Raw genomic sequence first — 57,671 nt, 5'->3', positions numbered from 1 at the left:
GAATCCCCCCCCTCCCTTTACGTATGACGTACGATGTAGCTAAACGAGTTAAGAAATCGGCGGCTCATAGTAGGCATAATTGGCATTGTTTAATGCGAAAGTAATGGCAGGTATCTGAAATATTTCAGTGGGTATTGGCTGGTGTTATCTACGATGTGCAACACGATCCACAAAACATCTATGGCAGGGGATGCAAAAGCATCGTGTTGTAATAATGTTAATGAGGTTTTTATGAACAATATTTTGGACGCTTTAAAACGCGTACGTAATGAGAGCAAACACATCGTAGATAAAAGTACATTAGATGAATTAGACAAAGCTATTAAGTCTATTGAAGAAGAGATTGAAGATAAGAATAGTGGTAAACCACCTTTTAAGGTTATTTCCTATGCTGTAAAAATACTTTCATTAATTAAGTATTTGACTAGCGATTCTTCCGATTAATCTCATAGTAAGGAGACTATTATGCTTTTTATAACTCAAAAGATGACTACACCAGCCATATTAATCCCATCATAGAGTAGAGGTGAACATGCTTAATATCGGTCTTGCAATGAAACAATGCAGGGACGCGAAAAATTTAACTTTACAAGAAATGGCAGAAAAATCAGGCTTAACGAAGTCTTATCTATCAAGAATTGAAAATTCACAAAGAGATCCAACTATTTCTGCTTTAGAAAAAATATCACTCGCATTAGATATCCCCCTGAATATACTTATATTGCTATCTGAAGTTGAAGATGAAAAAGATAATCGTTTTAATGACATTAATGAGATATTAAAGTCAACTATCATGGATGTCCTTCATAATGGAAAAAAATTGGAGTTATAATAATAGAAGCCTAGCAAAAAAATCCTCTTTATTAAAATTATTAGGTATAAATGAAAATGAATTACTATATGTAATTAATAACAAGTCATTGTTTTATATAGAAAACAAACCAAAGAAAGGAAAAAATGGTAAAATAAGAATTACTTTTAAAGTCATCGGTTTGTTAAAAAAAATACAGAAAAATATAAAAGATAAAATACTACAAAATATTTCTCTTCCAAACTGTATTGTCGGTGGAGTTAAAGGGAATTCATATTTATCCGAATGTAAGGAACATACAAGCCAGAATATTATAATATCAGAAGATATTAAAGACTTTTATCCAACCATCTCTCAACCAATAATCAAAGATGCCTTACAGTACTATTTTAATTTTGGTCCCGAAGTTTCTACTATACTATCTGAATTAGTTACATTTAATGATGGTTTAGTTCAAGGTAGCTCATTAAGTACAGATATCGCTAATATTATTTTTTTAGAAAAAGAAAACTTTGTTTTCCATGAATTAAGCCGGTTAGGTTGCACTTATAGTAGATATATTGACGACATTACAATTAGTTGTGATAGAGAGTTATCTAATGAAGATATAACTAGAATTAAAGTTCTTGTATATGGAATGATTAGAAGCAAAGGGCTTTTAGTTAATAAACAGAAGTCTCATATCATGAGGTCTGGTGATAGAAAAATAGTACATAATGTAAAGGTAAACAACGCTATTAAACCACTTGATAAAAGAAAAAGTGCATTAAGAATGGAGGTTTTTATTTTTGAAAAAAAAGTACAAGACTCTATAGATATACTAGATATATTAAAAACATATAAAAGAATTAAAGGTTTAATAAATACATTAAAGCAACAAGGAGATAAAAATACAGAAAAATATATTTCTAGTTTAAGTGATAAATTAAAGTTAATTGATAGTACAAAAGCTAAAAAAACTATACGAAGTGAAATAAGAAAATGCAAATCGCTACCTGAATTACAAAAAATAAAATCAAAATTAATAGTTTTATCTAAAGTAAACGCATCTTTCAAGGTTATTTTAGACTCAGAGTACAAAACAAAAAAGTTCAAGTTAGTTAGTAAAAAATAAATGTTTCTAGTATAAACTATTTGAAATTTTGTTGTTAATTTCGAGCTAATAAAAATAATCTATTCACTATCAATTCTATGTATAGTCATCATCTTTGATGGCTATACATTTAATAAACGTGTTGGACATATTTTCTGCTGGCATATTAGCCTCTATTTTTTATAAAAATTTCCATTTCTCGTCTTAATGTGCTTTCCTCTTCATTAAATTCAATGTCTGAAATCTGCCTTTGTTGGTTTTTCTGTGATATTTCGCTGTCTAACGCGTTCTCAGCATCCGTTTCTATAAACGCAAAACCGTATTCTCTTATGTTTGATGCATCGCCAGAGCCATGCTCTGGCTCGTAAAATTGCACATATTACAGATTGGACGTGATTTGCGATCTACAATTATTGACAGAACTCCAAGTAAAGCAGTAAATAAGTTAAGAAACGTTCGTTTATTAGCTTGGAGAGAAGAGTATGTATTTCCTAAAAATTAGAATCACAAAACTTGATTTGAACCTTTTTTTGATGGCGCTAGGAATAATCCTGTCATTGTATTTTCATATTTCTACACAAAATAATATCGCAAATAGAGATAAACAAAATATAGAAAACGAAAAGGATAACATAAGGACTATGTTTGCATATGAAATATCATATAACCAATCAAATCTGAGGCTTTTAAATAGCACAAAGACAGCAGGATTTAATTATGATGCTTGTCAAGATGAAGCTTGTGAGCCTAGTGCAGTAGAACTTAACGCCTTTGCTAACATACGATTAAACATTTTAAATACATTAAGAGATGATGTATATACTATTTACCTACCCAAAATATATCTTCTTGACCAGAACGAAGTATCCTTAATAATGAATTATTATTATAGCCAAAAAAGTTTACTAAAAAACTCAAGAGATATTCAACTAGAACTAGGTCAGAATAGAAATAATAAAGAATGGCTTGAACAGAACACATACATCCTTAACAGCGCTTTTGAAGATGAATACTCATTAGGTGAAGAAATATTACGAATGTATAAAACTCATGCTCCTAAAGAAGCATTAGATAAGCTTTAATATTTTATAGAGCAACACTCTGAAAGCCATAGATGTAATTTTTCAGAGTGTAATTATTTTTGTCAAATATAATGCCCCCTTCGGAAACTGGTTACAACGGTTACACTCCACCAAAACAACCTCTAACCCACTGATTATAAAAAACTCCGTTGTAACTTTTTACTGGTTACAACGAGTTACAAAACAGGGGCTAAAAAGTTACACCCTTATAAAACAATGAGTTATGGATTTAATTTGTAACCTCTCAAAACGGTTACAAGTAACCGCAAAGTAACCCATTTGTAACCTTTTACTATTCCTATATTTCTATCTATTATCAATAAGATATAAAACTATTTTAATTTTGTAACCATTGTAACCGCTTTCCGAGCCCCTCCCACAAATTCTCTATTTATATAAAAGACACTTAATAATGCTTACTTATTGCACAACCTCTTATTCTTTCTCTTGTTTGTCATTCTGAGTATTTATGATATTTGCCTGATATCTTTCTACAGATAAAAGAAAGGCTGCACATTGGCAGCCTATAGATGAAGGAATGAGAAACTAACTCTCACTGTTTTCCTGAAACACCCAGCACTTAATCACTTCGGGCTTCTTAAGTTGACTCCCCACCGCAAGCGAACTATTAAACTGGCTGTTCACCACGCTTCGTACCGTCTTAACGCCCACAAATTTACGCATGCGCCCTGACTTCAATAAGTTCTTAATTTCAGTATTCAATTGCATAGATTGGCGGTGTTCACTCGCTACCTGCGCGATATGGTTAAAGTTCACAGCATAAACGCCCTGCTCAATGCTGTGATTCACACCAAACGCCTCATTATCTTGCAGGTAGTCAAACATATCCCAAAATTCCATCACTGGCGGCTGGTCAAGTTGGATCGCCTGAACACGTTGTTTAGCTAACTCAATAATAAAGTCACGAGTCTGACGAATATGTGCCGCTTTTACGGGTAAAACTAACGCTAACGTTTCCAATAATGCAATTAACTGTGCATGGTTTTTGGCGATCCGTTCATGGTTAATCGCCTTATCGGCAAATAACTGCGCCTGTAAGCCATCTACGCGCTCATTGTATTGCTTTAATATCGCCGCTTCTTTCATCAATACCGTAGGCAGAAAACCGGATAATTTTTCAATGGGATAACGCTCAAGGGCAATGGCCGCATAACGAGTTTCGACGCTCTGCTCTGCTTTATCGGTATAAAGATGAATAATCCGTTCTAAAACGGCGCGTGACGCGTTTATCTCTGCGTTCTGTGCAATCACAATGCTGCCTTTAAATAACGGTTCGTAGGTCTCATTGCCGCTATTTTTAACGCCTAATGAACGCGTCGCACGGCCGTTATACAGTGATTTTAACTCTTCCCAATCAAAGGCTTTCAGCTTTGCGTTATCTTGCACGCGATCACTTTCAATTAAACACACAGGTAAATTACTAATCTGCGAAAAATTTCGTCCTCGAGCTGCGGCACTGGATTTTGACGCATCGAATCCCTCGTAATCGGCACGACCACATAAGCGCCATAAAAATTCAATTAAGGTACTTTTACCCGAACCGGGCTCACCGCAAATTTCTAAAAATGGATAGCTTTTATGGGTCTTACGTATCTGCTCTGCGAAGAATGAACCCACCCAAAACGCCAGCACCACATAGCCTTTAGTACCAAACGCCTCCCAAAGTGAGCTTAACCAACTGGTATCAAATTCGCTAAAATCGGTATTAATGGCCAATGATGGGCTAAGGCTTAACGTCTTGATATCCAACTTATTGAGAGAGAAATAATCCTCCTCATTTAGCGTAAAACACTTACCATCCTGCACCGCAACATCATTAAACACATACACGCCATACTCTTTGTTATAACCCACATAATTTTGCGTGATCACCTCTTTAATATCCGGTAAGGCTTGTTTGCAAATGCGGTCCAATTGCAAAGTCGTGCCGGTATAAACCGCCCCTTTGGCCACATGCAATAAACGCTTCTTGAATTCACTGGCACTGGTTAATTGTGAGGCGGTAAACGTGGCTTTAACTTGTGGCTGGCGAGGAAAATCGACGCGCATGTAATACCATGATTCATCAGTTTCAACAGACTTTTGGAAATATAGCGGAGTGGGATAACAATTGGCGATTTCAACTACCGTACCGGACTCTTTCACCGCTTTTTGTCGGGCTTCATCTTCATCTAAATCCGGCTCGGCATCATGGATACGCTCAATGGTTTTCATCATTTTATCGATATCCAACTTAAACCAATACAACCGGTTATCGTGTTGAAAATCGAACTCTGAGCGCTCCGTCCAGTTAAACATTAAACGCGCTTTTTCAAACGCGGTTGAAGCTAACAGTAACTTGCCATAATAGCGATAACGAGCGATATCGCGTTCAGTTAACTTGCCTTTCATGTGCAAGTCATTCCAATCATTGCCAGTATCAATTTCAGCCGGTCTGGCGGCAGTAGAGCGCCATCCATCTTCTTGGCTACGGGCAACAAACTTTTTCATGGCGCGTTCGCCGGCTGCGCCATTATCTAATGCCCAAACTAACAACGGCTTTTTATTGTTGCCTAGCGCAGCTCTCAGCGCATTCAAAGCAACTTCAGGGTAATTATGACAAGTCATTAGAGAGACTGCAGGAATACCATTTTGAATCAAACTGAGTGCATCAAAAATACCTTCAGTTAGCCAAATCTCTTTGGCTTGCGTTAAATCCTGTTGTGGCAGTGTCCACCAATGCCCTTTATAGGAACCAAAGAAGTTAGCTTTGCGATCAAATCGTGACGGTCTATCAATAATCCGTTCCCAATAAGCGCCCTCCGGTAACGAAAATTTAATCGTTGCCGCCCCTAACCCGTTAGCATGATAACTAGACTCAGAATACAGCCCCTTTAATGGTGCAACATCTAGCCCTCGTGCGTGCTGTAAATAAGCATCTGCGGCTGCATTCGGGGCTTGTTGCGTCTTGGGATAGTGCGCTGACCAGTCATCAAATATATCAGGGTAGATTTCTTTAACAATCAGCTCAGCGCCACATTTATTTTCACGGCCACAACGCAACACAAACGGCATTTCAATGGAGGTAAATAGCTCTTTTTTCTTGCAACTTGGGCATACACCTTGGCGCAAATAACCGTTTTGCTCTTTGAATTGAAAGTCGTGTACGAGGCGAGGTAATAACGACTGAATATGATATGATTTCATGTGATAACCTTAGAGCACACAATCCACGTCCATCCCGCAGGTTGTGTGCTTTTTATTTGCTTACAGAAAATGATTTCTCATACGCTGTGGTAATGTTTTTCTTTCATTTCAAACAGAATTTGGCAGTCAATACACAAGGTACAACCAATAACCGCTTGGCGACGGGCTTCTGGTATTGGGTGATCACAATTCTCACATTCAAACGCGGATACACTATTGGCTGGCTTTCTTGCCGCTTCAATATGTTGTTCCAGCACTAATGCGGCATGGTCATTGGCACGGTCGATAACATCAGACATAGTTAAGATCCCCCGCTTGTGACTCGAATTTATCCGCTTCATCAATCAATAATTGATGAGCTTGCGCGTAATCTAATTGCTCTATTAATACTTTGTCGGCTAATTGACGTTGACGATCAGCAAAACGATTCATTAATGATTTACGCTCATCTTCCCGATTGGCTTTTATATTTTCAGCAACGGGAGTAAATATAGGGTCTGGAATATTTCTCATTTTAAAACCTCATTTTTAGGTAATAAAAATCCCTGACCGATAAAGGTCATTATTTAATAATTTGATTGTTTAATTGCTATCTAGCTGATTTTCTTAAAATTCAATCGTTGATAAAAAGGAACTTAATCAATACATTCACGACTGCACCATAATTTATCGATATAATCAGTAGCCTCAGACATCGAATCAAATAACCCAAACGAACTTTCATCACGCTGAACGTTAAATCGAGTTATCGGATTCATTGCTTTAGCTGGTAGCTTAATGATTTGAAAATCACGATACTTAAAGCTATGGGTTGAGGTTTGTTCAAATTGCATATTACAGTCCTATCCAAAGTAACCAAGCATCGCGCTGTTCTTTAGGCCTATTTTGAAAAGCATCACGCATCGCTCGGTTAAATTCAGGAATATAAACCCAGTTTTCACCGCGTGTTTTAACATCGCCTTTGCTGTCTGGATTCTGCCAAACCACTAATGGCAACTTTTTATTGTCTACCATCGCTTTTACTGCCGATTCAGATTTACCTATTAATTCAGCAAATTTTGGGTACGTTACCGCATCAACTGGGTAATAAACCTGCATATAACCTTCGGTGTTTAGTTCGCTCATGTGTCATAATCTCCCGCAATATTTGCTTATTACTACTTACTTTTGTTTCTGTAAGCTGTAGTAACCATCGTTAACGTTCTAAATTTAGAACCAAAAATAGTTCTTTGGAGAGAACTATGTCAATAGATTACTCACAAAAATTATTAGCTATTAGGAAAGCTGAAAAATTAACGCAACAACAATTCGCTGATTTGACTGGAATATCATTAAGTTCCATAAAAAAATATGAAACAGGTCATCAGCCAGCCGGAGCATCAACAATGGAGGCTGTTATTAATAACCAACAATTTAAGAAATACACACTATGGTTAGCTATTGGTGAAACATCAGAATCAATAGGACAAATTAGCCCGACTCTCTCCCCTGATGGGCAAAACAACAAAACCTTATCCCACTCAGATCGGAAAACTGGCTAGGTTTACATTTTGAATTCATAGATTGGATTGATAACCAATCACTTTGCCATGTCGAGGAGGCATCACATGCCTATTAAAAAACTCGATGATGGTCGTTACTTAGTGGACATGAGACCGACTGGCCGAAACGGAAAACGGATCAGAAAGGTATTTAATAAAAAGACTGAAGCGATTGCCTTTGAAAGATATACACAAGCACATTCAGGAAAGGCAGACGACACAATTGACAGAAGAAAATTAAGTGAGTTGTTCGAATTATGGTGGACTTATCATGGTATTACTCTAAAAAATGCAGATATTGAATATCGGCAATTAAGAAATACCATTTCAGATTTAGGTGACCCCCAGTTAAACCGCTTCAATAAATTAGTATTATTGGAGTACAGAAGTAAAAGGCTTAAAAATGGTGTTAGTGCAGCGACTATAAATCGTGATTTATACCGATTATCAGGAATGTTGTCTGCATTAACTAAGTTGGAGTTTTTTAACGGCACTAATCCAATTAAAGGGTTACCTACACTGAAAGAGCAACGGTCAGAAATGACTTTTCTGACCCATGATGAGATCAAAAAGTTGCTAAACACATTAACGGGTGATTACAAATTAATTGCTCTGTTATGTTTAAGCACTGGAGCAAGATGGGCGGAAGCTGCGACACTAAAAAGTGAGCAAGTAATTAATGGTCGTGTGACGTTCCTAGAAACCAAAAACGGAAAATCTAGAACAGTCCCTATATCTCAAGAGTTAGAAAAGCTTTTGAAAACTAAACCATCAGGCTCACTATTTAACATTGTCTATAACACATTTAGGCAAAAAATGAGAAAAGTGAAAACTGACTTACCGCATGGGCAAGCTACCCATATATTGCGTCATACCTTTGCAAGCCATTTCATGATGAATGGAGGAAATATTGTAGCGTTACAACAAATTCTTGGTCATGCCAGCATACAACAAACAATGACGTATGCGCATTTATCACCAGATTATATGCAGTTCGCTATTACATTAAATCCATTGAGAGGAGGGGTAGACCTTTAGCATCTGTTAGCGTTTCAAGTGTCCACATGCTGTCCACACTTAAACGATAATATGTTGCCTACAGCTGCTTAACTTATTTTTTAACATGTTGATTCTAAATGGATTTAGTTTCAACGTTTTGATTTAAAAGCTTCTAATTTAACTACCTAACACTGGCATGGTGTTCTTAATCCTATTTAACTCGTTGATAATTTTCTATTTATTCAGATTTCAGCTCATTGATTGAGGCTTTTTAATCTTGGTGGATATTATCGCTGTTATTATGTTAATAAAAAACCCTTTATTTGCAGGGGTATTGTAAATAAAACATCAACAGAAAGTTTTTAATGCCCGACCATTATTCGTTATGTTATAACATATTTATATTTGGCTAATTAGATTATCTTTATGAGACGTTTTTTTCCTTTATATCTATTAATACTGGCTATCTTTGCGCCACACGTTGCAGCGCATCCTCATAGTTTTATTGAGATGCAAATGTCCCTTGAAACCAAACAAAACAAATACTCAGGTATAAGCTATGTTTGGAAGATGGACCCGATGACATCGGCAGATATTGCCTATGAATTGAAAGGGGTTAAACCCGATGACCCACGCTGGAAACAACAAGAAGCCATTATTATGGCTAATATTTTAATGCAAAATTATTTCACTGATTTTTATTATCAAGACAAAAAGGTTAACTTTAAGCGTATCCCTGACAGCTACCATTTAGAAAAAGAGGGGTTTTCATTAGTATTTTTCTTTACAGCTTCATTTATGCAGCCACTACCTATTGCAGATTCACATATCAAAATACAAACTTATGACCCTAGCTTTTATGTCAGTATGACGTATCAAAATAAACAACAAATTACTCTGCCAATTGAATTAGCAGCCAATTGTGATATTGACTTACAAGAAGCCAATATCACTGATTCGATGCGGGCTTACGCATTTTCTTTAGATAAAAGTGATACCCCAGAAGAAGATTTAGCGCTTGGGAAACAGTTTGCACAGCGAGTTGATATTCGATGTCCTTAACCCCCTCATCCTCTGTATACAAAGCAACAAAAACTTTGCTAATCATTGTCTCGTTTAGTTTATTAGCTTTCGCCATTTGGCTAGCGTATCGCTATTGGGGAACATGGTTACAACTGAGTATTGGCTGGCAAAAACAGTTAAACCAAGGTTTATCGGATTTACTACAAGAAACCAGCTCACACCCACTGTATGCTGGAAGTTTGCTAATTGCCGTTAGCTTTTTATACGGTTTTTTACATGCTCTGGGACCTGGCCATGGAAAGCTCATTATCACAACCTATATAGCGACCCAAGGAACTCATTTAAAACAGAGTGTTATCATTAGTTTATTAGCATCGCTCTTACAAGGGGTCGTTGCTATTACGTTAGTTTCTGTCGTGTTAGTGTTATTTCAGCTATCCACCAAACATTTGAATCAGGTCAGCTTATATGCAGAACAATTAAGCTATTTATTTGTCATAATACTTGGCTGTTTTTTATGTATTACTGCTTTACGCCGTTACTGGCAAACACGCCTTTCTAGGGCATTATCACCACTAGTGATAAAAAACCTTAAGCCATTAACACAATCAACCAAGCGAATGATCCAGCCCAACACATTGACACCACACCCCGTTTGTCACTGTGGTCATCAGCACGTCATCCAATCTCACCAAATTCAATCTAGTTTTAAAAGTAAAGTGTTGATTATTCTATCAATGGGGGCACGCCCTTGCTCTGGTGCCATTCTCGTATTATTGTTTTCTTATGTGATTGAAGTATACGCATGGGGAGTTATCGCGGCACTAGCAATGGCGGTTGGTACAGCATTAACCATTTGTTTAATTGCTATTTTTGTTCATTTTATGCGTGATAAAGCTATTCGTTTATCGCGGTTAACAGGAAAACAGCTGTCCCCATATTGGGGAATAGCATTAAAAATTTTTGCCGGTGTTTTCTTTATACTGATGGGGGCTTTGATGCTACAAAGTGTCGGGCTGGAGCAATCTATTTCGCCACTTCTGCGTTAACCCAATAAAAAAGGGAGGGCTCCCCCTCCCAGGCATTTGCCGAAGTTACAGTGTGGTAATCTCACTGTGTTATGCGCAATGTCAACTGCTTAAAACAGATTGCTAATGATGAGACTATGCAGCCCCTCACACACTAGCAACCCTTACTACTTCTTTTAACCAATGAGCTCAATTCGAGCAGGTAAACCTTGACGTACAGAAGCACCCGATACCCAATCTAACCATGTATTGGCGACTTCCCTTGTTGGGTCTGCAAAACCTAAATCGTTTAGATTGATCCCTGAACCATTTGCAGCATTCATTGGCATCGGTTGGTCATCTAAATAATGCTGTTTCGCGCCCATTTCGGTATGACCATAGCCATGTTCAATTGCAAGTACTCCCGGCATCACGCCATCAAGCACACTCACTTGAGCCTCTGCTTGGCCACCCGGTGTGGTAATACGTATCCAATCTCCGTGTTTAACCCCCACTTTTGCGGCATCATCAGGGTGAATAGCAACAAGATTCGTAGGTTTAACATGACGTAAGCGTTCAATTACTGTTGTCGAACTACTCATCACATGGGATTTGAATGACATTAGTTTCAATGGCCATTCTTTTTCTGGGAACACCACATTCACATCGTCACCATTTGCCATACGCGGTGGGTAATATGTAGGGCAACCACTGTAACGTTCACCGGTGATCGCGTGGCGATTAACGGCCACAGTTGGGTTCCAAATTTGTAAGCCTTTTTTCCATTGCGGACCAGTTGCATCGCCATCCCATGCTTTTTCATATGGTGCGAAACGGCCACCTCGCGTAAAGATATAAGCAACACGGCGAACTTCTTCAGGTTTTAGCGTATTGGTGATCGCAGGTAAAATACGTTCTACCCCACTAATTTGGATATCTTCCGAAGCGGCTTCTGGTACTGGTTTTTCACCTAGCCACGCCATATTCGCAGCAACACGTAAATAATAATCTTCCGCTGTATTTAGTGAATGCAGGTTGCCATCCATATCTTCAATCACGTTGTCGCCAAAACCAGGTAACCCCAATTCTTTGGCAACTGCAATACAGAAGCTTTCCATCGATACGGGCTGACCATCTGCCGTTTTGGCGGTACGTGACTCAACAATCGGCCAACGCGCTGTACTCGCTTTAACTTGAACCCCTGACCAAGGAGCGCTAAAACCCCAACTTTCAAAATTATGGGTATCCGGTACGATATAATCTGCCAGCGCAGTGGTTTCATTCATAAAGGCATCAATACCGATAATCAACGGAAGGTGTTTTGGATCTTTCAGTTTTTCTTCCATCACTTGGCGGATACCCGCGATTCCATACACCGGGTTGGTCATATTGGTGATCCAAGCTTTTAATGCATAAGGATACCCCATTAATGCTGATGCCAGCTGCTCAGTGAGTTGCCCTTTAGCAAACGGATACCAAGGTGCTTTTGCAGGATACGGATTTTCCCCTGCCGCAAGGCGCGCTTTGAACTCATCTGATTTTTCATACACTTCATTACTACGCGATAAAACAACGCCTTTTGGTTTTACTTTGCCTTTGTAGCTGGCAATTTTGTAACGTGGACCATCCATTTCACCGTTGAATTTACCGCCCCCAACGGACACACCACCTTTCAAGTTCAAGTTACCAATCAATGCGTTAAGCATAACGACTGACCATGCAGTGTAAAAGCCATTACCGCCCATCATGCCGCCATGAGAAATAACGGCAGCTTTTCTATCATATGACGTTAATGCTCTACCTAATGATTCAATGGTTTTCACTGGAACATGGCAGCGATCGCTATATTCTTGGAGTGTCATACGATTGGCCGCTTCTTTTAAGCATTGGAAGCTCGATTTTACGGTAACTTCACTGCCATCATGCAATGTCACTTGGCGAGTGACAAACAACTCTGCGGCAGGGACTTCACTGGCAAGTTTCAATTCACCAGACGTATCTTGGACGACATAAGCTTTTTCATCGTCGCCTTCGCCAGTAAGATAAGATGAAATTAATAATTTGCCTGCTAATGGGTGAGCATCATCAGTAATGACTAAATGCGTTGAGTTTGTCCAACTTTTCTCCCCCATCGCTTCCATTGATTTCTCACTAGGCACGCTAAGGTACTTGGCATTATAACGCTCATTTTCAATGATCCAGCGGATCATTCCCATGACTAACGCTGCATCAGTTCCGGGTTGTACTGGCACCCAGTGACCATGGTCATTAGCCAGTGTGGTTGTCAGTGGTAGCGCAGGAGAAACCACCACATAGTTAAACGAGTCACGCAGACGTGCTGTCGCTAACTGGCGACCTTGGCGTTTAAATGGGTTACCTGACTGAGCTGGTGAGGTTCCAAGGAATAATGCAAAACGAACGTTATCCCAATCTGGTTTTACGTGCGCATTTTTGTTTAAGTCATCCATTAAAGCACCCGAACCGGCGCGATAAGCAAGACCGCAATAGGAACCGTGGGCACCGAAATTTTTACTGCCAAACGCGTTTTGAGCAAAGCGACGAATAAACCCATCACGCCCGTCGTCCCCTGCGTTAGTTACCAGCAGCTGGTTCGCTTTGGGGCCCAATTTTGGCTGTGCTGGGTCAAGTGGCGTTTCAAGGTCACGAATAGCTCTTAAACCATCAACATGGCCTTCACCAAATAAATCACCGCCTTCAACAACTTCTTTAATTAATTGCTCAAAACTGATGCGTTGCCACTTGCCCTCTCCACGTTTACCAACACGTTTCATTGGTTCTAAAATACGCAGTGGGCTAGTTAAACCTTCCATTAAGGTTGCCCCACGCGCACAAGCGGTTGACCGATGTTCTAGCCCTGATTCCCCGCTCATTTTATTAAATGCAGTTTTCAGCGGCATTCCATAAGGAAAATGCTCTTCGTGTGATAATGGGTGATAAGGGTTACCTGCGATACGTAATACTTCATTTTTAGCGGTATCGACACGGGCACGAATACCACATTGTGTCCAACAACCAAAGCATTGGGTCATTGCAACTACTTGTTCCGGGTTTTCTTGCCAGCCTTTAGTCGCCTGACCTTCTGGTCGCAAAGAGTTGCCATTAATGCGGTCAAGAGTGACTTTACCAGAAGTGCCGTTAACTAGCCCATCGACTGCGCGTTTGGCCACATCTCGGTAGCTTGCACCAAATAATGCGATACCACCAACTACCAAACCACCTTTAAGCCATTGACGTCTTGAGAATTTAGCCATGTTGCACTCTCCCCGCAAACCAGCGAACACCTTCACGAACAATAATTGTTAACGCAATCCATAAACCAAATGTTCCTACGATAGCCAATAGTCCATCGGTTCCCAGTGGGAAATGATATGGGTTAGCGATAATGTTATATTTTGGTACAGCTTGAACTTCCATTAGGAAAATCCAACGTAATGTCCAAGCAAAAGCCATCGACACTAATGCTAAAACGGTAATGTAAGGGACAGAGCGAACGGCTTTTACATTACTCGCAGACATTCCGAAAGCCACTAACCACAGTGCACATACCCCCATTAGCATCCACCAACCTGGGCTCGCCATGTCTATTTGTTGGCGTACAGCAATACCCGATGTGGTATCCCCTGAAAGCCATAGCGCAAAACAGACAGCAAATAGTAACAATGTAATCACTTGGAAGCGTGCTAAACGGTTTTGATATTGGGGCTCACGACGAGCACCGAGTCCAATCAATGCAGGCAGAACCTGTAATGCACTCAAGAACATAAGTACTGGCATCCACCAGCTGTTCCAGATTGGGCGAGCCGTTAATACAGATGCCTCACGACCGGTATAAAGTAGCAGGCCAATTGCCGATAATGCGGCAAGCAATGCCACCCAGCGCGTCGCTTTAAAGTGTTTTTTCCAAATCATTTTGACGATTAAAGCAACAAAGTATAAGCCGATAAATGTGGTAAATAAGGGTAATAATACAGAGCCCCACCACATCCAAGACCATAACGTTGGGTGTGCATAAAAATGCCATACTCTTGCGGTTTGGTGTAAATCTGCCGTTAGTGCAAGCGGTGCAGTGATCCCCATTGTGATAGCAATAAATACGGAAATCATTTCTAAGCGGCTGTTTTCACTTTTGTTTTGCCAATGTAAATAACAGGCATACAGCACCGCGCAAGAGGCGATTCCAATAAAGAAAAAGTATTGTACCGCCCAAGGAAGCCAAAAAAATTCTTGTGGCTGAGCCATCATTTCAGAAATATAAGTCACTTGGCCATTCATCAGAATACCTCCTGCCATAACGCGGGCTGCCCTTTACCTTGCAGCGGCTGAACAAACGCATCATCTAAACCGAGATAGAATACTTGCGGTAAGGTGCCACTTTCTGGCTTGAGTACTTTAATTTCTGCTTCATGCTCAGTCAGCATTTTACGAATAGTACTGTTAGGGTCTTTTAAATCACCGATAATGCGAGCCCCACCTACACAAGATTCAACACAAGCAGGTAATAAACCAACTTCTAAACGATGAGCGCAAAACGTACATTTATCTGCAGTTTGGGTTGAATGGTTGATAAAACGCGCATCATATGGGCAGGCTTGTACACAGTAAGCACACCCTACGCAACGTTCATTATCAACGACTACTATGCCGTCTTCCCGTTGGAAAGTTGCTTGAACAGGGCATACGGGTACGCAAGGAGGATTATCGCAGTGGTTACATAAGCGAGGTAGAAGTACATTGGTAAACCCTTCTTCGCCCTTAACCGCAACTTGATATTGGTTAACTGTGGTTCTAAATTGCCCTTGAGGGGTTTGGTTTTCAACAGAGCAGCTGACTGTGCAAGATTGGCAACCAATACAACGACGTAAATCAATCAACATTCCATATCGTTTTTCTGGATTGCCTTCTCTACGCGTAGGAGAAAAATTTAGGCCAGCTTCTGCAATGGGAATTAATGATGCTCCCGCAGTCACAGCCCCAATTTGTTGTAGAAATTTTCGTTTACTCAGATCCATAATAGGCTCCAGTACTGACATTGCTAATGCGAAAATAAAAGTTATTAATCAATATGTTATTTGTATTGCATGTGTTATTGACAATGAATACAGTCTCGTTAAGATAACCACTGAAATTGTTATTTCTCTTTAAAACTACTGTATTATCTTGATAAAACTTGTAATGCCATTGTAAGAAGAGAGGCACCACCGCCCTATTGTGGTTTACCACATACCCGTAGCTAAATTGATCTAACGCAACGAATAAGCCAAATATGTTAAAAAAAACATCTATACCGTTGTATCACATACTATTAATTACGCTGCTTATGTGGTCCTTACCGGCCATTTCTGCACAATGGACTATCGGGGTACTGGCTTTGCGTGGGCCCAGTACCACACAATCCCATTGGCAACCATTAATTGACACACTCAATGATTCTATTCAGGGGGAACGGTTTACTTTATTGCCGTTAAACCTTGATGAAATGAAAGAAGCTATTTCTAACCGCAAAATTGATTTTTTACTGACCAACCCCGCGCAGTTTATTCAATTAGATAATCGCTATCACTTGCGCTGGCTATTATCATTACGTTCTGATGTCGAACCAAATAGCACCACCCGTAATGTGATTGGCAGTTTGATACTGGTACGAAAAGAAAGTGATATTTCTGACGTAAAGCATTTGATTGGTAAAAAAGTCGGTGCCATTTCACCTGATGCCTTTGGTGGTTACTTATTAGGCTATAAGGTATTAAGAGATATGGGGTATGACGCGGCTAAAGACTTTCAAATGCAGTTTTTAGGGTTCCCTGCGGATGCCCTATTATATGCACTACGGGATGACTCATTGTCTGCTGCCATTGTCCCTGTCTGTTTATTAGAAAATATGCACAGTGAAGGGCTAATTGATAAAACCCAGTTTCGTCCGTTAATTCAGCATCCAAGTTCATTATCTTGTTTAACTAGTACCGAGCTATACCCAAACTGGTCTTTCGCCGCATTAAGCGATGTTCCAGACAATTTGGTCGATAAAGTCACTAAAACGTTACTTTCAACGGATAATACCACTATGCGTTGGGGGGCTCCTGCCTCAGTCACTCAAGTCGAAACTTTGCTCCGCGATGTGAATCAACATCCACAACAGCGGCAAATATGGCAAGATATCGTCAGTTGGACCATTCAAAACCAAATTACTATTAGCCTTGTTGCGTTGTTCTTTGTTTTACTAGGCGTAAATCACATTTGGATTGCCTTCTTAGTTAGGCGCCGAAGCCGGCAACTCGAAGTGGCGCACAACCGCTTACGAGAACAAGAAGCCAATTTACAAAAAGCTCAGCGATTAAATATTTTAGGCGAAATGGCATCGGGCTTTGCCCATGAACTGAACCAACCTTTATCTGCCATTCGTCATTATGCGCAAGGGTGTATCTTACGCCTTAGCAAGGAGTCAAATAACCACCCACTCATTAGTGCGTTAACTAAAATCGATGACCAAGCGCAACGTGGTGCAGACATTATTCGCAACTTACGTCTTTGGGCAGGGAAACCGGGTCAAGACCCAGCGGTAACATTAAACCAGCAATCAGTGAGGCAAGCCATTAATCATATCTGGCAACTTTTACGTGTAGATCAGCACTATCCAGATGCAAAATTGCTATTACCAGAGACACCTGATGTCACCCTGACTTTGCCCGATACACTGCTTGAACAACTCCTTTCTAATTTAGTGAGCAACAGTTTACAAGCCGGAGCCACAACCCTGAGCTTTGGTTTTCACTTTGCACAAGACCGCTTTCTTCTGGTTTTACAAGATAACGCAGGAGGAATGCCGACCGAACAACTAGAACAAGGGATCATCCCATTTCATACCACTAAAAAAGAAGGTTTGGGGCTAGGGTTGGTGATCTGCCAGCGTTTGATCCAAAGCCAAGGCGGCGATATTCGCATTGAAAATAATATCACTGATGAAGGGTTAAATGGCCTACGAGTGACCTTAATTTTCAACTACTATAATAATTCAATAAATTAAGCATGTTTTGCCACACAATTGATAACATTAACTTTAAGTCTATGTGACAATAGCTTTATTAAGACAATCAACGCTCATCAGCTAATACTTTATTTTGTCCCCCTCTAAACTACGAGGTATAAATTGATGCCAGTTATTCATCTAGTGGATGATGACACCGATGTGACCGATGCTTGCCAATTTTTACTAGAAACCCTTGGCTATAGTGTCACCGTGTGGAATGACAGCGAAACATTTATTCAGAATGCAGCCCTTCATCAAGAAGGGGTGGTTTTGTTGGATATGCGTATGCCTAAACTGGATGGTCGGCAAGTTCATCGGTATCTTAGGGAGCAACAAAGCACGCTAGCGGTCATATTTCTGTCGGGTCATGGCGATATTCCAATGGCAGTGGAACAAGTTAAATTAGGGGCTGTCGATTTCCTGCAAAAACCGATAGATAGCCAACTACTGGCGAAAACCCTTGACCAAGCGCGGGCGCAAACAACAAAGGCAACTGAACGTTATTTATTAAAACAACGTTATGAGACGCTCACTCCCCGCGAGAAAGACATTTGCCACTACGTTTTGCAAGGTTTGATTAACCGTGAAATTGCCGAGGCAGCCTGCGTTTCTGTACGAACCGTTGAGGTTCATCGTTCGCGAGTAATGGAAAAAATGGCGGTACGTAACTTAGCTGAGTTAATGAGTACCATGCAGGCGGTTAACGCTTTAAACGAATAATTTGATATAATTTAACCTAGTCTTTTTATTCATTAACCATGACTAACTAAAATATTCGGATACTCATGATATTAGCCCCAAAATTTCAAAAACGTTTTCTTCACCCTCGTTACTGGTTAACATGGGTGGGTATTGGCATCTTATATCTGCTTGTTTTATTGCCTTATCCCGTTATTTATTGGCTGGGAACTCGTTTAGGTCTACTGTCGATGCGCTTTTTAAAGAAACGGGTTCAAGTTGCTGATCGCAATCTTGAGCTATGCTTTCCAGATATGAGCTTAAAAGAAAGGCAGCTCTGTATCGACAAAAATTTTGAATCAGTTGGTATGGGGCTTTTTGAAACCGGTATGGCATGGTTTTGGCCTGATTGGCGAGTCCAGCGTTGGGTTAAAGTTATTGGGGCTGAAAATGCAGCCGCAGCACGAGAAACAGGCCGAGGGATTATCGCCCTTGGTGTGCACTTCCTAACTCTTGAGATTGGTGCCCGGGCTTTTGGAATGTTAAACCCAGGGATCGGTGTGTATCGGGCTAATGACAATGATTTACTCGATTGGCTGCAAACTCGTGGCCGCTTGCGTTCTAACAAATACATGCTTGACCGCAAAGATATGAAAGGAATGGTGCGTGACTTAAAAAATGGGGAAATTCTCTGGTATGCCCCTGATCACGATTATGGCCCACGTAACAGTACTTTTGCACCATTATTTGCCGTAAAAAATGCCGCGACCACCAATGGTTCACAAATTATTTTGCGTCTTGCATCACCTTTAGTGGTGCCTTTTACGCCAAAGCGTTTACCGAATGCAAAAGGCTACGAATTAATCATCCAGCCAGCTATAGATAACTTCCCTATTGAAGATAACCTTGCGACGGCAACAAAAATGAATCAAATCATTGAAAAAGAAATCCTTAGAGCGCCTGAGCAATATATGTGGCTACACCGCCGTTTCAAGACGCGTCCCGAAGGAGAATCTTCTTTGTATGGGGATTTAGATAAAATACACCATTAACTTTTAGCTGTAGTTCATTACCTTAATTCATTCTTTCTCCTGAATAATTTGACCTACAGCTAGGTGACACTTTGAAGCCCCTTTAAAATTTCGTCGTATAAGGGGCAACTAAGTGAAGCCAGCAATACTGAAGGACAATGTATGACAGGAAAAACAGGCTATTGGAAACGAAATCTCTACGTTGTGTGGTTCGGGTGTTTTTTAACCGGTGCCGCCTTTAGCTTGATTATGCCTTTTCTCCCCCTTTACATCGAGCAACTCGGTGTCAAAGACCATGCTTCGTTGAACTTATGGACCGGCGCAGTTTTCAGTATTACCTTCTTATTTTCAGCCATTGCGGCACCATTTTGGGGGCGCTTGTCCGACCGTAAAGGGCGTAAATTAATGTTATTACGTTCTGCCTTAGGTATGGCTATCGTGATGGTATTAATTGGCTTTGCGCAAAATATTTGGCAACTACTGGCTTTAAGGGCATTACTGGGCCTGCTAGGTGGGTTTGTCCCCAATGCCAACGCACTGATCGCCACTCAAGTCCCAGTGAAAAAAAGTGGTTGGGCAATGGGGGTTCTCGCGACAGGTGCGGTCAGTGGGGCTCTGATTGGCCCACTGATTGGTGGCTTACTTGCTGACCAATATGGCCTACGCCCAGTATTTTTTATCACCGCCACCGTCTTATTCATTTGCTTTTTTGTCACTCTTTTCTATGTACGGGAACGTTTCACCCCTGTTTCACGTAAAGACGCACTGTCAGGTAAACAAGTTTTTGCTTCATTACGCAATAAAAACCTAGTGATTAGCTTGTTTTTCACCACCATGATTATTCAAGCCGCTATGGGGTCAATAAACCCTGTTATCACCCTCTATGTCCGTGACCTATCCCATTCTTTAGAAAACCTCGCGTTTGTCAGTGGGGTTATTGCCTCTATACCTGGCGTAGCAGCTTTAATTAGCGCTCCGATGCTAGGTAAGCTTAGTGACCGAATAGGCCCTGAAAAAGTTTTACTTGCGGCACTAGGTACCTCTATCTTCATTCTATTTCCTATGGGCCTTGTTGGGAGTTATTGGGAATTAGGCTTTCTGCGATTTATGCTCGGAGCCTTAAATGCGGCGCTCTTACCCGCAGTGCAAACCTTGATTATTTATAACATTTCTCACCAAGTTACCGGGCGAATTTTCAGCTATAACCAAGCACTGCGCGATGTCGGCAATGTGACAGGGCCTTTAATGGGGTCATTTGTTGCAGCAAGTTATGGTTTTAGGGCGGTATTTTTCTTCACATCCGCTTTGGTTCTCGTCAACTTAATCTATTCATGGTTAGTCATCAGGCGCCAGTCCGATGACTTACGCGCATCACCTTCAGACCCGTAACTAACAAGCTATTTATTGCACAAAAACCCGATGATTTCTAAGCTTTACTGACTTACCGAGTGAAAACCTAACCAGGAATAATATAACTAATTGTTTTTAAACAACTTAATCGATTCAAAAATCTTTCTTTTATTGTCAACAAAAATCCTGTATCTTCCCCTACCTTATCGTGAAAAATGAGAGTTATATCGAATTTTCACCTTAAAATATGGCCTTTTACTATAAATTCATTCTGTATATAGGCAATTCTATAATAATGTATGTTAAAAATATGTTTCCGAACTGAAAGTTAACATATCAATAATAATTGACACTCAAGCGCTCGGCTTGGTGTTTTAAATCATGCACAACCTCTCAAGAGATAATTTATGGGAGTTCACAGATGAATAATTCTGCGACTAAAACAAAAACTTTTTTTGGGCATCCATACCCATTGAGTTCGCTTTTCCTCACAGAAATGTGGGAACGTTTTTCTTTTTATGGTGTTCGTCCGTTACTTATCCTGTTTATGAGTGCGGCATTATTACAAGGCGGAATGGAATTACCCATTGAACAAGCTTCCGCTATTGTCGGGATTTTTGCTGGCGGTGTATACATCACGTCATTACCCGGTGGCTGGTTAGCTGATAACTGGCTAGGGCAACGTCGTGCGGTATGGTATGGCTCATTAATTATTGCATTTGGGCACTTATCCATCGCAATGTCCGCCTTTTTAACCAATACTTTCTTTTTCGTAGGCTTATTACTGATTGTCTTGGGAACCGGGTTATTTAAAACCTGTATTACCGTTATGGTCGGTACCTTATATAAGAAAGAAGATACACGCCGTGATGGCGGTTTCTCTCTATTTTATATGGGGATTAACATGGGTTCATTCATAGCCCCATTAATCATAGGCCCATTACATGAAAAGTATGGCTGGCACATAGGTTTTGGCCTTGGTGGCGTAGGTATGTTAATTGCTTTGCTTATCTTCCGCTTCTACGCTATTCCACAAATGCGCCGTTATGATAAAGAAGTCGGCCTCGATTCCACATGGAACCGCCCTACTGTTCAACGCAAAAATGTCGGTAAGTGGGTTACATTATCGATGGTGCTGTTGGCTATTCTTGTCGTATTAATCAACAACGGAACGATCCCATTTAATGCTTCAATGATAGCCAAAAGCTCGGCTTATGTAATTTCCGCTTGTGTGGGTCTCTATTTCTTATTTATGTTTTTCTTTGGGGGCTTAAACAGCAGCGAACGTTCTCGCCTAATTGCCTGTTTAATTTTACTGGTCGCAGCGGCCTTCTTCTGGTCAGCATTTGAGCAAAAACCAACCTCTTTTAATATTTTTGCTCGTGACTATACTGACCGCCAAATGGGCAGTTTCGAAATCCCTACTATTTGGTTCCAATCAATTAACGCGTTATTTATCATTCTGTTAGCACCGGTATTTAGTTGGTTTTGGCCTTCGTTAGCTAAACGCAACATGAACCCAAGCAGCATGACTAAATTTGTGATTGGTATTTTATTTGCTGCTGCTGGCTTTGCTATCATGATGGTAGCCGCAAACCAAGTTCTCGCCACTCAAAGCGGTGTATCCCCATTTTGGTTAGTAGCGAGCATTTTACTGCTTACATTGGGTGAATTATGCTTAAGCCCTATTGGGCTTGCGACAATGACACTATTAGCGCCACAAAAAATGCGTGGGCAAGTCATGGGCTTATGGTTCTGTGCTAGTGCATTAGGTAACCTTGCTGCTGGTATCATGGGCGGTAATATCCGCAAAGACCAATTAGATTCTATGCCTGAGTTATTCTCTCATGTTTCTATTGCGCTGGTGATCTGTGCCATTGTTTTAGCTGCACTGATTATCCCTGTCAGAAAAATGTTGAAAAATGCCGATAAAAACGAAGCTAATGCTTAATCACAAGTATTAATCACCAAATCCCGTTAGCTAACAGAGCTAACGGGTTTCTCACGTTATAATACCATTCACCATAATTAGCTTATTATTTTTTAATAAAATAGACGCTATACTGCCTTTCTTTCATCCTCTTTTCGCCCATTAGGGAAGCCTAAAATGAGCCTTTCATTACCAATTTATTATGTTGATGCCTTTACTGATACACTTTTTCACGGTAACCCCGCCGCTATTGTTTTACTTGATGATTGGTTACCTGATGAAAAGTTAATTGCAATTGCAGCCGAAATTAATTTATCAGAAACCGCTTTTTTAGTCGGGCACCATATCCGCTGGTTTACACCAAAAGTTGAAGTTAAATTATGTGGTCATGCAACATTGGCCGCCGCTTTTGTACTTAACGAGATATTAAAACAAAATAATAACCCTCTCACATTGACGTCTCTTTCAGGGGAATTAACTATCACACCAAGCTCTCGAGGATTTACCCTCGATTTCCCAGCCCTAAATTCCATGCAAAGTGAACCTACGCAATATCCTCAATTAGAGGAGATCCTTGGTGTGGAACTTCAAGAGCTTTGGATAGCAAAAGACCGTTACTTATGTTTCCTTGAAAACGAGGAACAAGTCCAATCCTGCCAACCTAATTTGTTCAAATTATCGCAGCTTCCACTACCTGGATTAGTTATTACAGCTAAAAGTGCTGAACAGGGTTATGACTTCGTTTCTCGTTATTTTGCTCCTGCAAAAGGGGTCAATGAGGACCCAGTAACGGGTACCTCACATTGTGCAATAGCACCATTGTGGGCTAATCGGTTAAATAAATTGCAGTTAGTTGGTAAACAACTTTCAGCGCGAGGTGGTGTTATGCTTTGTGAACTCACGGCTAATCGCGTGAGATTAACAGGTAAAGCCACTTTATTCCTAACAGGAAAAATCCATATTTAACCTATAAATCAACAAATTAAAAATCATTTTATTTTTCCTTTTATCCAGTCAACTCGCCGATAACATCCTCAATGGATGTACAAAGTATCGGCTCCCCACCTCCTTGCAATAAACAATTAAATATTTTTTTAACATTTAATTAATAGTTTTAATTATTCATCAAACTAGTTTACACTTATAATTATTATTAAAAATATAATTACAATTATAAGTATTACTAATTGAAGCATTGATTAATTGTTAAAACTCATTCAATACAAGGAACTCAATAAGATGGCTATTACTAGAAGAAAATTTCTTATCGGTGGTGCAGTTGTTACCGTTGCTGCTGGTGCTGGAATTTTAACTCCAATGTTAACTCGTGAGGGTAGGTTTGTTCCCGGTAAACCAAGATATGGTTTTGTAGAAGGAACAGAAGGCGCGTTACCGCAGCAGGCTGACGTAGTTGTTATTGGTGCTGGAATTCTAGGAATTATGACCGCCATAAACCTTGTTGAGCGCGGTTTAAATGTTGTGGTAGTTGAAAAAGGGAATATCGCTGGGGAGCAGTCTTCACGCTTCTACGGCCAAGTGATTACCTATAAAATGCCTGATGAAACATTCTTACTCCATCACATTGCTAAACAACGTTGGAGAGAAATGAATGCTAAAGTCGGCGCAGATACCAGCTATCGCACACAAGGTCGCGTTGAAGTTCCCCTCGATGAAGAAGACTTAGTTAACGTCAGAGAGTGGATCGACAGTAGAAATAAAAACGTTGGTTCAGATATTCCTTTCAAAACACGTATCATTGAAGGCGCTGAGTTAAATCAACGTTTGAAAGGCGCACAATCAGACTGGAAAATAGCTGGCTTTGAAGAAGACTCTGGTAGCCTAGATGCAGAAATAGCCGCTTTTGTTATGGCTGATTATGCGAAAAAGATTGGGGTTAAAATTTACACCAACTGTGCAGCGCGTGGCTTAGAAACACAAGCTGGGGTCATTTCTGATGTTGTGACTGAAAAAGGGGCAATCAAAACTTCCCGTGTTGTTGTTGCTGGCGGAGTTTGGTCTAGACTATTTATGCAAAATCTAGGTGTTGATGTCCCAACCCTACCTGCATATCAATCACAGCAGTTGATCTCTGGCTCCGCAACGGCTCCTGGTGGTAACGTCGCTTTACCGGGTAATATTTTCTTCCGTGAACAAGCCGATGGCACCTACGCAACGTCACCTCGAGTGATCGTTGCCCCTGTTGTTAAAGATTCTTTCGTGTACGGTTATAAATATATCCCTCTGTTATCTATGCCTGATTTCCCTGTTCATATTTCCTTGAATGAACAATTGATTAATTCATTCACAGAGCCAACAAGCTGGAGATTGGATGAAGTTTCACCATTCGAAAAACACAGAAATATGACTGCATTACCAGACTTACCAGAATTAAATGCTTCATTTGAGAAACTAAAAACTGAATTCCCAGCCTTTAAAGATTCTAAACTTATTGACCAATGGAGTGGTGCAATGGCTATCGCGCCGGATGAGCACCCTATCATTTCTCAAGTCAAAGAGTACCCAGGTCTGGTAATTAATACGGCAACAGGCTGGGGTATGACAGAAAGCCCAGTTTCGTCAGAAATCACAGCCGACCTGTTACTCGGCAAAGAACCTATGTTAGATGTTAAGCCATTTAGCCTGTACAGATTTAGCTAATATTTAATTATCCCCCAAGAAAACCCTTATATTTTTTAAGGGTTTTCTTGTTGCCTATTCTAATTCTATTCACTAACATTCTAGACTTAATTCAAATGGAGTGATTATGAATAAGTTAATATTAGGGATAGCTATTGCACTGGTCAGTACTGTCGCATTTAGTGAAAAAAATTATACGGTTGAACAGCTAGAAAGTCTGATTGCTGCAAATAATAAACCGTCTATATTGGTACCTTCTTTAGATGGTTCAATCGCAAAAGATGACTTCCCTACCTGCAAATCAGGGCTGATAGAGTGGCTCGACGGTGTAAAAACATACCCAGTTACCATCGAAAAAGATATTGATGGCGAATTTTCAGCCACCATTTGGTCTGAATCGAAAGCTTTTCTTGTTTCCTGTGTCAAAAGCGGGGATAAAGCAAAGGCTATTCGTATGAGTGCCGAATATTCAGATAATTAGAGGTTACCCACCTCACAATAATCTTAAAGGCATATTAATAAAATAATAGGTCTTTAAGATTTCCTTATTATTTTTCTCATTAACAAAAAAAACGTCACTGGAACGATTCACTTCACATTTACAGATGAATTTATTTGTAATGAGTATTACACTTACCTTTTAACATTATTTATACACTAAGTAACAACTGTAAGGCTGAACCATGAGTTCCATTGCTGATGATGTCATCGCACAAAAAATTGAACAATCAATTTCCCGCGTCTCTAAAGTCGTGTTCCCAACCACCACTAACCACCATAGTACTTTGTTTGGCGGTACTGCACTCGCTTGGATGGATGAAGTTTCCTTTATTACTGCTACGCGTTTTAGTCGTAAACGCCTTGTCACCGTTTCAACAGAAAAAATCAACTTTACCCATCCAATTCCTTCGGGAACCATTGTAGAACTCGTTGGCAAAGTCATTCGAGTTGGTAGAACCAGTCTAACAGTCAATGTCTCTATCTTTTTAGAAGATATGTATTCTGAAGGTCGTGAAGAAGTGATCCATGGCCAGTTTAATTTCGTCGCTATTGATGACAACGGTAAGCCTACCCCACTATTTGGGGAATAACCCTTTAACCTCGTGAAGAAAGGCTTGTTTTTCTTTCGCTAAAAGGCGTAGATGTACCTACTTTTATTTACGCCTTTTTAATACCGCATATGTCACTCATTATGTGTTAATTACTTTCGAATACTTTTAATTATTGTCAGTGTCTATTTTTAAGTTAAAAATAACAGCTTTCTGGCATAATAATCTAAATATGTTTAATAAACTTAACCTCTTCCCCACTTCTCATATATACAATATATGACTAGCATCTAAGTCAAAACATACTTATTAAGACAATTTAATTATTATTAGTATATTGTTACAATAAACACATCCCGTTACTAAAAGACCTTGTTTTTATACTCTAATAAGTTGTAATTACCATTAGATATTGATATTTTTTAGTTATAGTCGTAGAGTATCCAGAGATATTCATTACCTAAAAAATGCGTATATCCATTGAGTTTAACTTTATTGTATTATTGGTAGTAGCCTAGGTTTTTCTTTAAAAAGATGTTCCGCATTGTTAACTTTCAGCAATAAAAGATACAGATTACCATCGCTTTTTGATAATAAAAATGAACATTACACATATAAGATATAAAATTATGCTTAGAATTCTCTCACTTATTCTTTTATTTACCTTCTCCATAAACCATAGCGTCGCTGCGGTCCCTAAAGAGACAATTAAAAGAATTGAGCAAGAAGCTCAAAAAGGCGATATTAAAGCACAAGTTATGCTTGGCATCGGCTATTACCTTGGTAATGAACTCAAACAAGATTATGGAAAAGCCAAAAAATGGCTAACTATGGCATCAAATAAAGGTAACTCTGACGCACAACTATTTTTGGGCGATATGTATTTAAATGGAAACGGCGTTGAGGAAAACCTTGAAACAGCGATGGATTTATTTGAAAAATCAGCTAATAAAGGTAACGTTGAAGCTCAAAATTATATGGGGCAATTTTACTACCAAGGTATTGGTGTAAAGCAAAACTATATTACCGCCTTTGAATGGTTTAAAAAATCGGCTGATAAAAAGTTCCCACCTGCCCAATACCAAATTGGTAAAATGCTAAACAATGGTGAAGGCACTGAGATAGATGAAAAAGCCGCCGCGGATTATCTAGCACAAGCTTGTAAAGCAGGGTTGAAAGAAGCCTGTAACAAGAAATAATTTATACTGTTCACGAACTCCCTCTGGCTTGGCAAACTCAATACTCAAAATGAGGGTGCCGAGCCTTTTCCTTTTTCTTTTCCCCATAAAAAATGTATTGCGACTACTTGCTCACAACCTTTAACTTTAAAATTCGTTATTATTAATTTATGGATAATCAATATCAAAATATATGATAATGTTCTAAACTTATAATATAAAAGAAAAAAGGAGAATATATGTACAATACAATTTTAGTTCCGATCGATGTAACCGAAGACGCACTCACCAACCTATTAGTACCCCATGTTAATTCGCTACAGAAATTAAATAATGCGACGGTACACTTTCTTGCTGTAACTGCACCAATCTCTAACTATTTACGTTATGGTGGCACCATTTTACCAGGTGATTTTCCAGATGATGCAAAACAAGCTGAGCTTATCCTTGCTGAATTGAAAGAAAAAATTAAATTGTTCTCGGTTCCTGCAGATAAAGTGCATGCAAAAGCGACTATTGGCTCTGTTAAAGATGAAATTATTGCCGTTGCTGAAGATATCAACGCTGATATTATTTTACTCGGCTCACGTCGTCCGAGCATGTCAACCTACTTATTAGGCTCTAATGCCGCATCTGTAGTGCGTTATGCTAAGACAAGCGTATTAGTCGTCCGATAATAAAGACTAATAATATATATATATAGCTAGGTCAGCTCATTTTACAAATGAAAAGTTTAGCTTTAATGATTGTTACAAAAAACAATAAAGGCATACACTTTATCAGACTATTTAAGACCTATTTAGGGTACATTAAAGGCTCATAAACATTTTCGTGATTTTTTTCACTCCCTGCTTTTATAGCAGGGATTTTTTTATGTCATTTACTTAGCTTTTATTTAAGCGAAAACGCTTGAAGGGTACCCCATCAAAATCTACGAGTGCCTCTTCAACAAAACCATAGCGCAAAATTGCTGATAATTTCAAGCGAGTTAAAGGTAAGTGGATCGTTACAGAGTCAACATTAAGTGACGTAAATGCTTTATTTATCATGCGCTCCGCCAAGCATTTCCCTGCTCCCCAGAAATCAGGATGTAACACTAAAGCCAAATCCGCATCACCGGCTTCATTTTGTAAACCACCCCACCCTGCAAATTGCTCATCAATCATGATTGCCCACACACCATAGCCATGTTGACCCCAATGTTGCTCTTTGCCAGCAACCCAATCGCGACAAAATGCCTCATCAAATTGGTTATTACCCAGTGGCATATGTTTTAAAACTAATGGATGGGTATTCAATGCAATAATATCTGCGGTGCAGATTTGACTTAACTTACGAAACTCTATCAACATAGTTACCTAGTTATTACTCATATTATACAGTCAGCGAAAAATTGATTAGCGGTTTTGAACATAATTTAAATATCATATTAAAACAATAGCCCACTCAATAGAATGGGCTATTAGCATAGCAATTAACCCATTATTGCTCTAGTGCCATTGCCATGACTTTTTGGAAGTCTTCCCATGAGCAATATCCATTTTTATCAATAGGGCAACCTTTTAGCTCCAACGTGACATGTTGTGGTGGTGTTTGCAGAGACAAGTAAGCATTATCTCTCAGTTGATCAGCCGTTTGATAAACATATTCTACTTTCATAAAATCTTTATTAGCCTGTTTATCAGTCCAACGCTGAAAGACTAATTTCCCACCAATCGGCGTATGTTCATACTGCTGAGGTAATTGATAAGGTTTAAAATCCATCGCTGACATCAACGACGCAATATTTGAATCGTGGCCGACTAAGAAAATAAATTTTGCAGTTTCGCCCTTATCAACTGACACAAAACCTTTATCAATGTAATTTAATATTGGGTGTGCAACATTCTTAGCAATCAATTTTGGTGTAAACAGCGTCTCTTGATAAGCATTTTTTAATGTGTTTAATTTTTGCCATTTTTCTGGCGAATTGACCATGCCCCAAGCGACTTCATCAGCAGGGAAACCTTCATAATATTGCAGGTCGATAGCATCTACAGCTGAATTGGCCATTTTTAATGGACCGCTAACCCCAGGCTCTTTATTTTCTTCAATAATAAAACTATTTTTCTGGCTATTTAAATTACATAATTTATCCGTTTTACATTTCTGGGAATCTTTAATGTTCAAAACGGTATCAAGCTCTTCATAGCCGGCTTTCAGCGATAAACCATTCAAATAATCATCCATTGCTGAGAGTGCTTTTTGTTTGAACTCTGGGCTTCCGTTGGTAATAATAGGGTTAAATACGGGGTCCATTTTACCAATTTCAGGTTGGTGGTGGATATTCACTTTACAACCGGGGAAAGCACCCGCAGCGAAAAATTGGGCTGTCGCTATGGTTCTTTGTAGGCTGTTAGTATAAAGGTAAATATCCTCACTGCTGGTTGGGCATAGCTCATCCGCTAATAATTTGTTTTGGTCTATCCATTCCCGAAAATAATGCCCCATATACACTTCTAAAGCCCCACCTTTGGTGGTGAGATAACCACTATGTGCATCCCAAGCAGGCCATTTTTTATCGGTAATCTCAGTAAGAACGCCTGTGTTAACAATTGGTGTTCGTAAGTTATGGCGACTAAGCACTAAAACTTGGTCTAAAACCATATCAGTTTGGTTGTCTGTATTGGCTAGCGCTGGCGCGATAGGTGTGAATAATGCGGCAGATAAACAGAATGTTAGCAATTTATATTTCATTAAATATACCCCTAAGATCCAATCAAAAAAATGAAAAAGTACCCTATAAAAAAGTCAGACGCCCAGACTTCACGCCCAATATTACGACTCATCTAATAATGAATTAGTTAGCTTTTTTTTCTGCGATAAATATCTCAAAAACAACCTTAACCAAAATTAAAAAGGTCATTGACATACCATATTGGATAATTAAGATCACCCCATAAATATAAGGAGTAAATATAATGATAGTCCAAACCGCCACACGTGCACACGATAATGAAATTATTCGTGTTTGGGAGTCATCTGTTAGAGCCACACATCACTTTTTACCCGAAGAAAAAATTGCTGAATTAAAAGTGGCAATTAAAGACATTTACTTACCTAATTTAGCTGTATTTGTCACATTTGATGACCTAGGCAATATGATTGGTTTTCTGGGCTGTGATGAGCATCGTCTCGAAATGCTGTTTATTTCGCCAGAAAACAGAGGCCAAGGTACGGGGAAAAAGCTACTGCAATATGCAATTGACACTCTGGGTATTACAGAGCTAGACGTTAACGAACAAAACCCTCAAGCCATTGGTTTTTATCAGCATATGGGTTTTACACAATATGCTCGTTCTGAATTAGATGGAGAAGGAAACCCATATCCTATTCTACATATGCGCCTTAACCCTGTGGCACAATAACCATGAAAATTATTGAGTTAGAAACCCCTCGCTTACTCCTAAGAATGTGGCAAGAAAAAGATAAACTGCCATTTACACTGATGAACAGCCACCCAGAGGTGATGCGTTATTTCCCTTCAGTGCTAAGCGAGCAGCAAAGTACCGAAATGCTGGCCACAATCATCGATAAGTTTTCCCAACAAGGGGGCTGGGGGTTATGGGCTGTTGAATTGAAGTCTACCAATGAATTCATTGGGTTTATTGGTTTAAACACCCCGGCTAAAACATTGCCTTTTTCTCCCTGCATTGAGATAGGCTGGCGTTTATTACCTGAATTCTGGCATCAAGGCTTGGCAACTGAAGGGGCAAAAGCGGTGATCCAATTAGCTTTCGAACAATTACAGATTGCCGAACTAGTTGCATTTACTGCGGTACCTAATACACCATCAGAATTGGTAATGAAAAGACTAGGCATGATAAAACAACCAAATAATTTTTATCACCCAGCCTTACCTGATGGCCATTGGCTACAAGAACATGTACTTTACCGCATAACAGCTCAGGATTGATTACTGGCAAATATCAACCCATGATGCTTTGACAAGTTCTAACAGACGAGTTGGTGAAATACGTATAGCGCTATTCACTGACCCTGCAGCGGGTAGCACTTCGCTATATTGTTGTAGTGAAATATCACAGTAAATAACTAGGTCTCGGGGCAAACCAAACGGGCAAACACCGCCAACCGGATGGCTTGTGGAGTCTACAACCTCATCCGCTCGTAACATTCTCGCTTTTGCCCCCAATACTTGTTTTACTTTTTGGTTATCAAGCCGCGCTTCCCCTGCACACACGACTAAAACGACCTCATTTTTAAGTTTAAGTGACAGTGTTTTTGCGATTTGGTTTGCTTCAACATTATGTACTATTGCCGCTTGTTGCACTGTTGCTGTTGGGGTGTCAGTTTCTATAATGTCAATATCGGGGGCATGTTGTGCTAAAAATGCCCTAACAGATTGTATACTCATATATTTTCTCGTTATCATTGGTGGCAAGTCACTTTGTCATATGACGATTTTTACCTTACTAAAATTTTGCCATCTTGCAACCTAATGGTTTTACATGAATTTAATTTTAACTATAAATAACATGGTAAAACCAATAAAAAAGCCACCACAATGTATAAACAAAGTGATGGCTTGATGTGACTTAATCTAACAATAAATTACTTTTTGCCTTCAGCTTCAGCTTTGGCTTCTTTCGCCTCAACATCACGATACCAGCGAGGGTGGTGTTTTCTCGCCCAGCGGCGGCTAACCTTACCTTCTATCATGCCATTAATTGAGCCTTTCACCCAAAATGCCATATACATATGGATTAGAATCGCGTGGATTAGAATAATAGCGGAAAGTGCGTGGATCAAAATACTCCAACGAACCATCCACATAGGAAATAGATGAGCAAAATAAGGACGCCACATGATAATCCCAGTGATCAGTAGTACGAAAATCATACTCATGATACTCCAGAACATCATTTTTTGCCCCGCATTATACTTACCTACATCCGCCACCTCATGTTCATTACCTTTGAGAACTTCAACAATATTTTTAATCCATGGAAGGTCTTTCTTATCCGGAATATTGTGTTTCACAAAACGAACAAACATGAACATCAATACGACGAATATCAGTACACCAAAGAATGGGTGTAAAATTCTTCCCATTTGTGGAGTACCAAAGGTTTCCGTCAACCATTTCAGTGTTGGGAAAAATAAGGCGATACCAGACAAAGCAACCAAAAAGAAGCTGATGACAACAGTCCAGTGACAGGCGCGGTCAATAAACTTTGTCCGCACAATCATTTTGCTTTTTTTACTCATGGTCATCTTTCTCCTCATCATCACTCACTTCTTTGTTCGGTCCAATTCCCACATAGTGGAAAATTAACCCTGCAAAGGTGGCTATAAAGCCCGCAACAGAAAGTGGTTTCAAGACGCTCTGCCACAGATTGATTGGAGTATCAATTTGTGGGTCTTTCGGTAAGTCATGATAAAGTTGCGGTTTATCAGCATGATGAAGAACATAAACAACGTGAGTTCCCCCCACGCCTTCAGGATCGTAAATCCCCGCTTGCGCATATCCTCGATTTTTTAATTTCGTGACACGCTCTTCGCCGTATTCCAGCATTTCCCTCTTCGTACCAAAACGAATAGCACCTGTTGGGCAAGTTTTCACACAAGCGGGTTCTTGACCGACAGAAACTCTATCAACACATAAAGTACATTTATACACACGATTATCTTTAGGATTTAAGCGTGGTACATTAAAAGGACAACCCGCAATACAATAGCCACAACCAATACAGTGCTCCGATTGGAAATCAACGATCCCATTTGAATACTGAATGATCGCTCCCGCAGATGGGCACGATTTTAGGCAACCCGGGTCTGCACAGTGCATACAACCATCTTTACGGATTAGCCATTCCAGCTTACCGTTTTCGCTTGTTTCACTAAAACGCATCACCGTCCACGATTTTGCACTAAGATCGGTTGGGTTATCATAAACCCCAACGCAATGCCCGACTTCATCGCGAATATCATTCCATTCAGAACATGCCACCTGACAAGCTTTACAGCCTATACAGGATGACACATCAATGAGCTTACAAACTTCAAATTTATCGTCACGCGCCTGTGGTGGAGGCGTAATACTATTGGTCGCGGAACGCTTAATAATGTCTTGAGATTGCATGGACATAGTTCCCTCCCTTACGCCTTCTCAATGTTAACTAAAAACGCTTTATACTCAGGTGTTTGAGAGTTAGCGTCCCCCACAGATGGCGTCAACGTATTGGTGATAAAACCTTTTTGCGTAGCCCCTTCAAAGCCCCAGTGAATAGGTAACCCAACGGTTTCAATTGGTTTACCGTCCACCATCAGGGTTTGTAATCTCGGCGTTACCACCGCAACGGCTTTGATAAAACCACGTTTACTACTGACTTTGACCTTATCGCCTAACGCAATTCCTTTGGCTTTCGCTAATGTTTCGCTGATTTCAACAAATTGCTCTGGCTGAGCAATCGCATTCAAGCGAGCATGCTTAGTCCATGTGTGGAAGTGCTCTGTTAAACGATAAGTGGTGCCGACATAAGGGAAATCTTTGTGGTCGCCAAGACGTTTTTTGTCCTCATCAAAGATCCGTGCCGCAGGGTTAGAAACCACATTCGGGTGTAATGGGTTAGTACCAAGAGGCGTTTCAAAAGGCTCATAGTGCTCAGGGAATGGCCCTTCTGCCATCTTATCGATAGCAAATAAACGCCCTAACCCTTCTGGTTGCATAATGAATGGACCTGTTCCGACTTCTGGTGCAGATGCATTAAAGTCAGGAATATCATTACCGACCCATTTTTTGCCATTCCATTCAATTAGCACACGGTCTTTATTCCACGGCTTACCTTTAGTATCACAAGATGCTCGGTTATAAATAACGCGACGATTCAACGGCCACGCCCATGCCCAACCTAACGTGTTACCAATGCCAGACGGGTCACTATTGTCGCGATTCGCCATCTGGTTGCCTTTTTCAGTCCAACTGCCCGTGTATATCCAGCAAGAAGATGCTGTTGTACCGTCAGCACGTAATAAGGCAAATGAGCTAAGAAGTTCACCTTTTTTCGCTTGTAAATTGCCGTCGGCATCGTACAGATCAGCCAGTGCAACTCCGTTATTTTCTTTTGCCACTTCTTCTGATTCAGGGTGGAATTGCTGTTTATAATTCCATTTCATCTGCATCAGAGGATCTTGGCCTTGACCGCCTTCTTTTTCATACAACTCACGAATTTTGTATAAAATTCCTGTCAAGATTTGGCCATCATTACGCGCTTCACCTGGAGCATCCGCTGCCTGCCAGTGCCATTGCAACCAACGACCAGAGTTCGCGATAGAGCCATCTTCTTCTGCAAAACACGTTGATGGTAGACGGAAAACTTCAGTTTGAATCGAAGCTGTATCGACATCATTCATTTCACCGTGGTTTTGCCAGAAATTAGCAGTTTCAGTGACTAACGGGTCGACAACAATCAAATATTTCAACTTACTGAGGCAGCTAACAACTTTGTTTTTATCTGGGAATGACGCTACAGGGTTAAATCCTTGACAAATATAACCCGTGACCTCATTACGGCTCATCATGTCAAAATACTTCATTACATCATAAGCTTGGTCCCATTTAGGTAACCAATCATAGCCCCATTGGTTGTCAGCTTGTGCAGAATCACCATAGAAAGACTTCATTAAACTGACGAAGAATTTCGGGTAGTTACTCCAAAAGTTAACTTGATTTGGTAAGGTTGCTTTTGGTGTATTAGCAGACAGATAGCTATCAATATTCAGGTGTTTTTCTGAAGGCAACGTCAAATAGCCGGGCAGACTGGTCGATAATAACCCTAGATCAGTTAAACCTTGAATATTTGAGTGGCCACGTAAGGCATTAACACCACCGCCAGCAACCCCCATGTTACCAAGTAGTAACTGGATCATTGCCATGGTACGAATATTTTGCGCACCAACCGTATGTTGTGTCCAACCTAAGGCGTATAAGAAAGTCCCTGCTTTATCTGAAGCACTCGTGGTTGCTAAGATTTCACAGACTTTTAAGAAATCAGCCTTTGATGTACCACAAATTTGCTCAACAATTTCAGGTGTATAGCGTGACACGTGCTTGTGAAGCAGATTCCACACACAACGAGGGTCTTGTAATGTGTCATCGCGTAACGCATGACCATTTTCATCAAATTTGTAGTTCCAGCTGGTTTTATCATAACTACGTGTATCTGCGTTATAGCCACTAAAGAGGCCATCATCAAAGTCAAAATCATCTCGAACAATTAATGACGCATTAGTATAGTTTTGAACGTATTCAGCGTTTATTTTGTTATTTTCAATCAGGTACAACAAGACGCCCGATAAGAATGTAATATCGGTACCCGAACGAATCGGAACATAATGGTCTGCCACTGATGCCGTACGCGTAAAACGCGGGTCGATCACAATCAGTGTTGCATTGTTATTATTTTTCGCTTCAATTGCCCAGCGGAACCCAACAGGGTGTGCTTCCGCAGCGTTACCGCCCATTACGACGACGACATCGGCATTTTTGATATCAACCCAGTGGTTGGTCATCGCACCGCGACCAAATGTTGGAGCAAGACTTGCTACCGTTGGTCCGTGTCAGACACGTGCTTGGTTATCAACCGCCAGCATACCTAGCGATCTCGCGAATTTTTGGGTCAACATTCCTGTTTCGTTACTTGCAGCAGATGCACAAAGCATCCCTGTTGATAACCAACGGTTTACGGTTGTTCCCTCAGCGTTTTTCTCAATGAAATTTGCATCGCGGTCATCTTTCATTAAACGGGCAATACGTGTGAAAGCATCATCCCAGCTAATGCGTTGCCATTTATCAGAGCCTGGTGCTCTATATTCAGGATAACGTAAACGATTTTCGCTCTGGATATAGTCAAGCAGGCCAGCCCCTTTAGGGCATAAAGCACCACGGTTTACAGGGTGGTCGGAGTCACCTTCCACATGGAATATCGCGGATTTAGCATTCATGGCACCATCGCCCATGCTATATATTAGTAATCCACAACCGACAGAACAGTAAGTACAAGTGTTACGCGTCTCTTTAGAGCGTAGTAATTTATATTCACGTACATTAGCTATTGCCATTCCAGGCATAAAACCTAACGCAGCTACAGTTGTACCTGCCATCCCGCCAGCGCAGATTTTAAAAAACTTTCTGCGACTAACGTTCATTGCTAACCTCTTTATATTTTTTGTATAAATCGGTGAGAGAATAGCAGCCTAATATGATTAGATATTGCCTAAAATCAATGAAAGTGAAAATAAAAGTTTAATTAATATTAACTGAGTAGTTAAACATCAATTACAAATACTACCAATAGAGTAATTATTGTTAAATTGACTTAGATCAAATGTTACTTTTTGAAATATTTTAGTTAAATACATTTCATTAGCATTTTAAAAAATACAAATAAAAATAGAAGAAAATTAATTCAGGAAATACATCACAGCTGACCAAAAACTAAATTTATTTAATTTCATGAAAAATAAATCATCACCATATAAAACTGGTGGAAAAAACATTGACAGAAATAAGCATAAATCATTTGAAACTCTTTAAAATCAATTAATTAAAAAAATACCCAAGCTTAGTCTAGCTTTTTACAAAACCAATATTTAATTGTTCTAATATGAAACAATAATGATAAAAAATACCGAACATCACCACAGATACTTAAATAATAATAATAAACAAAAAAAATAACCGTCTTATAATAAGCCACCAGATAAAAATAAAACTCAGTTTTACGACAACCTTATCTGTATTTTTGAGGTAACAGCACTAGGCTATCTATGGTTCTTGCAGGCTTATAGTTTAAATATGGAAAAAGTGAATTCATTGAGAACTCACTTGCGAAATAATAATGACGTTCTTTTGGGATATTACTTTATCTAAATAATAATCTGTTTTTTACTCCCAGCCACTAATAATGATACCAGCGCCAACAAGCACAACGAAAGCCCCAACCCAGTCAGTTACCAAAAGTGCGACCCCATCGACAACTTTTAGCCATACTAACGCTGTGACAATATATATCCCACCGTAAGATGCATAAATTCGGCCACTGGCTTCTGGATGTAATGTCAATAACCAGACAAATAGCATCAAACTTAAGGCTGTAGGGATTAATAGCCAAGGCCCTCCCTGTTTTTTCATCCAGAGATAAGGGAAATAACAGCCTGCAATTTCAGCTAGTGCAGTGATAAAAAACAAACCAATAATTTTTATCGACATAAGACCCCATTCAAAATTAGCGCTACTGATTTCCCTTCTATAATAGCAACTGACTGTATGAAAAAAACACATGCTTTTAGGAGGATTTAACTAACATTAATGAGATTCGTCTCGCGATAGGTAATACAAAGAACACCGTTGGAAAGGCAATCATCCAAGAAATCCCCCAAGAGCTAACCCAAGATGGGAAAACTTCCGAAGTAAAACCTAGCGCTCTAACAGTACTAATAAGGGAAACGATCCCACTCATTACAAGGGATAAAAAGAAAGGAACTAGAAAGATCATCGCACGAGCAGGTAATTTGGGAATACCTAATACATAATTACGACTTTGATTTGGCATAAAAAACTCCAAGGTTACTGGCACACATAAGCATATAACTATTCGTGTGACCAAAAGTTATATGCGTTGGTTAACGTAAACGCTTACGAGTCTAATGACCAATCTCCGCTATTTTATAAGCAGCAAAAATTTTGTCAATTTAGCCCATCCCCTAAAAAGCATTTTACCCACTAGACTTGCACCATAGAACCAATTATTATACACCGTATAATTAATTAATGGGGAACAAATATGATTACGGGGCATGTATTTATTGCCACTAGTTTAGATGGCTACATCGCACGTAAAGATGGGCAAATAGATTGGCTTGGGTGCATTGATACTTCTAATGAGGATCATGGCTATGACCAATTTATCAATCAAATAGATGCAATTGTGATGGGAAGCGGCACCTTCGAAACACTAAGTCATATCACACCTTGGGTTTACAATCTTCCGGTTGTCGTACTTTCTTCTACATTAACCAACCAAGCCGTGCCTGAACATTTAGTGGGGAAAGTTCGTTTTAGTGATCAATCCCCTGAAAATGTGATGAAAATGCTGGAATTAGAAGGATGCCAACACGTCTATATCGATGGAGGGCAAGTGGTTCAATCATTTTTAAAAAGGGGTATGATTAGCGACCTAATTATAACTAAACTCCCCATTCTACTTGGGAGCGGGCGCCCATTATTTGGAGACCTCAATCACGATATTTTACTCAACCACCTGCATACACGCAGTTTCCCTTCCGGCTTTGTGCAATCTAAATATGAGGTTTTAAAGTGAAAGATAAAAAGCCTGGCCGCCCGCCGGCTAACCAGCAAACTATCTCTTTAGAGTTGATAGTGACTAAAGCTATTGAAATGTTAGATGATAATAAGGTTGATAACCTATCTATGCGCATGCTGGCCAAAAAGATAAACGTCAACCCGATGGCGCTCTATCATTACTTTTCAGATAAAGATGCCTTAATACAAGCTATTGCCAATAGGCTTTATCAAGATATTCAATTGCCTGACTTGCCTGACCTTTACCAACAAATCGAGTCGCTATTACTGCATTACAGGCAAAAAGTGACCCTTTATCCGCAAATCACCTTAGCTATTTTCAGTTCCCCAAATGCTTTTCCAGAACAAGCCAAAAGGATCACCGAAATACTCACCCAACAATTAATGAAACTTGGTTTATCTCAAATAGAAGCAACGAAATGGGGGCATATCCTAATAGATTATACTCATGGAGAAGCGCTATCAGTATCCCCTAAAAATCAAGCTCCCTCATTCACACCTGAAGCCATCCACACTGCTGAACTTAGTTACAGTGAGACTATTAAAATGTTACTTTTCAAGATAAATAGCAAATAATAGTGCTCCTAGGCAATTTTACTCATCAATTTCACATCTAACAGTTCGACCCTATCTTTTACCTGACTAATGAACTCGTTAAAGTGCAGTGTATTATTATGCTTATCAACGGCTTTTTGACTCTGCCATACCTCAAAGAAAACAAATGTATTAGAGTTGTCATGAAGCTGATGCAATTCATATTGAAGGCAACCTTCTTCCTGATGGCTCGACTTAACAATTGACTCTGCCGCGGCTCTAACATAAGCAACTTCGTTTTCTTTTGCTATTACCGTTGCAATGATCCTAACTTCAGACATAAAACCACCCTATCATGAATGATAAAGTAATTAATTTATCACATAATTTCATTATTTATTCTTAAAGATAAACAATTACAAATAAAACAAAATTATATTTTATTTTATTACAGAATTTGCGTAACCTTAAAACATAACGTGATAATAGACTTAATCACGTTATATAGAATTAAAGTATAAATAAATTTAATATTAAAATAATTAAACTTCGTTCAATACTGTATTTATAAACGCCATGCGGTGTTCATTTCCTCCCTGGGTTACATAGTCACAATTCATCCATTTACTATTTTTTAAACCTACCGCTGTCATACAATGAAAAATAGCATCACTAACAGGGTCTCCCTCTTTAATAATAAATTTTGTGGCTTCTTCTGATGTCGTGACAACAGTAGTTTTGGGGATGTCTAGCAAAGGTAATAATTTTTTCTGCTGTTCGTTATAATACCAAGCAAAACCGTTAAGCATTACTTTATCAAAAAAGCCTTTTAAAATTGCAGGCATTCCCATCCACCAAACAGGAAATATGACAATAACTTGTGAGCTATTTTTCAACATTTCTTGGTATTTTCCAACTAAAGGATCAATATAGTTACCGGTGGAATAAAGTGCGAGCTCTTCTTCTGCTAACACAGGGTTAAACTTATCTCTATGCAGGTCAATTACCTGATAATCTTTCTTTTTTTCGGTTAACCCTTTCGTTATATTATCAAGTAAAAACTGGCAGAAGCTCCCTTTCCAAGGGTGTGCATATATAATTGTCACCATAAAATCTATCCTTTTATTAAAATATCAATATCTAATTTTTTATTATAACTTACTGTTAATTGGCTAAAATGACTAAGCTCAAATATATTATCTAGAATATTTAAATGTTTTTACAGTTTGAAATAATCAGTGTAGCATAACTAGACATACAGTATTCACTGGGGGTTTCATAATGAATGCGATTCAATTAGAAATTACGCCTCAAGAAACCAATCTCTCTTTTCTATCCAATAAAATTACCTTACCTATTGGTAGCGACAGTATTAATGGGTTTAAATTTCAACACTCACCAATAACACCTTATGAAGCAGAAATAGCCATTGAATTAATTGAAAACACGGTCATTCCTGCTAGAAAGCAACTCTCTATAAATAACCCTGTTCTGATTAATAGAGATAATAAACTAAAGGCCATTTGGCAACACACTGGTAATACAGAATATTTTTTAACTACCCAGCAGATTGAAAGTGCATTTAACGAGTTGGTTAATGTCATCAATGGTAGCCCTATTAACTCAACAACTTTACCAACAGACACCTCGTTTACTGCTTTCTTAATCATTATAAGGGAGCTGACACATCACTGGGAATTAGATGGCATTTACCTTAAATAAAAAAGGGGGTAAATATCATTTCTATTTACCCCCCTTAACCATCTTTTGATAAATAGTTTATCAAACACTTATTTTTTCGTTGCAAGAATAATACTTGATGCTTTAATAATAGCAGTCACAGGGCTATTAACCATTAACCCCATCTCAGAGGTACTATTGTTTGTCACCACCGCAGATAACAAAGTACCTGCTTTTGTTCTTAAATTGACCACTGAATTCACACTGCCCTTTTCAATAGACTCGACAATGCCATTAAATTGGTTACGAGCAGAGAAATTATATTCATTCTCATCAGAAACAAGGACTACCCAAGGCGCTTTAATAACCGCAATTACAGGTTTCCCTTTTTCTAGACCTAGCTGTGCGGTACTATTTTTAGTAATAACCGCAGTAATGCTTTCCCCACTCGCTAAATCCAAAATAATTTCATCATTGACAGCACCAACACCAATAGATGCAACAACACCTGAAAGTTGGTTTCTTGCCGAAATAGTCATTATATATCCCCTATGAAAATGGCTGCTTTATACTCTATTCAATCTGTATGTTAATACAAATTAAACAATCATGTTCATGCCTTAATCACACTTAACCATTAACAACAGGGTCATTTTTATCATATTCAGGGGAGGAATCATGGTCATCATGCTGAGGTCGATTTTTTATTTCTATATATTTTTTTTCACAATCGGTTAAAAATTGCAGCGAATCCGTTTTCCCTGTTTTCTGATCAATTAAAAATAAACTAATTGTTTTTTGTTTTGGGGAGAAGATCTCAATAATTTTCCCGCTATCGTGGTAATAATCACCTTTATTAACAATGACTTTAAAATCTTTAACGGTCTTTATTTGCTGTTGTTGTTGGCTTTTTTCCAGTTTATAGCCTGCATATTCACCGGCTTCAAAATCACGAATATTGAATGCGCCATTGTAAGAAAACACTTTAACTGTCGGAGCCGCAGTCGGAAAAGCAAAAAAACCATTTCTATCTCTAGAAATCTGATTAATCGATTGGTCAATATTACATTCGTAAACTAACGTTGAATTAGAAGTCTGACAGCCTGATAACACAACTAAAGCCGTGAGCAAAATTCCTACTCTTTTCATATCATCCCTTATCTCTTCAATGTGTATAATTTAGCTCAGTATAAACATTATTATCCTTAAGCTAAACATTCATATTGTAAGAATATACTGCTGAGATAAATCAAGCTCACTTTAATAGACAATTATTCAATTGTTCAACTGTTCAACTGTTCAACTGTTCAACTGTTCAACTGGATGATTAAACAGTAATTTATTAATGGAAAACTCAGTTACTTACGTCATTGAGCTAAAATCCAGCGGTGATCAATATGATCAGAGCAGATAGCATCAACACCCTACTGTAATAATTCAGTTCACGTACAAGGGTCGCCCCGGTTTAAATTCCCTGCCCCCCACAACCATTAGTTGTTCACTCAAGAGTATCATCATGTAGAAGCACCATCACCTACGTTTTAACTTCAAATTAGTTAACACATTGAATTAACACCACCAAGATGTGCAACAATAGTTGGGTAAAACCAATTATTTATCAATATGCCCATATTTACTATTAAAAAAACAATATAGATAATACTCATGATAGTATTACCAAATTATACTGGCTTAAATGGCACAAGGTAGCAGCCAATTAGCTAATTCAAAATCTCTATTTTCAAGTAATTAGGCCATTTCGAAAATAGCTATATTCTGTGAATACCTCATGCCACAATCGGGGATTATCCACCATTAATACCCATATAATGATTATTATCTTGTTTAAGAATTCATACTCATAATCCTATAACTTTTGGTTAGATTTGCTGTTATTGGCATAAGGCATCCTATTATCAAGTAATTTAAAACTGAAACTGTCTCTATCAACATAACCAATAACATTTTCTGAATCATATAATTGCATAAAAAAATCAGCTAACTCATTACTTGAATGATAAGTCCCAAAAACTTGGTCATAATCATAATGTGCTAGATTATTGGCGACTTTGCCGAATTCTGTTTTTGTTGCGGCTGGTGCTAATAACTTGACTTTTAATTGTGCTCCTGCGTTTAATAATTCATGGGCAAGCCCTTCTGTAAAAGCGCTAACAAAAAATTTTGAGCCACAATACGTCACCGCAGTTGGTACGATAGTATATCCTCCAGCTGAACTAACATTAATGAGCTGCTTATTTTCTAAATTATGGTTATCACGGACATACATCAATGAAAGCATTGCTAATGTATTAATGTTTAAATTTAATAACGTATTTACATCTTCAAGTGATTGTTTGGCAGCTTCACCATAATAACCAATACCCGCATTATTTACCCATACATCAATGTCAAACGGGCTTAACTCGCCATAGAGTAAACTCGCATTTTCAACACTCGATAAATCACATATTTTTGTGACTATATCAATGTTTGGGTGTAACGTTTTTAGTTCCGTTTTTAACTCTTCAAGCAAAAATCCCCGCCTCGCTATTGCAATAATATTAAAGCCTCGTTTAGCAAATGCGAGTGCTATAGCTCGCCCTATTCCGGAGCTAGCTCCTGTAATAACAGCATAATGGTGATTTTTCATAATGACCTCTCATTTACAAAATGTATTGAAAGGCTAAAAGATAGAGCTTACTCTAGGTCAAGTATTTTTTTCGATAGTAGGTACATATGAATTATTCAATTAGCCAATTTTCGCAATTAACTGGCTTTAGCATTTATACGCTTAGATATTATGAAAAAGAAGGTATCTTGGCACCTTCAAGGCAAAGTAATAACCATCGATTTTACTCAGAAACTGATATTGAATGGATTAAATTTATTATTCGTTTAAAGGAAACAGGGATGCCTTTAAAAAAAATTAAAGAATACGCGAAATTAAGGGAGATAGGCGCATCCACAACGTTAGATAGAATGAATTTACTCACAGAACATTATACGAGTCTAGAACAACAGATCCTAATATTGAATGACCACCTAGATAGTTTAAATAATAAAATTAAGTACTATCAAGAACAGTTAAAGTAATCAGTTCCATGATTGAATAAAAATTCGAAACTTACTCAATATGATAGTGCTTTTAAATTAAACATCTATCCACTCAATTAGGAAACATAAATACCGTTCAAGGCATTAATGGGGACGGTGTTGGGCTGCGATCATCATTAAATACTTGGCCAAAACGAGGATGACCTTGGTTCCACGCCTCAACAGCCTCGATAATTTCAGCTTTAGTACGCCCAATAAAATTCCACCACATTAATATAGTTTCATTTAAAGGTTCGCCCCCAAGTAATAAGATGTGGCTATTTGAAGCAAACCGCACAACAACTTCAGAATTGTTTTTGCCTAAATACACTAATTGATTCGTACCTACGTGTTGCCCATCAACAATCACAGCTCCTTCAATAACAAAAATACCGTATTCAAATTCAGACTGTAACGTTAAGCTATGTTCAACACTTTTTTGAGCAATAATATCGACCCCAACTAAAGGAGAAAAGCTCAACGTCGGCGCTTTATAAGCCCCGTATTCACCCACTAACAAGTGGAATTGGGTTTGCCCTTCAAGCCAATTCGGTAAAATAGGATAATGATCAAAACGAGGTATTGTATCTTTAACGGCTTCCGGCAATGCTATCCATAACTGCACTGCATGGAGTTTATGGTTTGCTCCATAAGTGTCTTCTGAATGGCTGATCCCATATCCTGCTGTCATTAAATTAACTTGCCGCGGCCGAATAACTTGCTCATAACCTAAGCTATCGCGGTGTAATACTTCCCCTTCTATCATCCAAGTGAAAGTTTGTAAGCCAGTATGAGGATGAGGAGCCACCTTCATTCCTTCGGAATTCCCTTTAAAAACAGTAGGACCTGCATGATCAAGAAAACACCATGCGCCAATTAACCTACGTTCTCTTGTAGGTAAAACCCGAGCGACAGGGATGCCCCCAACATCTTTGGAACGCGCTGTAATCAACTGCAATTCTGTTTTCTTATCATTGGATTCAATAGTCATGACTACCTCATCGGTCATTAAAGAATATTATTGTCGAATATCATTATATTCAGGAGTTCTATCAAATATCGCTTTCGCAAACGGGCACAGCGGGATAACTTTGCGCCTTTCTTTTCTCATACGCTCTACGACTTTAGCAACAAGCAATTTTGCGATCCCCTGTCCTTTTAAGCTTTCATCAACCAATGTGTGATCAATAATCGCTAATTCGTCTCCTGTATATACAAAGGTTATCTCTGCGAGACGAGTTTGCTTATCATCAGATAAAATAAAAAAGCTGTTGTGGTCAGATTGGATATTCATCATAAATAGCTCTTCTTAAAAACCTAACGTTAATCCAGAGTAAGCGACATAACCTGAAAAGACAACTGCCCACCTTTGTTGATATGATCCAAATATTTTGAAGTGAACAGAGTCAAAAAATACATGACCAATAGCAAAACTGATGTCGGCTATGACTGTCTGAATATTTTATGACTCCATAATTTAATGTGTAAGGGATGACAGGGTATTTTTGTGTTTAACGACTAAATTCTAATGGAAGCCCACTCGTATTATTATGTATATAAATTAAGGATAGTATGCAACCTGTAGCAGTAGATGTTTTTTAATGGATAATATTCTTATTTTAGCCGATGGTAACTACCGTATTATTTTTCGCTACATCAACAAACGCAGTACATAACGGCGAAAATTCGGTGGTTATTAAATAGTTATTTTTACTTACCATTACTATTCATCAACGCTAATCAATGATAAGTCTATCATTACGTCTATTGACTGAATCCCCCTGTACATAAGTGGTTTCTATCATAAGTGGTTTCTATCATAACAGCTTCGAGTAAATTACCCGTTATCCGTTTAATTTATCCGCTAGTATTTTAACTTTTCAATATATCAATTAAACTAATACAAACATATAGAACAGAGAAATATAACAATATCTATCTTATTAATTGTATTACTTGACTACTCACTGACAGGAATATGTAATGAAAGTACCATACTTAAAAATATTATTATCACTTTCAACAATTTATATATGTAGTTCTTATAGCGATGAAAATTTGAATGCTGGTTACGCTAAGCTACTTGCACTTTCATTGACAGATGACATTAGCGCTTCAACACTTCATGCTGAGGGGTTTAACTACGAAAAATATTCTTTACCATATGAATTCAAAGACCTTTATGTAATAGATGATTACTCTTTTTCTATGCAATTGAAAGGTAATTACCTTAAAGTTAAATCGTCACTAGTTAATATTGACTCTTTAGGCAATCTACGCGCCCGTTGGGATATTTTTAGTCTATCTGCATCACCAAAAGTTTCCTACCAAATAAACGAAAAGTTCAGCCTAGAAAATGAGCTAGAATTAAGTTATGCAAATATGAGCAATAATTCCACCTTTCATGGTAGTCAACAAATGAAAGACGTATTGCGCGATGAAGGGTTATTAGATTGGAACGTAAATTCATTTCATATAACACCTAAACTTGGCCTGAGAAACACAAATATCCTAGACAATAATGATGAATTGAATCTATATGGCCATATATCCTATATGTTTACTAATGGTTTTGGAAAGACAAAAGGCCTAAATGTCAATAGCAGTACCGGAACATGGTCGATTGGTGGTGAATATGTTATGACGGAACTCATCAGTATAAATGACATTAACTTCAATCTAATCTTATCCAATGATATCGGCGGGTTCTATGGAAAGGACTATAGAGAATTGTCATTTGGTTTTATAAATAATACCTCTGTCGCATTAGAAACCCCCATTAATATCTATGATAACCAAGTAAAAGTGAAAGCTGGGATAGGCTACCTATCAAGCGATAACGCACATGGTATAGCCTTAACCTTGGGAATAAGGTAGGCGTTATTTCAATACGATGATTTAAATCGATAAACGTTAGGTTTTGGCATTATTGACCATAACGTTAATTTATCAACCGTTTTCCAATAGACGATAGCAAACGTTGGAACCATGTAATTATGCAAGGAGAGCACTATATAGCACTCATTATATTGTTATTAAATGATTATTTAATAACCTAACTTTCATTCTATTCGAGTTTCTATATAACCAAGAACATGACTAGGCTATTTTTGATGCCTGTTTTTTCTTGGTTCAATGAGATGCTTAGACCGCATAAATATGCATTTATTATTAATTTTAACGCAGATAATAAAACACCAACTAGAGTAAAAATGAAGCTTACCCTTTAACTATATAAAGTAAAAACTTGTTCCTCCTCACCCTCACTCCAACATGACCTTTTAGATAACAACCCAGTTTTGCACTTGTAACCAAATAGCAGTGGCTATTCACCCTAGTTTTTAATACTCCATGTTTTGCTATGACTGTAATGCTGTTCTATAAAGCGTACTTCCTCAAGGCTCAAAAAGAGCAGTAATTTTTATTGAGTACTCATCTATTTCTTTTCATAAAATAATTTCTAATCAAAAAGAGGATAGTCACACACTAAACGAGTAAATATTCTTATGAATCACTTTGTAATACTTTGAAAAAAAATATTACAAAAAGATTTAAATGACACTTTTTAATTATAATCATAAAAACAACACACGTTAAATGTTGATATTATTAACTTTTAAATTTAAAGCCAAGATAACCCCAAAAAAACGTAGATTTCCCGTCACATTTATTGATAAGAAAAGTTGATTTATTGAATCAGTGAAGATATAAAGAAAATAATTACATAAGTTAAATGAATGGAATTCAATTGCAACCATTTAACAATACACAATTCAATATATTCACTAAAACTGAAGGAAATTTCACTCATGTCAGATAGCTTTCAAAATGAAGTCCCCAAAGCACGGGTCAATATTAAATTAGAACTGCACACGGGCGGCGCTCAGAAGAAAGTGGAATTGCCACTTAAGTTATTAGCGATGGGTGATTACAGTAACGGACAAGATAACCGCGCGTTGTCTGAGCGTGAAAAAGTAAATATCAATAAAAATAACTTTGATAGCGTCCTTAGTGAATTTACACCAACAGTTAACTTAACGGTAAAAAATACCCTTGCTGGTGATGGAAGTGACGAAAGCGTAAACCTCTCTTTCAAAAATATGAAAGACTTCGAACCTGAGCAAGTGGCTCGTCAAATCCCCCAACTTCGAGCCATGTTAGCCATGCGTAATCTGCTACGCGACCTGAAATCTAACCTCCTCGATAACGCTACGTTCCGCCGTGAATTGGAAAATATCCTTAAGGACCCAGCACTCAGTGATGAACTACGTGAAGAGCTAGCACAACTTGCACCGAAGAAAGATTAATTTGGATTATTAAAGGATTATGCTGATGTCTGTAAAAAATGAATCAACCCAAGGTGCAACGACTGTACTTGATGAAACCTCGAATCAAGGCGTTTATGCTTCTTTATTTGAAAAAATCAATTTAACCCCTGTTGCTACAATCAGTGATATTAACGCATTCCAAGATAATACTGCGCTAGCTGATGCAACTGCGGATGAACGAGTCACGGTTGCCGTTCAAGTATTTTTAGACCGTTTAAAATCTTCTGGTCAAAAAGTGGAGCGTTTAGACCGCAACCTGCTTGACCATCATATTGCTGAACTCGATAAGCAAATCAGCCAGCAATTAGATGAAGTGATGCACCATCAAGACTTCCAAAAAGTTGAATCTACTTGGCGTGGTTTAAAATTCCTTGTTGATCGCACTGATTTTCGTCAAAACGTAAAAATTGAGCTACTGGATATTGCCAAGGATGACTTGCGCCAAGATTTCGAAGATAGCCCGGAAATTATCCAAAGTGGTCTTTACCACCATACCTATATTGCAGAATATGACACTCCAGGTGGTGAGCCTATTGCAGCGATAATCTCTAACTATGAGTTTGACCGTAGCGCGCAAGATATCGCCTTATTACGCAGCATCTCTAAAGTCTCCGCGTCTGCCCATATGCCATTTATTGGGTCTGTTGGACCAAAATTCTTTGGCAAAGAGACCATGGAAGAAGTGGCTGCTATCAAAGATATTGGTAACTACTTTGACCGTGCTGAATACATTAAATGGAAAGCTTTCCGTGATTCGGATGATGCCCGCTATATTGGTTTAACCATGCCTCGTGTATTAGGTCGTTTACCTTATGGCCCTGATACTGTGCCTGTTCGAAGCTTCAATTACGTTGAAGAAGTCAAAGGGCCAGATCATGAGAAATATTTGTGGACTAATGCCACATTTGCTTTCGCTGCCAACATGGTTAAAAGCTTTATCAACAACGGTTGGTGTGTGCAAATTCGTGGTCCGCAAGCAGGTGGAGCAGTTAAAGATTTACCTATTCATTTATTTGATTTAGGTACAGGTAGTCAGGTGAAAATCCCATCAGAAGTGATGATCCCTGAAACGCGCGAATTTGAATTCGCTAATCTTGGCTTTATCCCACTGTCGTACTACAAAAACCGCGATTATTCGTGCTTTTTCTCGGCTAATTCCACCCAAAAGCCCGCGCTGTATGACACTGCCGATGCGACAGCAAACAGCCGAATCAACGCGCGTTTACCCTATATTTTCCTACTCTCTCGCATTGCCCATTACCTGAAACTGATCCAACGTGAAAACATTGGTACCACCAAAGATAGACGCCTCCTTGAACTTGAACTCAACAACTGGGTTCGTGGTTTAGTCACTGAAATGACCGACCCGGGTGATGATTTACAAGCTTCTCATCCACTTCGCGATGCAAAAGTTGTTGTTGAAGACATTGAAGATAACCCAGGCTTCTTCCGCGTGAAACTGTATGCCGTCCCACACTTCCAAGTCGAAGGCATGGATGTGGATTTATCGTTGGTTTCGCAGATGCCTAAAGCCAAAGCCTAACGATTAGTAAAGGTCATTCAGGATGAAAATCTACCGTCCCTTATGGACAGACGGGGCCTTTTTGGCCCCTCAACAATTTCAACAACAAGCTCGTTGGGACAGCCATGTCGCTGAAGTCGTTGCTCAAATGGGTATTGCCTCAACGTGGGGTGTGATTAGTACTGAATTTGATGACAGTGCTTTAACCCTATCTCGAGTTAGCGCACAAAAGATGATTGTGCGTTTTCACGATGGCACACTTATTGACACGACTCTGTCTGATGCTCTTCCTCCGGTATTATCCCTTAATGACTACGCAGATCGTCAGTCATTAGACATCGTGCTAGCGTTACCTTTAATGCTAGCAAATGGCGGCAACTTGGCCCCTGAAACGGGTACAGATCGCCCTCGTCGGTTTAGCCAAGAATGGGTTAAAGTTCAAGACCTACTCGGGCATGAGCAAACGGATATTGCAGTATTACGTCATGTGGCAACGCTACGTTTTGCCCATGATGAGAATGAAGCCTATATGACTTGCCCTGTTGCACGGCTGATCCGCAATGCACAAGGGGCATGGGAATTTGATAAGCGTTTTATTCCCCCCTTGCTCGCTTGTCAGGGAAGTCTTGAACTACGCACGTTACTCTCTGAATTTATGCACCGCTTAGTCGCTAAACGCCGTCGACTGATGGCTCTGCGCCGCGAAAGCAATGAGAAAATGGCAGACTTCGTGGTTGCTGATGTCTCATTATTTTGGCTATTAAATTCATTGAACAGCGCCGAACCTGTACTCAATGAACTTAGCACGGCACTACATCGTCATCCTGAATTACTCTATCGAGAACTCGCCCGTTTAGCAGGGAGCTTATTAACTTTCTCTTTAGAAAGTAAATTGGAAGATATTCCGCAATACAAACATGAGCAACCGGAGCAGGTTTTCCCTCCTCTTTTTACGCTATTAAACACCCTGCTTGAAGCCAGCTTACCTTCACGTGTTATCAGTATTGAATTAGTAAAAGAAGGTCCTTTCTGGACAGGGCAGCTTCATGATGGCCGCTTACGTGAAGAGGCGGATTTCTATTTATCCGTACGCTCATCTTTACCCGCTCACCTACTCATTGCTCAATTTCCTTTGCTGTGTAAAGCAGGTAGTCGGGATGATGTTGCTGATGTGGTCAATGTGGCACTCAATGGTATCCCATTAAAACCGCTCAGCCATGTGCCAACCGCGGTTCCACTTCGTTTAGAAAATCAATACTTTGCGCTAGATATTGAAACACCTGCGGGTCAAGCCATGCTTTCTTCAGGGCAATGTGCCTTTTACGTCCCGAGTACATTAGGTGATATTCAATTAGAGCTGTTTGCGGTACTTCGCTCATGAAAAATACAATGTCACACCACACTATTGACATGATTTTTGCTCAAACTTGGTTAATGGTTTGTCAACTTCATCAGGGCACTGCCATCTCTCAGGGTGATAATTTTTACCACCGAGTTTGTCAGCTGATTGATGAAACGCGTCAAAAATTACTTGAACATGGTTATCCAGAAACTGCCATTGAACATATGCAATATGCCCAATGCGCATTAATTGATGAAAGCGTGATGAATCGCCAGCATCAACAAGATGATGGATACAACACTTGGATACAATCACCGTTGCAAGCCCGTTACTTCAATACATTGGAAGCGGGAGATAAACTGTGGGATCGCCTACGCAGTATTTTAAATGAAACGGCACCTAACCCAGATGTTTTGCTCTGTTTTCATCGCGTGCTCACCCTCGGGTTTGTTGGAAAATTTCGCCAGCAAAATGCGCCAGAACGCGAGCGTATCGTCGCTCAACTCAATGTTCAACTTCCTGATTATCTGATTTCATCAGACTTACCTCTTGTCGTAAAACCTAAATTACGTTTTAGCCGCCGCCGACTCTACTGGTTTGGTTGGATTGGTGGAGCTCTTGTGCTCGCTGCAATGTGGTGGGGCTTCAGTGCATCGTTAGAACACTTACTACAACAATGGATGACACAAGGATAGGCATGCAAAACCCAACCAAACAGTGTCTGACACTTTTTGCGACAGGCCTTTTTCTGTGGTTACTCTGGGGGTTTTGGTCCCTAGGGCAAACTGTCACTATTTTTGTATCGGTCTTAGTGCTGGCTCTTACCGGTGGGATGTTATTTTGGCAGTATAAGCAGCGCCGCCAAATGCTTTCTACTGAGCATGATTATGCGGGTGCATTGCCTGCCGATAACTACTCGGGTCCTGTTATCCTCGTTTGTGGTCAGTCTGATGCCCTATTTTTGAGTGACCAATTACACCGAGAAACTCGCCAAGGTTGGTATATTCGGGTATCTGCCCCCACTGAATTAGTTAAATTAGTGACTGCATTGATGGAACATGCCCCATCATTATCAGGGCAGACATCATTACTGTATATCGTCCTGCCGGAACAACTTACTCAGCAAGAAACACTCACTCAAGCATTGCTCAATTGGCGTCGAGCTATTGGTGAAAGCAACCAAAAAATAGGGTCAAAACTGCCATTTTGGGTCACAGTGTATCTCACTATGCCTCGCCAAACAGGTACAGACCTACACGTGGATGGCGAACACACTCCATGGATGACTTTACTCAGCCACCAAAATGAGTTTCAGGTAGAACAAGAAGGTTCTATGTCAGCCCCCTACTCTGTCTGGTTGCCCGCCCATATTGGGCACTCAGAGCAAAGCCTGCAATTTTCCCTGTGGTTAGATACCTTACAGAGTTGGCTCAACCAAGTTTTAGTCCCACAGTTCACCGTGTCTCAAGCAGGAGCACCAAAGCAAACTCTTTCAGCATGGGCTATTCAATGGATAGATATCACCAGCCAACCTAACAACTTATGGCAGCAATTTATCCAAGAAAAAACCATGCTGCCGCTATATTCATCAATTCAAACCACTGATTTGCTGCCTTTACCCGATGTGATGTTACGACGCTTACGCCATGATATTAGCTTAAGCCGCACAGAGAAAACCCTTGGGGCTATCGGAATTATTTTTGGGGTCTTCTTGGTAGGCGCATTAATCGGAAGTTACTACCATAACCAACAACTCATTCGTCACATTGGCGAAGATGTTGCTCGTTTTTCGCAACTTTCGGATACCCCTCTTGCACCAAAACAGACCGCTTATCTGCAATTGCAAGATGATGCAACTGAATTGGCACGTTGGGAACGCGAAGGGATACCAACCTCTCACTCTTTAGCGTTATATCAGGGAAATAGAATATTACCCTACTTGCACACGCTATTAGGTGGCTGGGCTCCTCCACCGCCACCCGCGCCTATCATTGTTCAAAGTGCCCCTGAAATAGTCACCCTTGATAGCCTATCGTTGTTTGATGTAGGGCAATACACCCTCAAAACGGATGCAACTAAAGTTTTAGTCGATGCCTTGCTCAATATTAAAGCCAAACCCGGTTGGTTGATTGTCGTCTCCGGCTATACCGATAACACCGGAAACCCAGCATTAAACCAAACACTCTCATTAAAACGCGCCGAATCAGTCAGAGATTGGATGATAGAAACCAGTGATATCAGCCCTGCTTGTTTTGCTGTTCGAGGGGACGGGCAAAATAACCCAGTTGCTGATAATCAAACCGCTGAAGGCCGAGCAAAAAATCGACGCGTTGAAATACGACTCATCCCTCAAGCAGATGCTTGCCAGGGCGCAGATAATCAAACCGTGTCACCGATGGACGATGACACACATTCGACACAAAAGGAGAAGTAACCATGGCTATTCCTGTTTATTTATGGCTAAAAGATGACGGCGGCGCGGATATCAAGGGCTCTGTCAATGTACAAGACCGTGAAGGCAGTATTGAAGTGGTCGCACAAGACCATAACCTGTATATCCCAACCGATAACAATACCGGTAAATTAACGGGTACACGTATCCATACGCCATTTATTTTCGTGAAAGAAATTGATGCATCAAGCCCTTATTTATACAAAGCAGTGACCACGGGTCAAACTTTGAAAGAAGCTGAATTCAAATGGTACCGCATTGATGATGCTGGGCAAGAAGTGGAATATTTCAATACCAAGCTTGAAAACGTCAAAGTGGTCAAAGTCGCGCCAAAAATGCACGACATCAAAGACCCTAACAAAGAGAAGCACAACCATCTCGAAGAGATTGAACTGCGCTACGAAAAAATCACTTGGACCTATAAAGACGGCAATATCATTCATTCCGATTCTTGGAATGAGCGTGCAACCGCTTAATTAAAACAAGCAGGCGTTTCGGCGTCTGCTTTTTTTGTACGTATTCGTACACCGATGACACACAACACACAATTTATCTTGATACCTAATGAACCTCGGTTAACGGTTAGGGGCGGTAGCATTTCTTGCTGTCTCTAACCGTTTTCACCCCAATATATTTTTACCCCAATACGAGAGAAAGAATATGGACAATTCATCCGTGATGCTATTACGCCGCCTAAACCCTTACTGTGCCAACGCATTAGAAGCGGCGGCTTCACTTTGCCAAACACGAGCGCATGCGGAAATTACCATTGAACATTGGTTGCTCAAATTATTGGAAATGGGGGAAAGCGATATCACGGTGTTAGCTCGCCGCTATGAATGGGATATGTCAGCCCTTTGGCAAAGTTTACTGACAGATATCGACAACTTACCACGCTCCATTCATACGCGCCCATCTTTATCAAAACCGCTGCTGAATCTCATTCAACAAGCTTGGGTGATTGCATCATTGGATGAAGATATCGAACATATTCGCAGCGTGCATTTATTATCTGCCATGGCTCAGCAACCGTCACTGGTGCCCAATGATAATTTGTGGCCATTAATGACATTAAGTACCACCCAACTTCAACGCTTAAGACCGATGCTTGATGCCCAATCCGATGAGCGCCCTGAAATACAACAACTCGCCACACATAATCAATCCTTATCCCATGAAACGCCATCTGATGCTATCGATGTAGAAACGGCGAAAAGCTCAAATGTGATTGGCAATACACTGAACGAAGCACTACTGGCCGTACTGAATAAATTCACCGTCGATGTCACTGAAAAAGCACGCGAAGGCGCGATTGACCCTGTCTTTGGACGTGATGACGAAATTCGCCAAATGGTGGATATTCTTTCTCGCCGTCGTAAAAACAACCCAATTCTCGTCGGCGAGCCGGGTGTCGGGAAAACAGCCTTGGTGGAAGGCTTGGCCTTACGCATTGTCGAAGGGAATGTGCCCGTTAGCCTGCAAACCACCGCCTTGCGCACTTTAGATTTGGGGCTACTGCAAGCGGGCGCTGGCGTTAAAGGCGAATTTGAGCAGCGCCTAAAAAACGTGATTGAGGCCGTACAACAATCCCCTACCCCGATTTTACTGTTTATCGATGAAGCCCATACCATCATTGGCGCAGGCAACCAAGCCGGTGGCGCTGATGCCGCTAACTTACTCAAACCCGCGCTAGCTCGCGGTGAATTGAGAACCATTGCAGCGACAACATGGTCTGAATACAAGCAATATTTTGAACGCGATGCCGCCTTAGAGCGCCGCTTCCAAGTGGTCAAAGTCGATGAGCCAGACGACGAAAAAGCCTGTTTAATGCTGCGGGGGCTAAAACCACGCTATGCCAAATACCACGGTGTTCATATCACTGATGATGCAGTGAAAGCAGCGGTGACTTTGTCTCGCCGTTACTTAACGGGTCGTCAACTCCCCGATAAAGCCGTGGATTTACTCGATACCGCCAGCGCCCGTATCCGCATGAGCCTCGACACGCTCCCTGAAGAACTAACCCGTTTAAAAGCCAAGCGCAATGCCTTAGAACTTGAGCAGCAAGCCATTCTTGATGACTTGGCGATTGGCAACACCACCAATCAATCCCTTCTAAACGAATTAGTCACTCAAGATGCGCAAATAGCGATACAACTGGCTGAGTTAGAACAGCGTTTTGAGCAAGAAAAAAACCTTATCAGCGAACTCTTAGAACAGCGCCGTCAATCCCAAGATGTGAGTGACATTCAAACCCAATTAGAACAAGTGCAGCAAAGCGAACCACTGATCACCCCTGATGTGGATGTCAGAACCGTTGCCACCGTCATCGCAGATTGGACAGGCGTGCCATTATCCAGCCTATTAAAAGACGAACAAACCGAGCTGCTTGAGTTAGAAGATTCGCTTGGCAAACGTGTCGTGGGTCAAGAAAGCCCATTACTGGGGCTTGGGCAACGACTACGCGCCGCTCGCACGGGTCTCGCCTCAGAAAATGGCCCGCAAGGGGTATTTTTACTGGTTGGCCCAAGTGGCGTAGGGAAAACGGAAACGGCTTTGGCCTTGGCAGATGTGCTGTTTGGTGGCGAAAAATCCTTAATCACCATCAACATGTCCGAGTATCAAGAAGCCCACACCGTCAGCCAATTAAAAGGCTCTCCTCCAGGCTATGTAGGTTATGGTCAAGGCGGTATTTTAACGGAAGCCGTTCGCAAGCGCCCTTACAGCGTCGTGTTACTTGATGAAGTGGAAAAAGCGCACCGCGATGTGCTCAACCTGTTTTATCAAGTGTTTGACCGTGGTTTTATGCGCGATGGCGAAGGCCGTGAAATCGATTTTCGCAATACCGTGATTTTAATGACAGCAAACTTGGGCAGTGACTTGCTGATGCAACAACTCGAAGCGTTCCCTGAGTCTACCGATGGCGAACTGCAAGAACTGTTGCGTCCAACCTTGCGCGACCACTTCCAACCTGCATTATTAGCGCGTTTCCAAACCCTGATTTATCGCCCATTAGGCCCTGTCGCACTGCGCCAAATTGTTGAAATGAAACTGGGCAGCGTGATTAAGCGTCTCTACACCCATTACAAGCTCGAAGGGATTGTCGATGAAGCACTGTATGACACCCTCGTGAGCGCGTGTTTATTACCAGACACCGGCGCCCGTAATATAGACAGCCTGCTTAACCAACAAATTTTACCGGTACTGAGCCAACAATTACTCATGCGCCAATCGAACCACCAGCAAGCGCAAAGCCTGACTTTGGGTTATAGCGAAGAAGACGGGATAATCCTAACGTTTAAAGAGATTAACAGTGTTGACTAAATATTCTTAACCTCAGAGGGTTCCAATGAAAAAAACCTCAGTCACCGGTGTACTTTGCATTGCCCTATTCAGCTTAACCGCCTGCTCGCCGGAGACAGGCACGAATATGCTGCCCGCCAATATTTGGGGCTTTAACCATGTCAAAGACACTGCTGTTAATTGGTATAAAGTCAATGGCGCCCAAGGGCGAGGGGCAGTCGGTGTCTGCTGTGTTATGGTGCCCGAAAAATGGACACCCAACCAAACCGTGGTCGTGGAATGGGAGGTTGATCCTGATGCTTATGGTAAATCGCCCCCTATGGGAACTAAAGAATTTAGTGATTTCGTTAAAAAACACAAAGCCAATTATCGCCAC

Annotated in this window: 58 protein-coding genes; 34 read left to right on the top strand and 24 right to left on the bottom strand. The window is 39.9% G+C overall.

Going from position 1 to position 57,671, the window contains the following annotated elements; translation table 11 throughout:
- Window positions 1-153: 153 nt before the first annotated feature.
- The 3 genes from ACPEH5_RS00460 to ACPEH5_RS00450 all read left to right on the top strand — a co-directional run bounded on the left by ACPEH5_RS00460 (window position 154) and on the right by ACPEH5_RS00450 (window position 1,925).
- The gene (locus tag ACPEH5_RS00460) at window positions 154-444 is read left to right on the top strand and encodes a hypothetical protein (RefSeq protein ID WP_423727008.1); all 291 of its coding nucleotides are present in this window, start codon (window positions 154-156) and stop codon (window positions 442-444) included.
- 88 nt (window positions 445-532) lie between these two features.
- Window positions 533-832, top strand: coding sequence for a helix-turn-helix domain-containing protein (locus tag ACPEH5_RS00455; RefSeq protein WP_272681112.1), 300 nt, complete (start codon window positions 533-535; stop codon window positions 830-832).
- The gene (locus ACPEH5_RS00450; RefSeq protein WP_281111228.1) at window positions 810-1,925 is read left to right on the top strand and encodes a reverse transcriptase family protein; all 1,116 of its coding nucleotides are present in this window, start codon (window positions 810-812) and stop codon (window positions 1,923-1,925) included. Before ACPEH5_RS00455 ends, ACPEH5_RS00450 begins: the two co-directional genes overlap by 23 nt.
- 145 nt (window positions 1,926-2,070) lie before the next feature.
- Here the strand turns inward: ACPEH5_RS00450 and ACPEH5_RS00445 are convergent, their stop codons facing one another.
- Window positions 2,071-2,280, bottom strand: a complete 210-nt coding sequence (locus ACPEH5_RS00445; RefSeq protein ID WP_281111229.1) for a hypothetical protein — start codon at window positions 2,278-2,280, stop codon at window positions 2,071-2,073.
- A 106-nt stretch (window positions 2,281-2,386) separates the two neighbouring features.
- Between ACPEH5_RS00445 and ACPEH5_RS00440 the strand changes: the two genes are divergently transcribed.
- The gene (locus ACPEH5_RS00440; protein ID WP_281111230.1) at window positions 2,387-2,986 is read left to right on the top strand and encodes a hypothetical protein; all 600 of its coding nucleotides are present in this window, start codon (window positions 2,387-2,389) and stop codon (window positions 2,984-2,986) included.
- Window positions 2,987-3,532: 546 nt separating this feature from the next.
- On the opposite strand, the gene ACPEH5_RS00435 is transcribed toward ACPEH5_RS00440, so the two are convergent.
- The 5 genes from ACPEH5_RS00435 to ACPEH5_RS00415 form a co-directional block, all read right to left on the bottom strand.
- Window positions 3,533-6,193, bottom strand: coding sequence for a toprim domain-containing protein (locus tag ACPEH5_RS00435; RefSeq protein WP_281111231.1), 2,661 nt, complete (start codon window positions 6,191-6,193; stop codon window positions 3,533-3,535).
- A gap of 77 nt (window positions 6,194-6,270) precedes the next feature.
- The gene (locus ACPEH5_RS00430; RefSeq protein ID WP_281111232.1) at window positions 6,271-6,492 is read right to left on the bottom strand and encodes a TraR/DksA family transcriptional regulator; all 222 of its coding nucleotides are present in this window, start codon (window positions 6,490-6,492) and stop codon (window positions 6,271-6,273) included.
- The gene (locus ACPEH5_RS00425) at window positions 6,485-6,706 is read right to left on the bottom strand and encodes a hypothetical protein (protein WP_281111233.1); all 222 of its coding nucleotides are present in this window, start codon (window positions 6,704-6,706) and stop codon (window positions 6,485-6,487) included. The genes ACPEH5_RS00430 and ACPEH5_RS00425 overlap by 8 nt, the downstream gene beginning before the upstream one ends.
- Window positions 6,707-6,828: 122 nt before the next feature.
- On the bottom strand, window positions 6,829-7,026 hold the full coding sequence (locus tag ACPEH5_RS00420) for a hypothetical protein (protein WP_281111234.1): 198 nt from the start codon (window positions 7,024-7,026) through the stop codon (window positions 6,829-6,831).
- 1 nt (window position 7,027) lies between these two features.
- On the bottom strand, window positions 7,028-7,318 hold the full coding sequence (locus tag ACPEH5_RS00415) for a Cox family DNA-binding protein (RefSeq protein WP_272516653.1): 291 nt from the start codon (window positions 7,316-7,318) through the stop codon (window positions 7,028-7,030).
- A 116-nt stretch (window positions 7,319-7,434) separates the two neighbouring features.
- On the opposite strand from ACPEH5_RS00415, the gene ACPEH5_RS00410 reads away from it, so the two are divergent.
- The 4 genes from ACPEH5_RS00410 to ACPEH5_RS00395 all read left to right on the top strand — a co-directional run bounded on the left by ACPEH5_RS00410 (window position 7,435) and on the right by ACPEH5_RS00395 (window position 10,805).
- Window positions 7,435-7,734, top strand: a complete 300-nt coding sequence (locus ACPEH5_RS00410) for a helix-turn-helix domain-containing protein (RefSeq protein ID WP_281111235.1) — start codon at window positions 7,435-7,437, stop codon at window positions 7,732-7,734.
- A gap of 66 nt (window positions 7,735-7,800) precedes the next feature.
- Complete coding sequence (locus tag ACPEH5_RS00405; RefSeq protein WP_281111236.1) at window positions 7,801-8,772, top strand: phage integrase; 972 nt, start codon at window positions 7,801-7,803, stop codon at window positions 8,770-8,772.
- A gap of 387 nt (window positions 8,773-9,159) precedes the next feature.
- Window positions 9,160-9,795 (top strand): DUF1007 family protein, encoded by a 636-nt coding sequence (locus tag ACPEH5_RS00400; protein ID WP_042847966.1) that lies wholly within the window; start codon window positions 9,160-9,162, stop codon window positions 9,793-9,795.
- Window positions 9,786-10,805, top strand: a complete 1,020-nt coding sequence (locus ACPEH5_RS00395; protein WP_052219431.1) for a nickel/cobalt transporter — start codon at window positions 9,786-9,788, stop codon at window positions 10,803-10,805. The genes ACPEH5_RS00400 and ACPEH5_RS00395 overlap by 10 nt, the downstream gene beginning before the upstream one ends.
- Window positions 10,806-10,960: 155 nt before the next feature.
- Here ACPEH5_RS00395 and ttrA read toward each other — a convergent pair whose 3' ends face one another.
- From ttrA to ttrB, 3 genes are read right to left on the bottom strand one after another with little or no spacing between them, the layout of a single operon-like run.
- A complete protein-coding gene (gene ttrA / locus ACPEH5_RS00390) occupies window positions 10,961-14,035 on the bottom strand; it encodes a tetrathionate reductase subunit TtrA (protein WP_071547922.1) in 3,075 nt (1,024 codons plus the stop codon).
- Entirely contained in the window at window positions 14,028-15,074 is a 1,047-nt protein-coding gene (gene ttrC, locus ACPEH5_RS00385; protein WP_131680688.1) for a tetrathionate reductase subunit TtrC, read from the bottom strand. Before ttrC ends, ttrA begins: the two co-directional genes overlap by 8 nt.
- Window positions 15,056-15,793 (bottom strand): tetrathionate reductase subunit TtrB, encoded by a 738-nt coding sequence (gene ttrB, locus ACPEH5_RS00380; RefSeq protein WP_042847974.1) that lies wholly within the window; start codon window positions 15,791-15,793, stop codon window positions 15,056-15,058. The genes ttrC and ttrB overlap by 19 nt, the downstream gene beginning before the upstream one ends.
- Window positions 15,794-16,047: 254 nt before the next feature.
- Between ttrB and ttrS the strand changes: the two genes are divergently transcribed.
- The 11 genes from ttrS (at window position 16,048) to ACPEH5_RS00325 (ending at window position 28,338) form a co-directional block, all read left to right on the top strand.
- Window positions 16,048-17,805 (top strand): tetrathionate respiration histidine kinase TtrS, encoded by a 1,758-nt coding sequence (ttrS, locus tag ACPEH5_RS00375; RefSeq protein WP_071547921.1) that lies wholly within the window; start codon window positions 16,048-16,050, stop codon window positions 17,803-17,805.
- Window positions 17,806-17,931: 126 nt separating this feature from the next.
- Entirely contained in the window at window positions 17,932-18,528 is a 597-nt protein-coding gene (gene ttrR / locus ACPEH5_RS00370) for a tetrathionate respiration response regulator TtrR (RefSeq protein WP_048606760.1), read from the top strand.
- Window positions 18,529-18,593: 65 nt separating this feature from the next.
- The gene (locus ACPEH5_RS00365) at window positions 18,594-19,538 is read left to right on the top strand and encodes a Kdo(2)-lipid IV(A) acyltransferase (RefSeq protein WP_042847977.1); all 945 of its coding nucleotides are present in this window, start codon (window positions 18,594-18,596) and stop codon (window positions 19,536-19,538) included.
- 141 nt (window positions 19,539-19,679) lie between these two features.
- On the top strand, window positions 19,680-20,906 hold the full coding sequence (gene mdtG, locus ACPEH5_RS00360; RefSeq protein WP_042847978.1) for a multidrug efflux MFS transporter MdtG: 1,227 nt from the start codon (window positions 19,680-19,682) through the stop codon (window positions 20,904-20,906).
- Between the two features lie 382 nt (window positions 20,907-21,288).
- On the top strand, window positions 21,289-22,818 hold the full coding sequence (locus tag ACPEH5_RS00355; protein ID WP_198861288.1) for a peptide MFS transporter: 1,530 nt from the start codon (window positions 21,289-21,291) through the stop codon (window positions 22,816-22,818).
- A gap of 156 nt (window positions 22,819-22,974) precedes the next feature.
- On the top strand, window positions 22,975-23,763 hold the full coding sequence (locus tag ACPEH5_RS00350) for a PhzF family phenazine biosynthesis protein (protein WP_131680689.1): 789 nt from the start codon (window positions 22,975-22,977) through the stop codon (window positions 23,761-23,763).
- A 273-nt stretch (window positions 23,764-24,036) separates the two neighbouring features.
- Window positions 24,037-25,455, top strand: a complete 1,419-nt coding sequence (locus ACPEH5_RS00345; RefSeq protein ID WP_042847981.1) for an NAD(P)/FAD-dependent oxidoreductase — start codon at window positions 24,037-24,039, stop codon at window positions 25,453-25,455.
- Window positions 25,456-25,561: 106 nt separating this feature from the next.
- Window positions 25,562-25,915 (top strand): hypothetical protein, encoded by a 354-nt coding sequence (locus tag ACPEH5_RS00340; protein WP_042847982.1) that lies wholly within the window; start codon window positions 25,562-25,564, stop codon window positions 25,913-25,915.
- A gap of 202 nt (window positions 25,916-26,117) precedes the next feature.
- On the top strand, window positions 26,118-26,525 hold the full coding sequence (locus ACPEH5_RS00335) for an acyl-CoA thioesterase (RefSeq protein ID WP_042847983.1): 408 nt from the start codon (window positions 26,118-26,120) through the stop codon (window positions 26,523-26,525).
- A 587-nt stretch (window positions 26,526-27,112) separates the two neighbouring features.
- Complete coding sequence (locus ACPEH5_RS00330) at window positions 27,113-27,682, top strand: tetratricopeptide repeat protein (protein WP_042847984.1); 570 nt, start codon at window positions 27,113-27,115, stop codon at window positions 27,680-27,682.
- Between the two features lie 218 nt (window positions 27,683-27,900).
- Window positions 27,901-28,338 (top strand): universal stress protein, encoded by a 438-nt coding sequence (locus tag ACPEH5_RS00325; RefSeq protein ID WP_042847987.1) that lies wholly within the window; start codon window positions 27,901-27,903, stop codon window positions 28,336-28,338.
- Window positions 28,339-28,545: 207 nt separating this feature from the next.
- On the opposite strand, the gene ACPEH5_RS00320 is transcribed toward ACPEH5_RS00325, so the two are convergent.
- A complete protein-coding gene (locus ACPEH5_RS00320) occupies window positions 28,546-29,013 on the bottom strand; it encodes a GNAT family N-acetyltransferase (protein WP_281111237.1) in 468 nt (155 codons plus the stop codon).
- A gap of 130 nt (window positions 29,014-29,143) precedes the next feature.
- A complete protein-coding gene (agp, locus tag ACPEH5_RS00315; protein WP_042847990.1) occupies window positions 29,144-30,397 on the bottom strand; it encodes a bifunctional glucose-1-phosphatase/inositol phosphatase in 1,254 nt (417 codons plus the stop codon).
- Window positions 30,398-30,621: 224 nt separating this feature from the next.
- Here agp and ACPEH5_RS00310 point away from each other — a divergent pair, with 224 nt between their 5' ends.
- Complete coding sequence (locus ACPEH5_RS00310) at window positions 30,622-31,068, top strand: GNAT family N-acetyltransferase (protein ID WP_042847992.1); 447 nt, start codon at window positions 30,622-30,624, stop codon at window positions 31,066-31,068.
- A gap of 2 nt (window positions 31,069-31,070) precedes the next feature.
- Window positions 31,071-31,616: a GNAT family N-acetyltransferase gene (locus ACPEH5_RS00305; protein ID WP_281111238.1), complete on the top strand. Its 546-nt coding sequence runs from the start codon at window positions 31,071-31,073 to the stop codon at window positions 31,614-31,616.
- Here ACPEH5_RS00305 and ACPEH5_RS00300 read toward each other — a convergent pair whose 3' ends face one another.
- The 6 genes from ACPEH5_RS00300 to ACPEH5_RS00275 all read right to left on the bottom strand — a co-directional run bounded on the left by ACPEH5_RS00300 (window position 31,617) and on the right by ACPEH5_RS00275 (window position 38,274).
- The gene (locus ACPEH5_RS00300) at window positions 31,617-32,075 is read right to left on the bottom strand and encodes a YbaK/EbsC family protein (protein ID WP_042847995.1); all 459 of its coding nucleotides are present in this window, start codon (window positions 32,073-32,075) and stop codon (window positions 31,617-31,619) included. It abuts the gene before it with no gap.
- Window positions 32,076-32,272: 197 nt separating this feature from the next.
- Window positions 32,273-32,929, bottom strand: a complete 657-nt coding sequence (gene fdnI / locus ACPEH5_RS00295; RefSeq protein ID WP_042848077.1) for a formate dehydrogenase-N subunit gamma — start codon at window positions 32,927-32,929, stop codon at window positions 32,273-32,275.
- The gene (fdxH, locus tag ACPEH5_RS00290; RefSeq protein ID WP_164975524.1) at window positions 32,922-33,809 is read right to left on the bottom strand and encodes a formate dehydrogenase subunit beta; all 888 of its coding nucleotides are present in this window, start codon (window positions 33,807-33,809) and stop codon (window positions 32,922-32,924) included. The genes fdnI and fdxH overlap by 8 nt, the downstream gene beginning before the upstream one ends.
- 11 nt (window positions 33,810-33,820) lie before the next feature.
- On the bottom strand, window positions 33,821-36,868 hold the full coding sequence (fdnG, locus tag ACPEH5_RS00285; RefSeq protein ID WP_129466691.1) for a formate dehydrogenase-N subunit alpha: 3,048 nt from the start codon (window positions 36,866-36,868) through the stop codon (window positions 33,821-33,823).
- A 739-nt stretch (window positions 36,869-37,607) separates the two neighbouring features.
- Window positions 37,608-37,931, bottom strand: coding sequence for a YnfA family protein (locus ACPEH5_RS00280; RefSeq protein ID WP_131680692.1), 324 nt, complete (start codon window positions 37,929-37,931; stop codon window positions 37,608-37,610).
- Window positions 37,932-38,007: 76 nt separating this feature from the next.
- Window positions 38,008-38,274, bottom strand: coding sequence for a DUF2798 domain-containing protein (locus tag ACPEH5_RS00275; RefSeq protein ID WP_042848005.1), 267 nt, complete (start codon window positions 38,272-38,274; stop codon window positions 38,008-38,010).
- A 231-nt stretch (window positions 38,275-38,505) separates the two neighbouring features.
- On the opposite strand from ACPEH5_RS00275, the gene ACPEH5_RS00270 reads away from it, so the two are divergent.
- Together ACPEH5_RS00270 and ACPEH5_RS00265 are read left to right on the top strand one after the other, a co-directional pair.
- Window positions 38,506-39,042, top strand: a complete 537-nt coding sequence (locus ACPEH5_RS00270; RefSeq protein WP_042848007.1) for a dihydrofolate reductase family protein — start codon at window positions 38,506-38,508, stop codon at window positions 39,040-39,042.
- Window positions 39,039-39,620 (top strand): TetR/AcrR family transcriptional regulator, encoded by a 582-nt coding sequence (locus ACPEH5_RS00265; RefSeq protein WP_052219432.1) that lies wholly within the window; start codon window positions 39,039-39,041, stop codon window positions 39,618-39,620. Before ACPEH5_RS00270 ends, ACPEH5_RS00265 begins: the two co-directional genes overlap by 4 nt.
- Before the next feature lie 8 nt (window positions 39,621-39,628).
- On the opposite strand, the gene ACPEH5_RS00260 is transcribed toward ACPEH5_RS00265, so the two are convergent.
- Both ACPEH5_RS00260 and ACPEH5_RS00255 read right to left on the bottom strand, forming a co-directional pair.
- Window positions 39,629-39,919: a putative quinol monooxygenase gene (locus ACPEH5_RS00260; RefSeq protein ID WP_272656357.1), complete on the bottom strand. Its 291-nt coding sequence runs from the start codon at window positions 39,917-39,919 to the stop codon at window positions 39,629-39,631.
- A 201-nt stretch (window positions 39,920-40,120) separates the two neighbouring features.
- Window positions 40,121-40,687: an NAD(P)H-dependent oxidoreductase gene (locus ACPEH5_RS00255; RefSeq protein WP_198861284.1), complete on the bottom strand. Its 567-nt coding sequence runs from the start codon at window positions 40,685-40,687 to the stop codon at window positions 40,121-40,123.
- A 172-nt stretch (window positions 40,688-40,859) separates the two neighbouring features.
- Here ACPEH5_RS00255 and ACPEH5_RS00250 point away from each other — a divergent pair, with 172 nt between their 5' ends.
- Complete coding sequence (locus tag ACPEH5_RS00250; RefSeq protein WP_208325144.1) at window positions 40,860-41,300, top strand: hypothetical protein; 441 nt, start codon at window positions 40,860-40,862, stop codon at window positions 41,298-41,300.
- 68 nt (window positions 41,301-41,368) lie between these two features.
- Here the strand turns inward: ACPEH5_RS00250 and ACPEH5_RS00245 are convergent, their stop codons facing one another.
- From ACPEH5_RS00245 to ACPEH5_RS00235, 3 genes are all read right to left on the bottom strand, one after another.
- Window positions 41,369-41,797, bottom strand: coding sequence for a TOBE domain-containing protein (locus tag ACPEH5_RS00245; RefSeq protein ID WP_131680695.1), 429 nt, complete (start codon window positions 41,795-41,797; stop codon window positions 41,369-41,371).
- Window positions 41,798-41,888: 91 nt separating this feature from the next.
- Window positions 41,889-42,407: a hypothetical protein gene (locus ACPEH5_RS00240; protein ID WP_048606642.1), complete on the bottom strand. Its 519-nt coding sequence runs from the start codon at window positions 42,405-42,407 to the stop codon at window positions 41,889-41,891.
- Between the two features lie 718 nt (window positions 42,408-43,125).
- Entirely contained in the window at window positions 43,126-43,908 is a 783-nt protein-coding gene (locus ACPEH5_RS00235) for an SDR family NAD(P)-dependent oxidoreductase (protein ID WP_129466692.1), read from the bottom strand.
- A gap of 86 nt (window positions 43,909-43,994) precedes the next feature.
- On the opposite strand from ACPEH5_RS00235, the gene ACPEH5_RS00230 reads away from it, so the two are divergent.
- Entirely contained in the window at window positions 43,995-44,351 is a 357-nt protein-coding gene (locus tag ACPEH5_RS00230) for a MerR family transcriptional regulator (RefSeq protein WP_042848020.1), read from the top strand.
- A gap of 97 nt (window positions 44,352-44,448) precedes the next feature.
- Here ACPEH5_RS00230 and ACPEH5_RS00225 read toward each other — a convergent pair whose 3' ends face one another.
- A complete protein-coding gene (locus ACPEH5_RS00225; protein ID WP_042848022.1) occupies window positions 44,449-45,342 on the bottom strand; it encodes a pirin family protein in 894 nt (297 codons plus the stop codon).
- A gap of 27 nt (window positions 45,343-45,369) precedes the next feature.
- A complete protein-coding gene (locus ACPEH5_RS00220) occupies window positions 45,370-45,645 on the bottom strand; it encodes a GNAT family N-acetyltransferase (RefSeq protein WP_042848080.1) in 276 nt (91 codons plus the stop codon).
- 689 nt (window positions 45,646-46,334) lie between these two features.
- Between ACPEH5_RS00220 and ACPEH5_RS00215 the strand changes: the two genes are divergently transcribed.
- The 9 genes from ACPEH5_RS00215 to ACPEH5_RS00175 all read left to right on the top strand — a co-directional run.
- Window positions 46,335-47,228, top strand: a complete 894-nt coding sequence (locus ACPEH5_RS00215) for a hypothetical protein (RefSeq protein WP_166686756.1) — start codon at window positions 46,335-46,337, stop codon at window positions 47,226-47,228.
- Between the two features lie 932 nt (window positions 47,229-48,160).
- Window positions 48,161-48,658 carry a type VI secretion system contractile sheath small subunit gene (tssB, locus tag ACPEH5_RS00210; RefSeq protein ID WP_042848028.1) on the top strand — a complete coding sequence of 166 codons (498 nt, stop codon included), beginning with the start codon at window positions 48,161-48,163 and terminating at the stop codon, window positions 48,656-48,658.
- Window positions 48,659-48,677: 19 nt separating this feature from the next.
- On the top strand, window positions 48,678-50,222 hold the full coding sequence (gene tssC / locus ACPEH5_RS00205) for a type VI secretion system contractile sheath large subunit (RefSeq protein ID WP_042848029.1): 1,545 nt from the start codon (window positions 48,678-48,680) through the stop codon (window positions 50,220-50,222).
- Between the two features lie 22 nt (window positions 50,223-50,244).
- The gene (gene tssK, locus ACPEH5_RS00200; protein WP_048606638.1) at window positions 50,245-51,582 is read left to right on the top strand and encodes a type VI secretion system baseplate subunit TssK; all 1,338 of its coding nucleotides are present in this window, start codon (window positions 50,245-50,247) and stop codon (window positions 51,580-51,582) included.
- Entirely contained in the window at window positions 51,579-52,238 is a 660-nt protein-coding gene (gene tssL, locus ACPEH5_RS00195) for a type VI secretion system protein TssL, short form (protein WP_048606636.1), read from the top strand. The genes tssK and tssL overlap by 4 nt, the downstream gene beginning before the upstream one ends.
- 2 nt (window positions 52,239-52,240) lie before the next feature.
- Window positions 52,241-53,977: an OmpA family protein gene (locus ACPEH5_RS00190; protein ID WP_281111239.1), complete on the top strand. Its 1,737-nt coding sequence runs from the start codon at window positions 52,241-52,243 to the stop codon at window positions 53,975-53,977.
- A gap of 2 nt (window positions 53,978-53,979) precedes the next feature.
- Window positions 53,980-54,471: an Hcp family type VI secretion system effector gene (locus ACPEH5_RS00185; protein WP_004912469.1), complete on the top strand. Its 492-nt coding sequence runs from the start codon at window positions 53,980-53,982 to the stop codon at window positions 54,469-54,471.
- A 184-nt stretch (window positions 54,472-54,655) separates the two neighbouring features.
- Window positions 54,656-57,316, top strand: a complete 2,661-nt coding sequence (gene tssH, locus ACPEH5_RS00180; protein ID WP_166686757.1) for a type VI secretion system ATPase TssH — start codon at window positions 54,656-54,658, stop codon at window positions 57,314-57,316.
- A 25-nt stretch (window positions 57,317-57,341) separates the two neighbouring features.
- Window positions 57,342-57,671: DUF3304 domain-containing protein (locus tag ACPEH5_RS00175; protein ID WP_423727007.1), on the top strand; the 330-nt coding region annotated here is incomplete at its 3' end.

Source organism: Providencia sp. NPDC089933 (assembly GCF_049545585.1).
Taxonomy (GTDB): domain Bacteria; phylum Pseudomonadota; class Gammaproteobacteria; order Enterobacterales; family Enterobacteriaceae; genus Providencia; species Providencia huashanensis.
Note: the sequence above shows the minus strand (reverse complement) of the source record. Positions and strands in the feature narration are given on the sequence as shown.

Excerpts from the sequence above, each read along its gene's own strand:
- ACPEH5_RS00365 (WP_042847977.1), top strand. The coding sequence starts at position 18,594 with ATGATATTAGCCCCAAAATTTCAAAAACGTTTTCTTCACCCTCGTTAC.
- ACPEH5_RS00325 (WP_042847987.1), top strand. The coding sequence starts at position 27,901 with ATGTACAATACAATTTTAGTTCCGATCGATGTAACCGAAGACGCACTC.
- tssC (WP_042848029.1), top strand. The coding sequence starts at position 48,678 with ATGCTGATGTCTGTAAAAAATGAATCAACCCAAGGTGCAACGACTGTA.
- ttrA (WP_071547922.1), bottom strand. The coding sequence starts at position 14,035 with ATGGCTAAATTCTCAAGACGTCAATGGCTTAAAGGTGGTTTGGTAGTT.
- tssB (WP_042848028.1), top strand. The coding sequence starts at position 48,161 with ATGTCAGATAGCTTTCAAAATGAAGTCCCCAAAGCACGGGTCAATATT.
- ACPEH5_RS00255 (WP_198861284.1), bottom strand. The coding sequence starts at position 40,687 with ATGGTGACAATTATATATGCACACCCTTGGAAAGGGAGCTTCTGCCAG.
- ACPEH5_RS00405 (WP_281111236.1), top strand. The coding sequence starts at position 7,801 with ATGCCTATTAAAAAACTCGATGATGGTCGTTACTTAGTGGACATGAGA.
- ACPEH5_RS00280 (WP_131680692.1), bottom strand. The coding sequence starts at position 37,931 with ATGTCGATAAAAATTATTGGTTTGTTTTTTATCACTGCACTAGCTGAA.
- tssK (WP_048606638.1), top strand. The coding sequence starts at position 50,245 with ATGAAAATCTACCGTCCCTTATGGACAGACGGGGCCTTTTTGGCCCCT.
- ACPEH5_RS00190 (WP_281111239.1), top strand. The coding sequence starts at position 52,241 with ATGCAAAACCCAACCAAACAGTGTCTGACACTTTTTGCGACAGGCCTT.
- fdxH (WP_164975524.1), bottom strand. The coding sequence starts at position 33,809 with ATGTCCATGCAATCTCAAGACATTATTAAGCGTTCCGCGACCAATAGT.
- ACPEH5_RS00225 (WP_042848022.1), bottom strand. The coding sequence starts at position 45,342 with ATGACTATTGAATCCAATGATAAGAAAACAGAATTGCAGTTGATTACA.
- ACPEH5_RS00215 (WP_166686756.1), top strand. The coding sequence starts at position 46,335 with ATGAAAGTACCATACTTAAAAATATTATTATCACTTTCAACAATTTAT.
- ACPEH5_RS00305 (WP_281111238.1), top strand. The coding sequence starts at position 31,071 with ATGAAAATTATTGAGTTAGAAACCCCTCGCTTACTCCTAAGAATGTGG.
- ACPEH5_RS00415 (WP_272516653.1), bottom strand. The coding sequence starts at position 7,318 with ATGAGCGAACTAAACACCGAAGGTTATATGCAGGTTTATTACCCAGTT.
- ACPEH5_RS00460 (WP_423727008.1), top strand. The coding sequence starts at position 154 with ATGTGCAACACGATCCACAAAACATCTATGGCAGGGGATGCAAAAGCA.
- ACPEH5_RS00420 (WP_281111234.1), bottom strand. The coding sequence starts at position 7,026 with ATGCAATTTGAACAAACCTCAACCCATAGCTTTAAGTATCGTGATTTT.
- ACPEH5_RS00310 (WP_042847992.1), top strand. The coding sequence starts at position 30,622 with ATGATAGTCCAAACCGCCACACGTGCACACGATAATGAAATTATTCGT.
- ACPEH5_RS00230 (WP_042848020.1), top strand. The coding sequence starts at position 43,995 with ATGAATTATTCAATTAGCCAATTTTCGCAATTAACTGGCTTTAGCATT.
- fdnI (WP_042848077.1), bottom strand. The coding sequence starts at position 32,929 with ATGAGTAAAAAAAGCAAAATGATTGTGCGGACAAAGTTTATTGACCGC.
- tssH (WP_166686757.1), top strand. The coding sequence starts at position 54,656 with ATGGACAATTCATCCGTGATGCTATTACGCCGCCTAAACCCTTACTGT.
- ACPEH5_RS00235 (WP_129466692.1), bottom strand. The coding sequence starts at position 43,908 with ATGAAAAATCACCATTATGCTGTTATTACAGGAGCTAGCTCCGGAATA.
- ACPEH5_RS00260 (WP_272656357.1), bottom strand. The coding sequence starts at position 39,919 with ATGTCTGAAGTTAGGATCATTGCAACGGTAATAGCAAAAGAAAACGAA.
- ACPEH5_RS00220 (WP_042848080.1), bottom strand. The coding sequence starts at position 45,645 with ATGAATATCCAATCTGACCACAACAGCTTTTTTATTTTATCTGATGAT.
- ACPEH5_RS00185 (WP_004912469.1), top strand. The coding sequence starts at position 53,980 with ATGGCTATTCCTGTTTATTTATGGCTAAAAGATGACGGCGGCGCGGAT.
- ACPEH5_RS00455 (WP_272681112.1), top strand. The coding sequence starts at position 533 with ATGCTTAATATCGGTCTTGCAATGAAACAATGCAGGGACGCGAAAAAT.
- agp (WP_042847990.1), bottom strand. The coding sequence starts at position 30,397 with ATGAAATATAAATTGCTAACATTCTGTTTATCTGCCGCATTATTCACA.
- ttrB (WP_042847974.1), bottom strand. The coding sequence starts at position 15,793 with ATGGATCTGAGTAAACGAAAATTTCTACAACAAATTGGGGCTGTGACT.
- ACPEH5_RS00440 (WP_281111230.1), top strand. The coding sequence starts at position 2,387 with ATGTATTTCCTAAAAATTAGAATCACAAAACTTGATTTGAACCTTTTT.
- ACPEH5_RS00430 (WP_281111232.1), bottom strand. The coding sequence starts at position 6,492 with ATGTCTGATGTTATCGACCGTGCCAATGACCATGCCGCATTAGTGCTG.
- ACPEH5_RS00320 (WP_281111237.1), bottom strand. The coding sequence starts at position 29,013 with ATGTTGATAGAGTTTCGTAAGTTAAGTCAAATCTGCACCGCAGATATT.
- ttrS (WP_071547921.1), top strand. The coding sequence starts at position 16,048 with ATGTTAAAAAAAACATCTATACCGTTGTATCACATACTATTAATTACG.
- ACPEH5_RS00270 (WP_042848007.1), top strand. The coding sequence starts at position 38,506 with ATGATTACGGGGCATGTATTTATTGCCACTAGTTTAGATGGCTACATC.
- ACPEH5_RS00250 (WP_208325144.1), top strand. The coding sequence starts at position 40,860 with ATGAATGCGATTCAATTAGAAATTACGCCTCAAGAAACCAATCTCTCT.
- ACPEH5_RS00355 (WP_198861288.1), top strand. The coding sequence starts at position 21,289 with ATGAATAATTCTGCGACTAAAACAAAAACTTTTTTTGGGCATCCATAC.
- ACPEH5_RS00340 (WP_042847982.1), top strand. The coding sequence starts at position 25,562 with ATGAATAAGTTAATATTAGGGATAGCTATTGCACTGGTCAGTACTGTC.
- mdtG (WP_042847978.1), top strand. The coding sequence starts at position 19,680 with ATGACAGGAAAAACAGGCTATTGGAAACGAAATCTCTACGTTGTGTGG.
- ACPEH5_RS00400 (WP_042847966.1), top strand. The coding sequence starts at position 9,160 with ATGAGACGTTTTTTTCCTTTATATCTATTAATACTGGCTATCTTTGCG.
- ACPEH5_RS00350 (WP_131680689.1), top strand. The coding sequence starts at position 22,975 with ATGAGCCTTTCATTACCAATTTATTATGTTGATGCCTTTACTGATACA.
- ACPEH5_RS00300 (WP_042847995.1), bottom strand. The coding sequence starts at position 32,075 with ATGAGTATACAATCTGTTAGGGCATTTTTAGCACAACATGCCCCCGAT.
- ACPEH5_RS00395 (WP_052219431.1), top strand. The coding sequence starts at position 9,786 with ATGTCCTTAACCCCCTCATCCTCTGTATACAAAGCAACAAAAACTTTG.
- ttrC (WP_131680688.1), bottom strand. The coding sequence starts at position 15,074 with ATGGCAGGAGGTATTCTGATGAATGGCCAAGTGACTTATATTTCTGAA.
- ACPEH5_RS00245 (WP_131680695.1), bottom strand. The coding sequence starts at position 41,797 with ATGACTATTTCGGCAAGAAACCAACTTTCAGGTGTTGTTGCATCTATT.
- ACPEH5_RS00410 (WP_281111235.1), top strand. The coding sequence starts at position 7,435 with ATGTCAATAGATTACTCACAAAAATTATTAGCTATTAGGAAAGCTGAA.
- ACPEH5_RS00345 (WP_042847981.1), top strand. The coding sequence starts at position 24,037 with ATGGCTATTACTAGAAGAAAATTTCTTATCGGTGGTGCAGTTGTTACC.
- ACPEH5_RS00330 (WP_042847984.1), top strand. The coding sequence starts at position 27,113 with ATGCTTAGAATTCTCTCACTTATTCTTTTATTTACCTTCTCCATAAAC.
- ACPEH5_RS00425 (WP_281111233.1), bottom strand. The coding sequence starts at position 6,706 with ATGAGAAATATTCCAGACCCTATATTTACTCCCGTTGCTGAAAATATA.
- ACPEH5_RS00335 (WP_042847983.1), top strand. The coding sequence starts at position 26,118 with ATGAGTTCCATTGCTGATGATGTCATCGCACAAAAAATTGAACAATCA.
- tssL (WP_048606636.1), top strand. The coding sequence starts at position 51,579 with ATGAAAAATACAATGTCACACCACACTATTGACATGATTTTTGCTCAA.
- ACPEH5_RS00435 (WP_281111231.1), bottom strand. The coding sequence starts at position 6,193 with ATGAAATCATATCATATTCAGTCGTTATTACCTCGCCTCGTACACGAC.
- ttrR (WP_048606760.1), top strand. The coding sequence starts at position 17,932 with ATGCCAGTTATTCATCTAGTGGATGATGACACCGATGTGACCGATGCT.
- ACPEH5_RS00240 (WP_048606642.1), bottom strand. The coding sequence starts at position 42,407 with ATGAAAAGAGTAGGAATTTTGCTCACGGCTTTAGTTGTGTTATCAGGC.
- ACPEH5_RS00275 (WP_042848005.1), bottom strand. The coding sequence starts at position 38,274 with ATGCCAAATCAAAGTCGTAATTATGTATTAGGTATTCCCAAATTACCT.
- ACPEH5_RS00450 (WP_281111228.1), top strand. The coding sequence starts at position 810 with ATGGAAAAAAATTGGAGTTATAATAATAGAAGCCTAGCAAAAAAATCC.